This window comes from Tistlia sp., from assembly GCF_040905785.1.
Taxonomy (GTDB): Bacteria; Pseudomonadota; Alphaproteobacteria; order Kiloniellales; family DSM-21159; genus Tistlia.
The window spans coordinates 40,944-95,789 of record NZ_JBBDQW010000016.1 but is presented as its reverse complement, the minus strand read 5'-3'; the positions used below and the strand labels follow the sequence as shown (position 1 = coordinate 95,789).

The 54,846-nt window shown below is 70.6% G+C and carries 53 protein-coding genes and 1 tRNA gene (1 of these 54 cut by a window edge); 33 read left to right on the top strand and 21 right to left on the bottom strand.

Translation table 11 applies throughout. The features are described from left to right. The 4 genes from WD341_RS04590 to WD341_RS04575 all read right to left on the bottom strand — a co-directional run. On the bottom strand, positions 1–753 hold the 5' portion of the coding sequence (locus WD341_RS04590) for a LysR family transcriptional regulator (protein WP_368424248.1). Its footprint begins 150 nt before the window's first position; only the first 753 of its 903 coding nucleotides appear in the window; it begins with the start codon at positions 751–753; the stop codon falls past the left edge of the window. A 165-nt stretch (positions 754–918) separates the two neighbouring features. Continuing rightward, on the bottom strand, positions 919–1,989 hold the full coding sequence (locus tag WD341_RS04585; protein ID WP_368424247.1) for an extracellular solute-binding protein: 1,071 nt from the start codon (positions 1,987–1,989) through the stop codon (positions 919–921). Further along, a complete protein-coding gene (locus WD341_RS04580) occupies positions 1,986–4,736 on the bottom strand; it encodes a hypothetical protein (RefSeq protein WP_368424246.1) in 2,751 nt (916 codons plus the stop codon). The genes WD341_RS04585 and WD341_RS04580 overlap by 4 nt, the downstream gene beginning before the upstream one ends. A 126-nt stretch (positions 4,737–4,862) precedes the next feature. Continuing rightward, positions 4,863–5,177 (bottom strand): hypothetical protein, encoded by a 315-nt coding sequence (locus WD341_RS04575; RefSeq protein ID WP_368424245.1) that lies wholly within the window; start codon positions 5,175–5,177, stop codon positions 4,863–4,865. 256 nt (positions 5,178–5,433) lie between these two features. Between WD341_RS04575 and WD341_RS04570 the strand changes: the two genes are divergently transcribed. The 4 genes from WD341_RS04570 (at position 5,434) to WD341_RS04555 (ending at position 10,392) form a co-directional block, all read left to right on the top strand. Beyond that, positions 5,434–6,438, top strand: a complete 1,005-nt coding sequence (locus WD341_RS04570) for a TRAP transporter substrate-binding protein (RefSeq protein WP_368424244.1) — start codon at positions 5,434–5,436, stop codon at positions 6,436–6,438. 252 nt (positions 6,439–6,690) lie between these two features. Next, on the top strand, positions 6,691–7,209 hold the full coding sequence (locus tag WD341_RS04565; RefSeq protein WP_368424243.1) for a TRAP transporter small permease: 519 nt from the start codon (positions 6,691–6,693) through the stop codon (positions 7,207–7,209). Beyond that, on the top strand, positions 7,206–8,510 hold the full coding sequence (locus WD341_RS04560) for a TRAP transporter large permease (protein WP_368424242.1): 1,305 nt from the start codon (positions 7,206–7,208) through the stop codon (positions 8,508–8,510). Before WD341_RS04565 ends, WD341_RS04560 begins: the two co-directional genes overlap by 4 nt. Positions 8,511–8,661: 151 nt before the next feature. Beyond that, the gene (locus tag WD341_RS04555; RefSeq protein ID WP_368424241.1) at positions 8,662–10,392 is read left to right on the top strand and encodes an ATP-dependent endonuclease; all 1,731 of its coding nucleotides are present in this window, start codon (positions 8,662–8,664) and stop codon (positions 10,390–10,392) included. A gap of 57 nt (positions 10,393–10,449) precedes the next feature. Here WD341_RS04555 and gtdA read toward each other — a convergent pair whose 3' ends face one another. Beyond that, positions 10,450–11,526, bottom strand: a complete 1,077-nt coding sequence (gtdA, locus tag WD341_RS04550; RefSeq protein WP_368424240.1) for a gentisate 1,2-dioxygenase — start codon at positions 11,524–11,526, stop codon at positions 10,450–10,452. A gap of 124 nt (positions 11,527–11,650) precedes the next feature. Between gtdA and WD341_RS04545 the strand changes: the two genes are divergently transcribed. Together WD341_RS04545 and WD341_RS04540 are read left to right on the top strand one after the other, a co-directional pair. Beyond that, positions 11,651–12,121, top strand: coding sequence for a MarR family winged helix-turn-helix transcriptional regulator (locus WD341_RS04545; RefSeq protein WP_368424239.1), 471 nt, complete (start codon positions 11,651–11,653; stop codon positions 12,119–12,121). A gap of 1 nt (position 12,122) precedes the next feature. Further along, entirely contained in the window at positions 12,123–13,325 is a 1,203-nt protein-coding gene (locus tag WD341_RS04540; protein ID WP_368424238.1) for a 3-hydroxybenzoate 6-monooxygenase, read from the top strand. Between the two features lie 266 nt (positions 13,326–13,591). Here WD341_RS04540 and WD341_RS04535 read toward each other — a convergent pair whose 3' ends face one another. Both WD341_RS04535 and egtB read right to left on the bottom strand, forming a co-directional pair. After that, positions 13,592–15,319 (bottom strand): methyltransferase domain-containing protein, encoded by a 1,728-nt coding sequence (locus WD341_RS04535; RefSeq protein WP_368424237.1) that lies wholly within the window; start codon positions 15,317–15,319, stop codon positions 13,592–13,594. Between the two features lie 524 nt (positions 15,320–15,843). After that, the gene (egtB, locus tag WD341_RS04530; RefSeq protein ID WP_368424236.1) at positions 15,844–17,160 is read right to left on the bottom strand and encodes an ergothioneine biosynthesis protein EgtB; all 1,317 of its coding nucleotides are present in this window, start codon (positions 17,158–17,160) and stop codon (positions 15,844–15,846) included. A gap of 287 nt (positions 17,161–17,447) precedes the next feature. Here egtB and WD341_RS04525 point away from each other — a divergent pair, with 287 nt between their 5' ends. Further along, positions 17,448–18,059, top strand: a complete 612-nt coding sequence (locus WD341_RS04525; RefSeq protein ID WP_368424235.1) for a hydrolase — start codon at positions 17,448–17,450, stop codon at positions 18,057–18,059. A gap of 27 nt (positions 18,060–18,086) precedes the next feature. Here WD341_RS04525 and WD341_RS04520 read toward each other — a convergent pair whose 3' ends face one another. The 3 genes from WD341_RS04520 to WD341_RS04510 all read right to left on the bottom strand — a co-directional run bounded on the left by WD341_RS04520 (position 18,087) and on the right by WD341_RS04510 (position 20,386). Then, positions 18,087–18,812: a transglycosylase SLT domain-containing protein gene (locus tag WD341_RS04520; RefSeq protein ID WP_368424234.1), complete on the bottom strand. Its 726-nt coding sequence runs from the start codon at positions 18,810–18,812 to the stop codon at positions 18,087–18,089. A 384-nt stretch (positions 18,813–19,196) separates the two neighbouring features. Beyond that, the gene (locus WD341_RS04515) at positions 19,197–19,808 is read right to left on the bottom strand and encodes a TetR/AcrR family transcriptional regulator (protein WP_368424233.1); all 612 of its coding nucleotides are present in this window, start codon (positions 19,806–19,808) and stop codon (positions 19,197–19,199) included. Positions 19,809–19,906: 98 nt separating this feature from the next. After that, positions 19,907–20,386, bottom strand: a complete 480-nt coding sequence (locus WD341_RS04510; protein WP_368424232.1) for an Lrp/AsnC family transcriptional regulator — start codon at positions 20,384–20,386, stop codon at positions 19,907–19,909. 119 nt (positions 20,387–20,505) lie between these two features. Here WD341_RS04510 and WD341_RS04505 point away from each other — a divergent pair, with 119 nt between their 5' ends. Continuing rightward, positions 20,506–21,603 carry a pyridoxal-phosphate dependent enzyme gene (locus WD341_RS04505; RefSeq protein ID WP_368424231.1) on the top strand — a complete coding sequence of 366 codons (1,098 nt, stop codon included), beginning with the start codon at positions 20,506–20,508 and terminating at the stop codon, positions 21,601–21,603. Then, complete coding sequence (locus WD341_RS04500; RefSeq protein ID WP_368424230.1) at positions 21,600–22,784, top strand: M24 family metallopeptidase; 1,185 nt, start codon at positions 21,600–21,602, stop codon at positions 22,782–22,784. The genes WD341_RS04505 and WD341_RS04500 overlap by 4 nt, the downstream gene beginning before the upstream one ends. A 33-nt stretch (positions 22,785–22,817) precedes the next feature. Here WD341_RS04500 and WD341_RS04495 read toward each other — a convergent pair whose 3' ends face one another. Together WD341_RS04495 and WD341_RS04490 are read right to left on the bottom strand one after the other, a co-directional pair. After that, complete coding sequence (locus WD341_RS04495) at positions 22,818–23,369, bottom strand: N-acetyltransferase family protein (RefSeq protein ID WP_368424229.1); 552 nt, start codon at positions 23,367–23,369, stop codon at positions 22,818–22,820. After that, positions 23,366–24,268 (bottom strand): N-formylglutamate amidohydrolase, encoded by a 903-nt coding sequence (locus WD341_RS04490; RefSeq protein ID WP_368424228.1) that lies wholly within the window; start codon positions 24,266–24,268, stop codon positions 23,366–23,368. Before WD341_RS04490 ends, WD341_RS04495 begins: the two co-directional genes overlap by 4 nt. Positions 24,269–24,520: 252 nt before the next feature. Here WD341_RS04490 and WD341_RS04485 point away from each other — a divergent pair, with 252 nt between their 5' ends. After that, a complete protein-coding gene (locus tag WD341_RS04485) occupies positions 24,521–24,886 on the top strand; it encodes a response regulator transcription factor (protein ID WP_368424227.1) in 366 nt (121 codons plus the stop codon). A 131-nt stretch (positions 24,887–25,017) separates the two neighbouring features. Beyond that, a tRNA-Val gene (locus WD341_RS04480) sits at positions 25,018–25,092 on the top strand. A 53-nt stretch (positions 25,093–25,145) separates the two neighbouring features. On the opposite strand, the gene WD341_RS04475 is transcribed toward WD341_RS04480, so the two are convergent. Both WD341_RS04475 and WD341_RS04470 read right to left on the bottom strand, forming a co-directional pair. Next, entirely contained in the window at positions 25,146–25,625 is a 480-nt protein-coding gene (locus tag WD341_RS04475) for a PAS domain-containing protein (protein ID WP_368424314.1), read from the bottom strand. A 264-nt stretch (positions 25,626–25,889) separates the two neighbouring features. After that, entirely contained in the window at positions 25,890–26,258 is a 369-nt protein-coding gene (locus WD341_RS04470) for a YbaN family protein (protein ID WP_368424226.1), read from the bottom strand. A 257-nt stretch (positions 26,259–26,515) separates the two neighbouring features. Here WD341_RS04470 and WD341_RS04465 point away from each other — a divergent pair, with 257 nt between their 5' ends. From WD341_RS04465 to WD341_RS04440, 6 genes are read left to right on the top strand one after another with little or no spacing between them, the layout of a single operon-like run. Then, complete coding sequence (locus tag WD341_RS04465) at positions 26,516–26,716, top strand: periplasmic nitrate reductase, NapE protein (protein ID WP_368424225.1); 201 nt, start codon at positions 26,516–26,518, stop codon at positions 26,714–26,716. 2 nt (positions 26,717–26,718) lie between these two features. Beyond that, the gene (gene napF / locus WD341_RS04460; RefSeq protein ID WP_368424224.1) at positions 26,719–27,234 is read left to right on the top strand and encodes a ferredoxin-type protein NapF; all 516 of its coding nucleotides are present in this window, start codon (positions 26,719–26,721) and stop codon (positions 27,232–27,234) included. Then, positions 27,227–27,535, top strand: a complete 309-nt coding sequence (locus tag WD341_RS04455; RefSeq protein WP_368424223.1) for a chaperone NapD — start codon at positions 27,227–27,229, stop codon at positions 27,533–27,535. Before napF ends, WD341_RS04455 begins: the two co-directional genes overlap by 8 nt. Then, positions 27,525–30,020 (top strand): periplasmic nitrate reductase subunit alpha, encoded by a 2,496-nt coding sequence (gene napA / locus WD341_RS04450; RefSeq protein ID WP_368424222.1) that lies wholly within the window; start codon positions 27,525–27,527, stop codon positions 30,018–30,020. The genes WD341_RS04455 and napA overlap by 11 nt, the downstream gene beginning before the upstream one ends. A 31-nt stretch (positions 30,021–30,051) precedes the next feature. Beyond that, the gene (locus WD341_RS04445) at positions 30,052–30,507 is read left to right on the top strand and encodes a nitrate reductase cytochrome c-type subunit (protein WP_368424221.1); all 456 of its coding nucleotides are present in this window, start codon (positions 30,052–30,054) and stop codon (positions 30,505–30,507) included. A 3-nt stretch (positions 30,508–30,510) separates the two neighbouring features. Further along, entirely contained in the window at positions 30,511–31,146 is a 636-nt protein-coding gene (locus WD341_RS04440) for a NapC/NirT family cytochrome c (protein ID WP_368424220.1), read from the top strand. 40 nt (positions 31,147–31,186) lie between these two features. Here WD341_RS04440 and WD341_RS04435 read toward each other — a convergent pair whose 3' ends face one another. Both WD341_RS04435 and WD341_RS04430 read right to left on the bottom strand, forming a co-directional pair. Next, entirely contained in the window at positions 31,187–32,392 is a 1,206-nt protein-coding gene (locus WD341_RS04435) for an NnrS family protein (RefSeq protein ID WP_368424219.1), read from the bottom strand. Then, on the bottom strand, positions 32,389–32,637 hold the full coding sequence (locus tag WD341_RS04430; RefSeq protein WP_368424218.1) for a DUF1858 domain-containing protein: 249 nt from the start codon (positions 32,635–32,637) through the stop codon (positions 32,389–32,391). Before WD341_RS04430 ends, WD341_RS04435 begins: the two co-directional genes overlap by 4 nt. 326 nt (positions 32,638–32,963) lie before the next feature. Between WD341_RS04430 and WD341_RS04425 the strand changes: the two genes are divergently transcribed. Further along, complete coding sequence (locus WD341_RS04425) at positions 32,964–33,827, top strand: PEP-CTERM sorting domain-containing protein (protein ID WP_368424217.1); 864 nt, start codon at positions 32,964–32,966, stop codon at positions 33,825–33,827. A gap of 44 nt (positions 33,828–33,871) precedes the next feature. On the opposite strand, the gene WD341_RS04420 is transcribed toward WD341_RS04425, so the two are convergent. Further along, positions 33,872–34,573, bottom strand: a complete 702-nt coding sequence (locus tag WD341_RS04420; RefSeq protein ID WP_368424216.1) for a Crp/Fnr family transcriptional regulator — start codon at positions 34,571–34,573, stop codon at positions 33,872–33,874. A gap of 145 nt (positions 34,574–34,718) precedes the next feature. Between WD341_RS04420 and nirK the strand changes: the two genes are divergently transcribed. Further along, positions 34,719–35,777 carry a copper-containing nitrite reductase gene (nirK, locus tag WD341_RS04415; protein WP_368424215.1) on the top strand — a complete coding sequence of 353 codons (1,059 nt, stop codon included), beginning with the start codon at positions 34,719–34,721 and terminating at the stop codon, positions 35,775–35,777. A 104-nt stretch (positions 35,778–35,881) separates the two neighbouring features. Further along, positions 35,882–36,355 (top strand): pseudoazurin, encoded by a 474-nt coding sequence (locus WD341_RS04410; RefSeq protein ID WP_368424214.1) that lies wholly within the window; start codon positions 35,882–35,884, stop codon positions 36,353–36,355. A gap of 136 nt (positions 36,356–36,491) precedes the next feature. Here WD341_RS04410 and WD341_RS04405 read toward each other — a convergent pair whose 3' ends face one another. Next, positions 36,492–37,412 (bottom strand): LysR family transcriptional regulator, encoded by a 921-nt coding sequence (locus WD341_RS04405; RefSeq protein WP_368424213.1) that lies wholly within the window; start codon positions 37,410–37,412, stop codon positions 36,492–36,494. Positions 37,413–37,519: 107 nt separating this feature from the next. Here WD341_RS04405 and WD341_RS04400 point away from each other — a divergent pair, with 107 nt between their 5' ends. The 10 genes from WD341_RS04400 (at position 37,520) to WD341_RS04355 (ending at position 48,864) form a co-directional block, all read left to right on the top strand. Continuing rightward, positions 37,520–39,883: a molybdopterin-dependent oxidoreductase gene (locus WD341_RS04400; protein WP_368424212.1), complete on the top strand. Its 2,364-nt coding sequence runs from the start codon at positions 37,520–37,522 to the stop codon at positions 39,881–39,883. A gap of 209 nt (positions 39,884–40,092) precedes the next feature. Next, positions 40,093–41,187: a TMAO reductase system periplasmic protein TorT gene (torT, locus tag WD341_RS04395; protein ID WP_368424211.1), complete on the top strand. Its 1,095-nt coding sequence runs from the start codon at positions 40,093–40,095 to the stop codon at positions 41,185–41,187. A gap of 32 nt (positions 41,188–41,219) precedes the next feature. Next, a complete protein-coding gene (locus WD341_RS04390; RefSeq protein WP_368424210.1) occupies positions 41,220–42,791 on the top strand; it encodes a sugar ABC transporter ATP-binding protein in 1,572 nt (523 codons plus the stop codon). Further along, positions 42,791–43,825: an ABC transporter permease gene (locus WD341_RS04385; RefSeq protein ID WP_368424209.1), complete on the top strand. Its 1,035-nt coding sequence runs from the start codon at positions 42,791–42,793 to the stop codon at positions 43,823–43,825. Before WD341_RS04390 ends, WD341_RS04385 begins: the two co-directional genes overlap by 1 nt. A gap of 60 nt (positions 43,826–43,885) precedes the next feature. Further along, positions 43,886–44,617 (top strand): LamB/YcsF family protein, encoded by a 732-nt coding sequence (locus WD341_RS04380; protein ID WP_368424208.1) that lies wholly within the window; start codon positions 43,886–43,888, stop codon positions 44,615–44,617. Between the two features lie 51 nt (positions 44,618–44,668). Beyond that, complete coding sequence (locus tag WD341_RS04375; RefSeq protein WP_368424207.1) at positions 44,669–44,908, top strand: acetyl-CoA carboxylase; 240 nt, start codon at positions 44,669–44,671, stop codon at positions 44,906–44,908. Positions 44,909–44,915: 7 nt separating this feature from the next. Then, a complete protein-coding gene (locus WD341_RS04370) occupies positions 44,916–46,301 on the top strand; it encodes an acetyl-CoA carboxylase biotin carboxylase subunit (RefSeq protein ID WP_368424206.1) in 1,386 nt (461 codons plus the stop codon). Then, positions 46,301–47,179 (top strand): allophanate hydrolase subunit 1, encoded by an 879-nt coding sequence (locus WD341_RS04365; protein WP_368424205.1) that lies wholly within the window; start codon positions 46,301–46,303, stop codon positions 47,177–47,179. The genes WD341_RS04370 and WD341_RS04365 overlap by 1 nt, the downstream gene beginning before the upstream one ends. Continuing rightward, on the top strand, positions 47,169–48,140 hold the full coding sequence (locus WD341_RS04360; RefSeq protein WP_368424204.1) for a biotin-dependent carboxyltransferase family protein: 972 nt from the start codon (positions 47,169–47,171) through the stop codon (positions 48,138–48,140). The genes WD341_RS04365 and WD341_RS04360 overlap by 11 nt, the downstream gene beginning before the upstream one ends. 142 nt (positions 48,141–48,282) lie before the next feature. Next, positions 48,283–48,864, top strand: coding sequence for a biotin transporter BioY (locus tag WD341_RS04355; protein WP_368424203.1), 582 nt, complete (start codon positions 48,283–48,285; stop codon positions 48,862–48,864). A 64-nt stretch (positions 48,865–48,928) separates the two neighbouring features. Here the strand turns inward: WD341_RS04355 and WD341_RS04350 are convergent, their stop codons facing one another. After that, positions 48,929–50,308 carry an aspartate aminotransferase family protein gene (locus tag WD341_RS04350; RefSeq protein WP_368424202.1) on the bottom strand — a complete coding sequence of 460 codons (1,380 nt, stop codon included), beginning with the start codon at positions 50,306–50,308 and terminating at the stop codon, positions 48,929–48,931. 177 nt (positions 50,309–50,485) lie between these two features. Continuing rightward, the gene (locus WD341_RS04345; RefSeq protein WP_368424201.1) at positions 50,486–52,012 is read right to left on the bottom strand and encodes an NAD-dependent succinate-semialdehyde dehydrogenase; all 1,527 of its coding nucleotides are present in this window, start codon (positions 52,010–52,012) and stop codon (positions 50,486–50,488) included. Between the two features lie 299 nt (positions 52,013–52,311). Between WD341_RS04345 and WD341_RS04340 the strand changes: the two genes are divergently transcribed. After that, positions 52,312–52,899: a glutathione S-transferase family protein gene (locus WD341_RS04340; RefSeq protein WP_368424200.1), complete on the top strand. Its 588-nt coding sequence runs from the start codon at positions 52,312–52,314 to the stop codon at positions 52,897–52,899. Between the two features lie 43 nt (positions 52,900–52,942). Then, the gene (locus WD341_RS04335; RefSeq protein WP_368424199.1) at positions 52,943–53,764 is read left to right on the top strand and encodes a 2-keto-4-pentenoate hydratase; all 822 of its coding nucleotides are present in this window, start codon (positions 52,943–52,945) and stop codon (positions 53,762–53,764) included. A gap of 27 nt (positions 53,765–53,791) precedes the next feature. Here the strand turns inward: WD341_RS04335 and WD341_RS04330 are convergent, their stop codons facing one another. Then, complete coding sequence (locus WD341_RS04330; protein WP_368424198.1) at positions 53,792–54,202, bottom strand: VOC family protein; 411 nt, start codon at positions 54,200–54,202, stop codon at positions 53,792–53,794. 352 nt (positions 54,203–54,554) lie between these two features. Here WD341_RS04330 and WD341_RS04325 point away from each other — a divergent pair, with 352 nt between their 5' ends. Continuing rightward, positions 54,555–54,764, top strand: a complete 210-nt coding sequence (locus tag WD341_RS04325; RefSeq protein ID WP_368424197.1) for a cold-shock protein — start codon at positions 54,555–54,557, stop codon at positions 54,762–54,764. Positions 54,765–54,846 lie beyond the last annotated feature (82 nt).

The following is a 54,846-nucleotide window of genomic DNA, read 5'->3' as shown; positions in this document are numbered from 1 at the left end:
GACCGGCGCGCCGCGCACCGGATGGAGGGCGCCCGAGCGGAGCTGCTCGAGGACCATGCGAACCGGCAGGTAGGCGCTGCCGCCGAACTCCAGGATGTAGCGGACCGCAATCGAGCCGAGCCCCGCCGAGAGCGCGTAGGGCAGCTCCGCGAACTGCGCGTCGTGGCCGTGCCTGAAGGCTTCGCCCCAGTCGACCAGCGCGTAGCCCCGGCGCCAGGTCCCCTCGGCCACCTGGCAGTCGCCGTGCGTCGTCAGCAGGACCAGCTCGTCGACCAGGAACTCCTCGATCACCAGTCCCTGCGCCCGCTCGGGCTCGTACATCACGCCGATATCGAGCACGCCGTCGCGCAGATGGCGCATCAGCCCGGGCGAATAGTCTGACTCGACGTGGATGGCGACCGACGGCGCCTCGCGGCGCATCCAGTCGACCCACTGCAGCTCGAGCTGGTCCCAGAGGCTGGGGGCGACGCCGAGGCTGAGCGAGGCCCGGTAGGCCTCCGGCAGGGCGACGTCGGTTTTCGCCCTCTGCCAGAGCCGCCGCATGCTCTCGCCGTGCCGGAGCAGCCGTTCGCCGGCGGCGGTCAGCGCCGCTCCCTTGCGCCCCCTCTCGAAGAGCGGGCGACCCAGCTCGGTCTCCAGGGACTGGATCCGCGCGCTCACCGTCGACTGGGTGACGTTCAGATTCTCGGCCGCCCTGCGAAAGTTTCCCGTCGCGACGACTTCCAGGAAGGTCCGAACCTGATCGATATGCATGTCTCGGGGCCGATGAAGTTCCCGAGGATAATGGACCTTCCGCGGACGGACGCCACCCCCGAGGCGTTCGTCCGCGGCGGGCGCGGGAAGCGGAGCCTTGCCTGCCTGGGCGCGGCCTCCCGCTTCGCGCTTGTCGGAAGGCCGTCGCCCGGCCGGGCCGCTGGGTCAGTTCGACGCCGCCTTGATGCGCTCCAGGGCCTTGCCCTCCAGGTCCTCGATCCCGGCCGGGACGCTCGGCATGAACTTCAGGTTGGCCAGCGCCGCCTCGTCGAAGGCGGCTTCGACCGCGGCCCGCGAATCCGCGGGCATGAGCTCGATCGCGCCCTTCACGGCGCCGATGGCGCCGGAGGAGGCCGACATCATGGTCATGATCTCGGGCTGCATGACGAAGTTGATCCACTTGTAGGCAGCCTCGTCGGCCTCGCCCTTGGCCGGAATCGAGAAGGTGTCGATCCAGGCCAGGGCACCCGTGCGCGTCGGCACGAAGAGGATGTCGGGATTCTGGCCGTAGAGCTTGAAGGCGGTGGAATCCCAGGCGTCCGAGACGACGACCTCGCCGGACAGGATCAGGCGCGCCAGGTCGTCGCCGCCGGTCCAGTAGGTCTTCACGTTGTCCTTGCAGGCGATCAGCCTCTCGGTCAGGACATCGAGGATCTTCTGGTACTCGGCCGGATCGTCGTAGGCCTCGAAGGGATCCATGCCCATGTCGAACGCCATGCCCAGCAGAACGGCCCGCTTGAGGCGCATGGAGACGCGGCCCTTGTACTGCGGGTCGCAGAGGTCGCCCCAGGCCTCGACGTCCGGGGCCTCGGACTTGTCGACGATCAGGCCCTGCGTGCCCCAGAGGTGCGGCACCGAGTAGATCTCGCCGTCGAGCGTCGCGTTGACCTCCATCGCCCGCATCATGTCGGGCTGGAAGACCGTGGTGTCGATCTTGGAAAGGTCGAGCGGCTTGTAGATGCCGTACTCGCTCTGCGCGGCGACGATGCGCGACACGCTCGGCTGTGCCAGGTCGTAGCCGGCCCCGCCGGTCGCGCGCAGCTTGGCGACCATCTCCTCGTTGTTGGAGAAGGTCACCTCGACGTCGATGTCGGGGTACTTCTCCTCGAAGAGGGCGATCACGCCGTCCGGGGCGTATCCGCCCCAGGTCATGAGCCTGAGCGTTTCCGCCTGGCCGGTCGTGGCGGCGCAGAGAACGGCGGCACCGGCAAGCAGTCCCTTGAGCACCCTGTTCATTGTACCTTCTCCTCGTTGTGTGTTGGTTCGCTTTCCACTTTGTTGAAGCAAGTGTCTGCGCCGAACAGAACGAAGTACGGCACGTTGGAGAGGTCGTCTTCTAGCCCTGGACAGAAATTAGAGCAGGTTCCGTCCGCTATCTCGAAGTAGTACTGAAAGGGGAAGGGGGCGCCCGTGTAGCTTCCCGGGATGCCGGCCTCGTAGGCGCCGTTGCTCCAGGTCATCTCCGCGCACTGCCACGGCTCCGACTGGTTGACATGCCGGTAGTGCAGGAAGACGCCGCGGCGGGACGCGCCGACCGGGACGCAGGAGAGCGCCAGATCGCTGCCGTGGTCGAAGCCCGCCGGCGCGACGTGCCGGCAGGACTGGCGCTGGGATCTCGACCAGCGCTCGATCTGCTCGACCTGGGAGCGCCCCAGGGCGGTGTCGCGGGCGCCGCCCGCTCTGGCCTCCTCGACGAGGTCGGCCATGTCCGAGACGTCCCGGTCGATCGCCGGCAGCCGGTCGTCCCAGCGGCCGCGCAGCCAGGAATGCGGCCCGTAGGTGATGTCGGGCAGGTAGAGGTCCCGGCAGGCCTCCGCCGCCACGGCCCAGGCGTCGCGCGCCCGTCGGTAGCGGGCGACGGCCGCCTCCGCCGCCCGGGCCTCGCCGGACAGCAGGTAGAGCTCCCAGAGCACGGCGGCGCGGACCTTTTCGGCGAAGAACCTGCCGATGGCGCCCAGGATCGTGACGTCGACCGACAGCCGGCGGAACGCGCTGTGCGGCTCTTCGATCCGGGAGCCGGCGCGGGCGAGCTCGACGGCCGAGGCTGCTGCGAGCCCGTCCAGCCAGTTGGCCCAGGTCAGCGGCGACAGTCTGCGCACGGCCGCACCCTGGTGGAGGCAGGCCGCGAGCTCGCTCGGCGACAGGAACAGTTGCGGATCGCACGACCCGACCGTCCCGAAGCGGGCCGGCTTGAACAGCTCGTAGCCATAGGGCAGCGGCGGCGCCTCCCGGACGACCGACATGTTCTCGTACATCTCCGGCCAGTAGGAGTTGTTGGAGGCCGTCGGCGTGTGGGCCAGGGTTATCAGCGGCAGGATCCGGCTGGCGCTGGCGAGCGCGCGCCCGCAGTTTGCGCCGGCCTCCCCGAACCGCCTGTCCAGGTAGCGGCGGAAGTCCTGGGGATCCGCCTCGGGGTCGTAGAGCGAGCGCCCCCAGACCCGATAGGTGTAGGCGAACTTCCGCCAGTCGCGGGCGTCGGGCGAGACCTCGCTGCGGTAGCCGGTGCGGTTGCCGCGGATCCCGGTCCCCATCCGCCCCTTGAAGGAGAGCGGTTCGCAGAGCTCGACGCCCTTCGCGCCGCAGAAGGTCGAGTTCCGCCCGTAGCCGCCCGCCAGCGCCGGGTCGCCCCACAGCAGGATGCGGACGGTCCCGGGCCAGATCCGGCAGACGATGTCGTAGGGCCGATCCTCGCGCAGCAGGTCGCCGTAGCTGTAGCGCATGAACTTGCGCGTGCCTTCGCTGAACTGCCACTTGCCCGCGTGCTTGGCGGCGTCGCGGCCGGAGTAGAAGGTCGCCAGGTGATTCTCCGGCAGCTCGAGCGGCCGGATCGACGCCTGGTGATAGGGCAGCCCCATGTGCTCGGAGGTGTACTTCGGGGAGATCGAGACCGGCATGCCGGTGGCCAGGGCGAGGTCGATCAGCTTCTCGTCTATGCCCTTGGCGTGCAGGTCGAGGCGGATCGTGCGGCCGGCTCCCCGGACCGCCTCGAAGTAGGTCTCCCAGAAGGCGTAGTCGCCTTCCGGAATGCCGCACTCGACGTGCACCCGCAGCGTCAGGCCGCTGATCTCCGGCACTTCGGCGAGGATTCTGGCCAGGGCGTCGCGACAGTACCCGGCGATGTTGGCGGGCCCAAGCCCGGAGATCCGATGGTTGGCGTTCGGGCAGTCGTCGAAATCGTAGCTCTGGGTCCAGAGGGCGAGCTGGAACTCGAGGCCGCGGCGCTCGGCCTCCCGCGCGACGAACTTCAGGGTCTCCAGGTTTCGGCGGCGCTCCTCGTCGGAGAGGTTCGAGACCTCGACCTCGTGGCCCGGGACCGAGACCAGGAAGGGGTAGGCGAGATAGAAATAGACATCCGAGATGAAGTCGTTGCCGTAGGGGTAGTTGTATTGCATGCCCAGGGTGAGCGAGATCCGGTTGAAACGGTGCGTCGCCAGGAGCGTCAGGTACTCCTTCCACCCCTCCCGGTCGTGGAACCAGGGAAGGTCCTCGACGTCGCTCTGGAAGCAGCGGGAGATGCTGCGGACCTTCGCCGTCGGCGCCGCCACCAGGGGCGGCGAGAAGTCGAGCACGCTCGGCACGGCGCGCGCGAAGCGCGCGCGGTCCGCCAGCTCCGTCGCCGCATAGATCAGGCCGCGGACGTCGGCGCCGTAGACGTAGAGCTCCGCCGTCCTCCCGGCACCTGGCCCGGGTCCGGCAAAGATCGCGAAGGATTCGGGCGCAGCGGGCAGCTCGACCTCGGCGAGCCGGGCGATCCGCTCGATCTCCCGGCTGCTCCCCAGCGCAAAGGTGACGAGGGTTTCGTCGCCGCCCTCAGAGGGCAGCGCCGCGCAGGGGAGGAGTCCGACGGAGATTTCCCCGAGACGGCTTTCGAGCTCGGCGATGGCCCATTCGACCTGGGGCAGGCCGGGCGCACCGGCCGCTCCGATGACCCTGAAGTAGATCTGCGTGGGGGTCTTCGCCGGGGTGGGGGGCCTGGGTTCCATCCGGGAATGCTAGGTCGCGGCTTTTGAAGGGGTAAGCGAATATTATTCGCCGTTATGATCGTCTTTTCCGATCAAATGCCGTGCCCGGCATCTAGCTGCCAGCCGAGCGAATCGCCGGCCGCCGCGCTACTCGGCCGCCTGCTCCAGGCGGTCGCAGCGCACCCACCACTGCTCGGGCAGGGCGGCGTCGCGCAGCTGCTGCAGCACGCCTTCGCCGGCGCCGGCGAAGTCGATGACGCAGAGCCGGCCGCTGTCGCTGCGCACCTCGGTGACGGTGAGCTCGCGGCAGTCGTCGGGCATCAAGCTGCCGTCGCTGGCCATGACCTGCTCCAGCGCCTGCTGGGTCTGACAGGCGGGGAAGCTCTCCTGCGCGCTTGCGGTGCCGGCGAAGGCGAGCGGCAGCAGGGCGGCGAGGGCGGCGAGGGAAGCGGTGCGTGTCATGGCGGTCGTCCTCCTGGGGTGCGTGCGTCCGCGGCACACCCTGCCGCGGAACGGCGAGGGGCGCCTCCAGGGTCAACCGGGGGAGGCAGCGGGAGTTCCGGGAGCGGCTGCCGGAGAGAAGGGGGGCTTCGGCACCAGCCGCCGGCTACTCACGGGCGAGCCCGCGCGGATTCGTTTGTCACCGTCGCGCGGCCGGCGCTATCCTAGTCATACGACGACCGCCGCAGAGTGGTCGCACAACTGGGAGGAAGATCCGATGCACAGATCAGGTGGGAGTCTTCTGCTCGGCGGCCTTGCGGCCGCGCTCTTCGCGACGGCGGGCCTCGCGGGCCCGGCGGCGGCCGAAATCACCCTCGTCGGCGCCAGCCAGTTCAACGAGGACCACGCCTTCACCAAGACCATGCGCGAGTTCGAGCGGCTCGTCTCCGAGTGCTACACCGAGGAGCCGATCGTCTGGGAGATGCACCTGAACTCCGAGCTCGGCCTGGAGAAGGACTACGTGGCCTTCATGAACCAGGGCCTGTCGGTGGACTACGCGGTCGCCTCGCCGGCGCACATGTCGACCTTCTCCAAGATGGCGCCGCTCATGGACATGCCCTTCCTGTTCCGCGACGAGGAGCACTGGCAGAAGGTGCTGGAGGCCGACGCGCTGAAGCCGGTCGCCGACGACATCCTGGAGCGCGCCGACATCCGCCTGCTCGGCTACGCCGGCGGCGGCACCCGCAACGTCTTCGCGACCGAGCCGGTGACCGACATGGCGGAGTTGAAGGGCCTGCCGATCCGCATGCAGGGCGCGCCGATCTGGTCGCGGGTCTTCGACGCCCTGGGCGCGGCGCCCAGCGTGATCGCCTATGACGAGGTCTACAACGCCATCCAGACCGGCGTCATCAAGGCCGGCGAGAACGAGGCGGCGGGCGTCGAGCAGATGAAGTTCTACGAGGTCGGCCCGCACCTCGCGCTGACCAAGCACGCGATCACCGTGCGGCCGCTGATGTTCTCCAACAAGACCTACCAGCGCCTGCCGGCGGCCCTGCAGACCTGCATCGACGAGGCCGGGCCCAAGGCCGGCAAGCACGGCCGCGACATCGAGAGCGGCGAGGACGCCAAGAAGGTCCAGGCCATGGTCGACAAGGGCTGGATCGAGACCCACGAGTTCACCGAGCGCGACAAGATGCTCGAGGCCGCGACCCCGGTTCTCGAGGCCTATGCCGAGGAGCTCGGCGCCGCCGAGGTCCTGGCGAACATCCAGGCGATCGAGTAGCGGCCGGGCGCACGGTAGCCTGCGGTCGACGATGACCGGACTTGCCATGCCCCTCTCTGCCCCCTCAGGGGGCGGAGAGGGAGGCTCCCTCACTTCCCCTCTCCGCCCCCCCAGGGGGGGGAGAGGTCGGGAGAGGTGGGGGCGTTCCGCCCGCGCCCGCCTTCCATCCCCGGCGCTTTCGTCTCGGCCGGCCCCCACCTCACCCCGGCCCTCTCCCCCCCACGGGGGCAGAGAGGGAGGACCCGCGCGCCCATGAAACGGGTCCTCGACGTCATACACCTTGCGCTCAAGGTCGTGCTCGGCCTGCTCGTCGCCGGGCTGCTCGTGCCGGTCTCGATGCAGGTGCTGTCGCGCTACACCGGGATCATCCCGCGCTATCTCTGGACCGAGGAGATCGCGCGCTTCTGCTTCGTCTGGATGATCATGATCGGCGCCGCCTGCGCGGTGCGCGACGCCTCGCACTTCGACCTCGACCTGCTGCCGCCCAGCGCCAACCCCAAGGTCGAGGCGGGCAAGCGCCTCTTCGTCCACCTGGCGATCGGACTCGTCGCCTTCGCCTTCGCCTGGTACGGCTGGGACCTGGTGCTGTTCGGCTGGAACCAGACCTCCGAGATCGCCGAGCTGCCGATGAACTGGATCTACGGGTCCTGGCCGCTCGCCGGCCTGCTGTTCCTGCTGTTCCTGGCCGAGAAGGTGGTCCGCGAGGTCAGAATCCTGAGCGGGCGCGACCCCGGCCCCGATCCAGCCAGCCTGCGGGGGATGGACGTTTGAGCCCGCTCGACGTCTCGCTGATCCTGTTCGGCACCTTCCTCTTCTTCATCGTGCTGCGGGTGCCGGTCTCCTTCGCGCTGGCGCTCGCCTGCCTGCCGGTCTTCTTTATCGAGCCGCGCATGACGCCGGTCCTGCTGCTCCAGCAGATGTTCAAGTCCTACAACGCCTTCATCCTGCTGGCCGTGCCCTTCTTCCTGCTGGCCGCCAACCTGATGAACGCCGCCGGCATCACCGACCGGCTGATCCGCCTCGCCCGCGCCCTGGTCGGCCACCTGCCGGGCGGCCTCGGCCACGTCAACGTCGTGGTCTCGATGTTCTTCGCCGGCATCTCCGGCTCCTCGACCGCCGACGCCGCCGGCATCGGCTCGCTGCTGATCCCGCAGATGAAGAAGGAGGGCTTCAGCGCCTCCTTCGCGGTCGCGGTCACGGCCTGCTCGGCGGTCATGGGCGTGATCATCCCGCCCTCGATCCTGATGGTCGTCTGGGGCGGCCTGATGTCGGTCTCGATCGGCGGGCTGTTCCTGGCCGGCGTCGTGCCCGGCATCCTGATCGGCCTGGCCCAGATGGCCACGGTCTACTACTACGCCAGGCGCCACGGCATGGGCCTGCACGACCGCGCGACCCTGGTCGAGCTGGCCCGCGCGGTCGCCGGCGCCTTCCTGGCGCTGCTGACCCCGGTCATCATCATCGGCGGCATCGTCGGCGGCCTCTTCACCCCGACCGAGGCCTCGGTCGTGGCCGCCCTCTACGCCCTGGTGCTGGGCGCCTTCGTCTACCGCTCGGTCGGCGCGCGCACCCTGGCGGTCGTGCTCTACGACACCGGCCGCTTCGCCGCCATCTCGCTGTTCTGCATCGGCACGGCCAGCGCCTTCGGCTTCATCCTGGCCTATTTCCGGGTGCCGGCGGCCCTGGTCTCCTACGTCACGGCCATGGAGCTGGGCGTGACCGAGATGGGCGTCGCGGTCGCCGTCTCCTTCCTGCTGATCGGCTGCTTCATCGACGCCATCCCGGCGATCATCATCCTGGGCACGGTGCTGTGGCCGGTGACTCAGGCCGTCGGCATGCACCCGATCCACTTCGCCATCATCGGCGTCATCAGCCTGGCCTTCGGCCTGGTCACGCCGCCCTACGGCCTGTGCCTGCTGATCTCCTGCGCCATCGGCAACATCACCGTCGGCCAGGCGATCAAGCACGTGGCGATGATCCTGGCGCCGATGCTGGCGATCCTGCTGCTGGTCATCGCCTTCCCCTCGCTGGTGCTGTGGCTGCCGCGGCTGCTGATGCCGCAGTTCGCGGGGTAGGGGGCTGACAAGTAAACAAGGCGCGATGGGTCACTCTCATGAGCCCTGAACAGCGTGCGCCGAGGGCACCGCGCATTGCTGATCGCTCTTACTCGCGAGGTGCGAGCAAAGTCGGTAGTTTGGCATACTGGCGCTTTTTGGGGGACGAGTCATGAAGCTTGTTTCATTCTCAGTTGAAAATTATCGCAGTATTACCACAGCAAGAAAGATTCCACTTTCTGATTATTCTTTGTTGATCGGGGCCAACAACGAGGGGAAGTCTAACATACTTCATGCCCTGGCGCTTGGTATGGATGCGCTTATCAGCTGGCACCGCCAGGTTCGTAGAACTGCAGACGGTCGAGTTATGCGGGTACCGTCCACCATTCTTGGGCGGCCTTACTCACATACACAGTATGATTGGAGAGTGGATTTTCCAATAAGTAAGCAACACAAGGCCAACGACCTAAGCAAAACAAACATCACGCTCGAATTTCAACTTAATGAATCAGAGGTGTCTTCGTTCCAAGAAGAGATCAAAAGCAACCTAAACGGAACGCTTCCAATACTTTTTTCATTCGGCCAAAGGGATTTTGATGTTTCTGTCCAGAAGCCAGGAAGAGGATACGCTACACTAAATAAGAAGTCGACGCGCATTGCCGATTTTGTTTCGAGGCGGATCAGGTTCGAGTATATTCCCGCGATCCGTACGGCCGACTCTGCTAATCGTGTAATATCTCAGCTTGTTGAAAGAGAACTGAGATCGCTGGAGGAGAACCCGGAGTATTCTCAGGCGCTCAACAAGATCGACCAACTCCAGAAGCCCCTGTTTGATGAACTGGCAACTACGATCCAGCAGACTGTATCAAATTTCTTGCCCAGCGTGAAAACGGTCCGGCTGGAGGCACGGCGAGAGGCGCGACAGCGGGCGATGCGACGGGAGGTTGAGATCCTGGTGGACGACGGTCAGGAGACGAAGCTCGAAAGAAAGGGAGATGGCGTCCAAAGCTTGGTCGCGTTGGCTCTAATGCGTCACGCCTCTGAGCAATCCTATCTCGGATCCAGTACCGTGGTCGCAATCGAGGAGCCGGAGTCGCATCTGCATCCCAATGCTGTTCATGAGCTCCGCACGGTCATTGAAGACCTCTCAAAGAATAACCAGATCGTTCTCTCGAGTCACTCTCCACTTTTCGTGAACATGAACAATCTTCAGAACACTATCATCGTAAAGGGAAGCAAGGCCAAATGTGCAGATCACGTGTCAGATATCCGCGAAGCGCTCGGGGTTCGCTTTGCCGATAATTTGCATAATGCAAGTGTTGTAATTATCGTTGAGGGCTATGATGACGCACGGGCTTTGAGGGCAATCCTTCCAACGTACAGCGATGCGATAAAGAACGCATTAGACCAGGGCGAAGTTACTATAGATTATCTTGGCGGCGCTAGTGGTTTATCCCATAAGGCATCTTTTTACAAGGCGTCAGCTTGTCAGGTGCAGTGCTTCATCGACAATGACAATGAGGGTAGGTTGGCTGTGGAGAGGGCAATAAGCGCGAGATCACTGAAAGTATCAGAGGTAAATCTATGTGCTGTACCGCACCTAACCGAGAGTGAGCTTGAGGACATCTACAACAAGGATATATACGGGAGTAGTTTTTTGACCGAGTTCGGGGTGGATCCGAAGAGCAGGCCAAAGGGGAGGCCGAAGTTGAAATGGTCGCAAGTGGCAGAGAGACAGTTTCGAGAGGCGGGAAAACCCTGGAATGAGAGCATCAAGTGTCAAGTAAAGAGTTGGTTGTCCGAGTACGCGGCCAACAACCCGAAGACCATTATACGAAAAGAACTCGACGCCCCATTGGTTAATTTTGTCGATTCGCTTGTATCGAAATTTATGGGAAAGTAGTTATTGCGCCTGCGCCTTGCGGTCGCACCTCCAGTAGAGGATTGAGTAGGTCCCCCTTCACCCGTTCCCCCGGTCCTCCCGCCACAGCCCGAGCTTCTCCTGGACCGGCCGGTCGGAGAAGCCGAACAGCACGCTCTCGCCGTCGGGCTCGTGGCTGACCGGCTGCCAGCTCGGGGCGACGAAGACGTCCCGGGGCCCCCAGGCGATGGTCTCCTCGCCGATGCGGCTGCGGCCGCCGCCCTCCAGGCAGACGTAGACGGTGGCGTCGGTCGAGCGGATCCGCTGCGTCTCGAAGCCCTTGGGCAGCATCTGCAGGAAGGTGCCCAGGGTCGGCATGGCGTGGGCGCCGGTCGCCGGGTTGGCGAAGCGCAGCTTGAGGCCGTGGCAGGGGTCCCAGTCCTGGGCGAGCGACAGCTGGTCGAGCGCCTCGCGGCTGCGCGCGTAGGGGTAGTGGAAGATCGGCGAGGTCGGGCGGGCCTCCTCGGGCCGGTAGTCGACCGGCAGCAGGTTGGCGCCGTAGCGGGCCAGGGAATCGCCGGTCGGCCTGGTCACCGGCTGCTCCTCGGCGCCCAGGTGCTCGACGAAGGAGGCGTCGAGGAACTGGACCAGCGGGATGTCCAGGCCGTCGAGCCAGAACACCGGGTCGGCGCTCTCGTTGCCGTGGTCGTGCCAGGCCATCGAGGGCGTGATGATGAAGTCGCCGGGGCTCATCATCACCCGCTCGCCCTCGACCGCCGTGTGCGCGCCCTTGCCCTCGAGCACCAGGCGGAGCGCCGACTGGCTGTGGCGGTGGGCCGGGGCGACCTCGCCGGGCAGCACCAGCTGGACGCCGGCATAGAGCGAGGTCGTGATCTTCGACTGGCCGCGCAGGCCGGGGTTCTCCAGGACCAGCACCCGCCGCTCGGCCTCGCGGGCGGTGATCAGGCCGCCGGCCTCGAGGATGGCCTCGCGGATCGCCTCGAAGCGCCAGCCGAAGGGCCGGCAGGCGCTCTTCGGCTCCTTGGTGACGAGCGCGCCCAAGACCGTCCAGAGGGCGGTCATGTTGGACTTGTCGATCTTCTCGTAGAAGGCCTCGCGCTCGGCCTCGGCGCCGGGCGCCGACGCCTTGCTGGTCTCGCTGTCGGCCGGCCTCATGGCGTCCTCCCTCGCGGCTTCTTGCTCGTCAGTATGGCGACTGACAGTATGCTGTCAAATAAACCCGGGCGCGGTCGGGGAAGGTGCCCGCACCGCCGCGCGCCAAGGGAGAGAGCGAGAGACCATGATCCTGGACGACATCTACGGCAAGCCGGGCCACCTGATCCGCCGCGCCCAGCAGATCGCCGTGGCGATCTTCGTCGAGGAGTGCGGGGCGCTCGACCTGACGCCGGTGCAGTACGCCGCCCTGGTCGCCGCGCGCGACCAGCCGGGCGTCGACGCGACGCGCCTCTCCGCGGTCATCGCCTACGACCGCTCGACCCTGGGCGGCGTGCTCGAGCGGCTGGAGGAGAAGGGCTGGATCGAGCGCTGCCCGGGCGCCGGCGACCGGCGCGTCAAGCAGCTCCACCTGACCGCGGCCGGCGCGGCCCTGCTGCGCGAGGCGGAGCCGCTGGTGCAGCGCGCCCAGGCGCGCATCCTGGCGCCGCTCGCCGAGCCCGAGCGCGCGCAGCTGATGCGGCTGCTCGGGGCCCTGGTCGAGCTCAACAACGAACACTCGCGCGTGCCGCTGAAGCGCGCCGGGCAGGGAGGCTGACATGGCGACGGCGGACCCTATCCTGATCGCCGGCGGCGGCATCGGCGGCCTGGCGACGGCCCTCGGCCTGGCGCAGCAGGGCATCGCCAGCCTGGTGCTGGAGAAGGCGCCGCGGCTCGGCGAGATCGGCGCCGGCATCCAGCTCGGCCCCAACGCCTTCCACGCCTTCGACCACCTGGGCGTCGGCGACGCGGCGCGCGCCATGGCGGTCTACATCGATCGCCTGCAGCTGATGGACGCCATGAGCGGCGAGGAGATCGCGCGGGTGCCGCTCGGCGAGGCCTTCCGCGCGCGCTTCGGCAACCCCTACGCCGTGGTCCACCGCGGCGACCTGCACGGCGTCTTCCTGCGCGCCTGCGAGGAGAGCCCGCTGGTGGCGCTGCGCACCAGCGCGGAGGTCCTCGGCTACGAGCAGGACGGCGGCGGCGTCACCGCCCTATTGGCCGGCGGCGAGCGCGTCGCCGGGCGCGCGCTGGTCGGTGCCGACGGGCTCTGGTCCAAGGTCCGCCAGCAGCTCGTCGGCGACGGCGCGCCGCGCGTCTCGGGCCACACCACCTACCGCTCGGTGATCCCGGTCGAGCGCATGCCCGAGGCGCTGCGCTGGAACGCGGCGGCGCTCTGGGCCGGGCCGAAGTGCCACATCGTCCACTACCCCTTGAGCGGCTGGAAGCTCTTCAACCTGGTCGTCACCTACCACAACGACGCGCCCGAGCCGGTCGCCGGCAAGCCGGTCACGGCCGAGGAGGTGCGCCGCGGCTTCGAGCACATCCACCCCGTGCCGCGCGGCATCCTCGAGCAGGGCAGCGACTGGCGCCTCTGGGTGCTGTGCGACCGCGACCCGGTGCTGGACTGGCAGGACGGCCGCGTCGTCCTGCTCGGCGACGCCGCCCACCCGATGATGCAGTACTTCGCCCAGGGCGCCTGCATGGCCATGGAGGACGCGGTCTGCCTGTCCGGCCTGCTGGCCGCCGACCGGGAGGTCGAGACGGCGCTCGCCGCCTACCGCGACCGCCGGATCGACCGGACCAGCCGCGTGCAGCTGCAGTCGCGCCTGATCGGCGACCACATCTACCACCCGGCCGGCGCCCACGCCCGCCTGCGCAACACCCTGCTCGGCGCCCGCACCGCCGAGGACTGGTACGACAGCCTGCAATGGCTCTACGGCGGCTCCGGCCTGGCCGAGGGCGCCTCGGCGGTGCGGTAGCGGGGCGAGGGGCCACCTTTCCCCCGTCCCCCACATTTCCCCGTCACCCCCGCCTTCCCCCGTCACCCCCGCGAAAGCGGGGAGCCAGAGAAAGGCGACGGCCATGCGGTCCGGCGGTCTTCCGTGCGAGCGGTGCTGTTCTCTGGATCCCCGCTTTCGCGGGGATGACGGGAAACAATGCGAGGACGGTAAGCTGGACAAGAAGACGCCGGGCGCGGTCTCCCGTCCGCGCCCGGCGTGGTCTCCCAGGTGGATGCCGTTGCGGCTCAGCTCTTGAGCGGCTTGCGGAAGTGCAGGATGCCCCAGGCGAGCCAGCCCTCGTCCGCCGCCTTCACCCAGTTGTCCAGGCCGACCAGCATGCGGTCCAGGTACTCGCGGCTGGAGAGGCCGGCCAGCTCGTCGTAGTTGGCCTTCAGCTCCTCGCCGACCCGGGCGTAGTGGGTGCGCAGGTTGTCGGTCAGCGGCTGCAGGGCGACGACCTCGAAGCCCAGCTTCTCGGCGGTCTCCCGGTAGAAGGCGAAGGAGCCCAGGCTCTCCAGGTGGATGCGGTCGTAGACCGGCTGCAGGACGCCCTCGGGGCAGTCGTCGGCCTGCATCGGGTCGGTGAAGATGAAGGAGCCGCCGGGCCTGAGCACCCGGTCGACCTCGCGGAAGACCTGCTCGCGGTCGCCGCTGTGCAGGATCGCGTCCTGCGACCAGACGACGTCGTAGGTGGCGTCGGGCTCTGGGATCTCCTCGAAGGTGCCGTGGACGACCGAGACCAGGTCGTTCAGCTTCTGGCGCCGGTTGAGATAGCGGTTGGTGTCGTTCTGGGTCTCGCTGACGTTGAGGCAGGCGACCTTGCACTCCCGGGTCTTCGCCAGGTAGCGCGCGGCGCCGCCGTAGCCGGCGCCGATGTCCAGGACCTTGCGCTCGCGGTCGAGCGGGGCCACCGTCTCGAGCTGCTCGACCATCGCCTCGACGGTGCGCCGGCTGGCGTCCTTGATGCGGTCGGTCTCTTCGTAGAGGCCGATGTGGATGTCCTCGCCGCCCCAGATGCGGTGGTAGAAGGCGTCGGCGTCGTCGCTGTCGTAGTAGTCCTCGGCGACGGCGCGCACGTCGGCCTGGATTTCCGAGCCGGCGGGGCTGTCGATGGCGCTCTCGGGCCTGCGGACCTGGACTTTGCGCACCACCGTCTTCTCGGCGACGTGGACCAGGAAGTCGGGTTCGTGGTCTTCGAAGTCGGCCTCGAAGTCGCCGAAGGTGTGGACCCGCTCGAAGCCTGCCTCCCGCAGCAGGCGGCGCATGTAGTTCTTGCGCAGGGGGAACATGTTGAGCGTGTAGGACGAGTCATCCGGGAAGGAGTACTTGAAGCGGATCAGCCCGTCGTCGAAGTACTCAGGCTCGGCCGTCACCCGCTTGCCGCAGTAGTAGTACTTGTGCTTGGTCGAGAAGCCGTTGTCGAGGATGGCGTCGTAGTTGCGCTGGTCGATGACCAGGATGCCGTCGTGCTTGAGCGCGGCGTAGAACTCGGCCAGCGCGCGGCGGCGGTCCATCTCGTCGAAGAGGTGGGTGAAGGAGTTGCCCAGGCAGACCACGGCGTCGGCCTTGCCCTGGATGTCCCGGTTCAGCCAGCGCCAGTCGGCCTGGGTCAGCTTCAGGATCAGGCTGCGCTTCTTGGCGTTCTCGAAGGCCTTGGCCAGCATCGCCGCGTTGCCGTCGATCGCGGTCACGTCGAAGCCGGCCTCGGTCAGGCGCACCGAGTGGAAGCCGGTGCCGCAGGCGACATCGAGCACCTTGTGGGTGTCGCGCGAGCGCAGGATGTCGATGAAGAAGTCGCCCTCGCTCTCGGCGCGCGCCTGCCAGTCGATCAGCTCGTCCCACTTCTCGACGAAGCTCTTCACGTACTCCGCCCGGTAGTGCCCGGTCTCGCGCTTGGCCAGCGGATCCTTGCCGTAGTCCTGCTTCTGGGCCGTGAGCTCGGCATTGTCCTGGCGGATGGTGTCGGAGGTCATTCGTCGCAGCTCCTCGTTCTTCGTTGTCGGGCGCGGCCCTGGCAAGGCGCCGCCGGCACGCGGCGACGCCGGCCCACGGGGGCTGCGCTCCTTCGATGAACGGGCCGTGCCGAAGGCCGGCCGGCCCGCGAGACCGGGACCGCGCGCCGCCGGCCGCGCCGCAGCGCAAAATGGGGCCGGATACTCGGGAAAGGCGCGCAAGAGGGGACACCACAGGTCCCGATCGAGGCGAGCGGCGGCCCCGTCCGAAGGTGCCCGACCGCTCGCTTCAGAGGTTATCAGGTCGCCGGGGAATTCTAAGGGTTAAATTAGATTCTTTATGTGGTAGGGTGAGTCTCTTCCGCTCAAATCCGCTGCCCCACGACTGAAGGAACGTTCAGGCGGCGTTCCGCGCATGTTCGCGACGATTGTTCGGGTCTATTGGAATTCTGGCGTTGACCGTCATCCGAACGTGGCGGGACTGAAGTGCGAATTCTGGCGGTACGCGAACATTTATTTTAGCGCGGTCGATTCCATCTTACCGCTCAGGCGTCGCGGGCCAGGCGCAGGCCGGTCATCTGCCAGCGCTGGTGCGGGTAGAAGAAGTTCCGGTAGGTCGGCCGCAGCTGGTCGCGCGGCGTCAGGGCCGAGCCGCCGCGCAGCACGAACTGGTTGACCATGAACTTGCCGTTGTACTCTCCGACCGCGCCCTCGGGGGCCCGGAAGCCGGGGTAGGGCAGGTAGGACGAGCCGGTCCACTCCCAGACGTCGCCCCAGAGCTGCAGCAGGCCGTCGCCGCTCCCGGCGCCGCTGCCGGCAAGCGCCCGGCGCGGACGCAGCGCCCCGCTCTCCAGCGTATTGCCCGGCTGCACCGGCCCCGCCGCCCGCTCCCACTCGAACTCGCTCGGCAGGCGTGCGCCGGCCCAGCGTGCGAAGGCCTCGGCCTCGTAGTAGCTGACGTGGGAGACCGGCGCCTGCGGGTCGACCGGCTGGGGGCCGCGCAGCGAGAAGGTCATCCAGCCCCCGTCTCCGCTGCCGTCGCCGGCCCCGCCGCCCTCGTCCCGCCACCAGTAGCCGGGCGCCTCCCACCCCTCGCGCCGGGCCGTCGCGAAGCCGTCCATCAGCCACAGGCCGGGGGTTTCGTAGCCACCGTCGGCCATGAACTCGAGCCACTCGCCGCAGGTCACGGCCCGCGTCGCCAGCTCGTAGGGCCGCAGCAGCGCCTGGTGGCGCGGGCCTTCGCAGTCGTAGGCGAAGCTGTCGCCGCCGTGGCCGATCTCGACGATGCCGCCCTCGAACCTCTGCCAGCCGGCCGGCGCGGCCTCGACGCTGGCGAGCGGCGTCGGTGCCCGGTAGACGGGCAGCAGGGGATTGTGGCTCAGCACGTGCAGCAGGTCGGTCAGCAGCAGCTCCTGGTGCTGCATCTCGTGGTGGCAGCCGAGCTCGATCAGGTCCGCGGGCGCCTCGCCGGAGTCCAGCAGCCGCGCCATCGCCGCGTCGACGCCGGCGCGGTAGTCGAGGACCTCGGCGACCGTCGGCCGGGTCACCAGGCCGCGCCGGTCGCGGGCGAAGCGCGGGCCGGCGGCGACGTAGTAGGAATTGAACAGGAAGGCGAAGCGCTCGTCGGGCGAGGCGTAGCCCGCCAGGTGCGGGCGCAGCACGAATTCCTCGAAGAACCAGCTGGTGTGCGCCAGGTGCCACTTGGTCGGGCTGGCGTCCTCCATCGACTGCACCGTCATGTCCTCCGGCGCCAGCCCCTCGATCAGCGCCAGGGTGCGCTGCCGGGTCGCGCGGTAGAGCGCGGCGAGCCGGTCGGGCGCCAGGGTCTCGGCGAAGAGCGGTCGGCTGGAGGCGCGGGCCATGGGGGTCTCCTGGTCGTCGGTCCGGCGGGGCAGGCTCGCAAACGCAAGGGCGCGCCGTCCAGGGGTGCTTCCCGAACGGCGCGCACTATGCCGCAAGAACGCCGGGGCGGCGCCGATGTTCCGGCGCCGCCCCGGCCGAAGCGATGTCGCCGTACATCCTCGGCGGTGCCGGCGCGGGGGCGCTTGAGTTCCCCCCCGCCCTGCCTATCCTGCCGTCGGGGCGCCGGGCGCCCCCCGAGACCATCGACCAGAAACCGCATTAACCAGGGACCGACCAGGGGAGCGTCATGGCACAGGCTGCGGAGCGGGCCTGGCAGCGCATGCTGTCGGGGCGGCGTCTCGATCTGCTCGATCCCTCGCCGCTCGACATCGAGATCGAGGACATCGCCCACGGCCTGTCGCGGGTCGCGCGCTGGAACGGCCAGACCGAGGGCGACTGGGCCTACAGCGTCGCCGAGCACTGCCTGCTGGTCGAGCGGCTGGCCGGCCTGGCGCTGCCGGGCTGGCCGGCACGGTGGCGCCTGGCCGCGCTGCTGCACGACGCGCCGGAGTACGTCGTCGGCGACCTGATCTCACCCTTCAAGGCGGCGGTCGGGCTCGACTACAAGGCTTTCGAGCTGCGCCTGCTCGCGGCGATCCACATCCGCTTCGCGCTGCCCGCTGCCCTGCCGGCGGCCGTGGCGGCCGCGATCAAGCGCGCGGACGTCGCCTCGGCCTACCTGGAGGCGACCCGGCTCGCCGGCTTCAGCCCGGCGGAGGCCCGCGCCTGCTTCGGCAAGCCGCGCGGGGCCGCCGCCGCCGCGATGCTGGCGCTGGAGCTGGCGCCGCGCCCGCCGGGCGAAGCCAAGCGCGCCTACCTGGAGCGGTTCCGGGCGTTGGCCGGCGAGGCGGAGGGGTAGGGCAGGCGGCAGCGGCGGCAGCGTCGCTCAGTTCGCGATGCCGCCGATGGCGCCGTTGCGGTTGGCGCGCAGGCCCTCGGCGCCGCCCGCCTGAATGCGGCCGCTGCGGCTGGTCGAAACGGCGCCGCGATTGGCCTGGACGGCGCTGCGGCTGGCCTGCAGCTCGGCGACCTGGTCCTTGTAGGCATCGGTGCGCGCCTGCCGCCAGAGCGCCAGGACCTTGGTACGGTAGCGGTCGGCGTGGACGGGTGTCGCCGAGTGATAGCGGGCGACGGCGCGGATCCAGGAGTTGGTCTTCTGGCGCAGGTCCATCAGGAATTTCGCGGCGTAGGCCACGTTGAACGCCGGGTCGAAGGCCTGCTCGACGTCGTCGAAGGCCTCGCCGTGGTACATCAGGTTGATCTGCATGCAGCCGACGTCGATGTTGCGGACGCCGCGCGCCTTGAGTCCGCGGACCTCGGCGATGGCCGCCTCGCGGCTCGGCAGATATCGCCCGCGCCCCTCGGCCATGACCGTCCAGGGCCAGGCAAGAGTTGCCGAGCGCTCCTTGCTGTAGCGGCCCGACTCGGCCAGGGAGATTGCGACCAGGATCTTCGGCGGCAGGCCGAGGATCGACTCGGCCGCGTCGATGTGGCGGGAGCAGACGTCCCAGTTATCCAGGGCCTGGGGCAGCATCGCCCGGACCGGCTGCGGCGCCAGCAGGGCGAACAGGGCGGCAAGGGCGAGACAGGAGGGGAAAAATGCAGGGGTCACGGGCGGGGGCTCCTTGGCGGTCGTTGCCTCCAGGGGCTGCAAGGCCCGTGCCATGGGTGCCGGGGCCGGCCGGCCGCAGTTCCTCGCGCCTTCCGCCGGCCCTCACGGACTCGGCCCGTCTGTGTTGCGCTGCGGTATCGCCCGCTCGCGGTCCGAAGACAGCACTTCCACGACCGCCCGTAACCATATGGTTCTGCTCGCGATGCATTTTCCCTTTGCCAAACGGCTCGCCCGCGATCATATTTTGCAGTGCGGCATGAATGGTGCTGTCCGCGCCCTTCTGCCGTACGTCTCTAAGGGCGTTTCCTCCCTAAACTTGGGCCGTGCCTCGTGCACGGCCCTTTTTTTCTGCGGAGACGGTTGGCGCCCTGCCGGAAGAGCCGATCAGGCGATGCGGCGGCACAGGGCGGCGTGCTGTGCGCGCAGGCCGGCCTTCAGCTCCTCGAGGGCGCGGCCCTCTTCCCTGACGTAGGCGTGGAACAGCCGGCTGGCGTTGTTGGAGATCAGGGCGCCGAAGGCGATGGTGTCGAGGTCGTCGCGGATCGCGCCCTGCTGCTGCAGCCCGTCGAGCAGGCGCCTAACCTGGTCGGCGAGGCGCGCCTCGAGATCGGCGTAGCGCCGGGCCAGGTCGGTCTCCGGCTGCGCCGTCGCGCTGGCCAGGGCATGGCGCCAGTTGTCCTTGGAGAGATAGCCCAGGGCCCGGTCGAGCCCGACCTCGACCAGGGCGTTGATCGCGGCCTCGGCGGTCGCCGGAGGTTCTGCCACCAGCCTCTCGCCCTCCTCGAGCACTTCCTCGAGCTGCATCGAAACCACGGCGATCAGCAGCTCGCCCTTGTGGCGGTAATAGTTGTAGACCGTGCCGGCCGAGAGCTCGGCCGTGGCGGCGATCTCCTCGATCCGGGTGCCCTCGTAGCCGGACGCGCGGAAATGGGTGGCCGCCGCCAGGAGCAGGCGCTGCCGCCGCTCCACCTTCTGCCTCGCCCTCAGGCCGCTCACCTTCGCTCCCCCTCAAGATTACCGGCCAGCCCAAAAATGAGCCGACTGCATTTTCGGTCGGGGCCGGCCGTCTGTCGAGCGGCTTCGGCGCCGCCCGGTCAGGAGGCGTGGCCGGCGGGGACGGCGGTGCCACGCAGCGGCTTGCCCATGACCACGGAGGTGCGAAAGCGGCGCACGTTGGGGTCGTCGAACAGCAGCCGCCGCGTCAGCGCCTCGAAGTCGTCGAGGTCGCGGGCCAGGGCGACCAGCACGAAGTCGCCCTCGCCGGTGACGTAGTAGCACTGCTGGACCAGCGGCTCGGCGGCCGCCTTGCGGCGGAAGCCGTCGATCTGGTCGGCGCGCTCGCGCTCCAGCTCGACGGTCACGATGAAGGTCATCGGCAGGCCGACGGCGGCCGGCTCGACCAGCGCGACCTGGGCGGTGATGACGCCCGCGGCCCGCAGCCGCCGGATCCGCCGCTGCACCGCCGGCGCCGAGAGCGCGACCTCGCCGGCCAGGCTCTCCAGGGAGCGGCCGGCGTCCTGCTGAAGCAGGTCGAGCAGCTGGCGGTCGATCGGATCGAGGGGCAGGGACGTCATGATTCCGCCGTTGTGTGGCTGTCGAACGCAAGAACCTTAGGTGCATGGCCGCCCCCGCGCAAAACCGCCTCGCGGCCGCCTGCTAGGCTGCCCGCTAGATATCCTGCCGGAGGTCCTCGATGGAGCTGCTTCACAATCCCTGGCGCAGCCGCGGGCTGCCGGAAGGCGCCGCCCTCGCCGCGGGCGCGGTCGCGACCGACCCGGCAGAGCCGCTGGCCCTGCTGGCGCGCTGCCCGGCCGCCGCGCCGACCCCGCTGCGCGCGCTGCCCGCCCTGGCGCGGACGCTCGAGGTCGCCTCGCTGCACGTCAAGGACGAGAGCGGGCGCATGGGGCTGGGCAGCTTCAAGGCCCTCGGCGCCACCTACGTCCTGGCCCGCGAGGCGGCGCGGCGACTCGATCGGCCGGGCCGGCCGGCGGAGGCGGCGGCGATGGCCGTCGCCCTCGAGGGATGCGTCTACTGCTGCGCCAGCGCCGGCAACCACGGCCTGTCGGTAGCGACAGGCGCACGCCTGTTCGGCGCCGGCGCCGTGATCTTCCTGGCCGAGGCGGTGCCGGAGGCCTTCGCCCGGCGGCTGCGCGCCGCCGGCGCCGAGGTCCGGCGCGCCGGCGCCGACTACGAGGCGGCCATGGCCGAGGCCTCGGCGGAGGCGGAGCGTCGGGGCTGGACGCTGCTGCCGGATTCCTCCTGGCCGGGGCAGGTCGCGCTGCCGGCACGGGTCATGGAGGGCTACCTGGTCGCCGCCGCCGAGGTCGTCGAAGCGCTCGCCGAGCCGCCGAGCCACGTCTTCCTGCAGGCCGGCGTCGGCGGTTTCGCCGCCGCAATGGCAGCGCTGTTCCGGGCGCGCTGGGGCGAGGCGCCGCGCCTGCTCGTGGTCGAGCCCGCGAGCGCGCGCTGCCTGATGGAGAGCCTGCGCGCCGGCCGTCCGGTTCGGGCGCCGGGGCCGGTCTCGACCATGGGCCGGCTCGACTGCAAGGAGCCCTCGCACCTGGCGCTCGGCGCGCTGGCGCTGGCGGCCGACGACGTCCTCGCCCTCGACGACGAAGCCTGCGCCGAGACGGTCGCCCTGCTGGCCCGCCACGGCCTGCGCACGACGCCCTCGGGTGCCGCCGGCCTCGCCGCCCTGCAGCACGCCGGTCCCCTGAGGGGCGCGCTCGCACTGGACGGCGGCAGCCGGGTCCTGGCCTTCGTCACCGAGGGCGTGGAGGAGGGGGCATGAGCGGCGAGGAAGAAATGAACGGGCCGCCGCCGCGCGGCTTTCCGACCGCGGAGTTCGAGGCGCGGCTGGAGCGGGCGCAGCGCCTGATGGCGCAGGCGGACTGGGACGCCCTGCTGCTGACCACCGAGCCCGAGGTACGCTGGTTCAGCGGCTTTCACACCCTGTTCTGGCTGAGCCCGACGCGGCCGTGGTTCCTGGTCGTGCCGCGGGCCGGCAAGCCGGTCGCCGTGGTGCCGGAGATCGGCGCCCCGGTCATGGCCCGGACCTGGATCGAGGACATCCGCAGCTGGCCGGCGCCGCGGCCCGCGGACGACGGCCTCGGCCTGCTCGACCAGGCGCTGCGCGAGCTGGCGGGACCGCGCGGGCGGATCGGGCTGCCGATGGGCCACGAGTCGACGCTGCGCATGCCGCTGGCCGACTACGGGCGGCTGAAGGCCGGCCTACCCGAGGCCCGCTTCGGCGACGCGACGCCGCTGGTGCGGGCCCTGCGCCGGGTCAAGTCGGAGCGCGAGATCGCCAAGGTCGCCTGGGCCTGCCGGATCGCCTCCGGCGCCTTCGGAGCCCTGCCGGCGTGGCTTGCGGAAGGCCTGTCGCTCGCCGAGGTGTTCCGAGGGTTCCGCCGGGACCTGCTCGCCCGCGGCGCCGACGACGTGCCCTACCTGGTCGGGGCCGCCGGGGCGGAGGGCTACGAGGACGTCATCTCGCCGCCGGGCGAGGAGCCGCTTCGGCGAGGCGACGTCGTGATGATGGACACCGGCGCGACCTTCGACGGCTATTACTGCGACTTCGACCGCAACCTCGCCCTCGGCACCGCCGGCGACCGGGCCCGCCGCGCCTACGAGACCCTGTGGCGCGCGACCGAGGCGGGTCTTGCGGCCGTGCGGCCCGGCGAGACCTGCGCCGGCCTGTTCCGCGTCATGGCGAGCGTCATCGAGGCGGAAGGCTACCGGGCCGGCAACGTCGGCCGCTTCGGCCACGGCCTCGGCATGCAGCTGACCGAGCCGCCCTCCAACGCCGCCTGGGACGACACGGTCCTGGAGCCGGGCATGGTGCTGACCCTGGAGCCGGGGCTGAGCTTCGCCCCGGGGCTGGGCCAGGTCCACGAGGAGAACCTGGTGGTCCGCGCCGAGGGCGCCGAGCTGCTCAGCCGCCGTGCCCCGCCGGAGCTTCCGGTGATCTGAGCCCGAGGCTCCGCGGCGCGATCTCCCAGCCCGCTAGGCGGCGTCGGGCGGCGTGGCGTCGCCCGGCCCGAGGCTGCGCTGCAGGAACACCGAGTCGAGCCAGCGGCCATGCTTCCAGCCGACGCTCTGAAGGGTGCCGGCAAGGCGGAAGCCGAGCGCCTGGTGCAGGCCGATCGAGGCGGCGTTGGCGCTGTCGCCGACCACGGCCACCAGCTGGCGGAAGCCGAGCGCCTCGCTGCGCTCGATCAGGCCGGCGAGCAGCAGCCGGCCGAGGCCGAGACGGTGGCTGTCGGGGGCGACGTAGACCGAGACCTCAAGGGCGAAGCGGTAGGCCGGCCGCGGCCGGTAGGGGCCGGCGTAGGCGTAGCCGCCGACCGCGCCCTGCCGCTCGGCGACCAGGTAGGGCAGGCCGCGCTCGACCAGCGCCCGGCGCCGTGCCGTCATCTCGGCGAGGTCCGGCGGCTCGAGCTCGAAGGAGGCGCTGCCGTGGCGGACGTGGTGGGCGTAGATCGCCTGGATCGCCGGCAGGTCGGCGTCCAGGGAGTCGCGCAGGCGTGCGGTCGGCGCGCCGGAGGGGCCGCTCAAGTCCCGCCGCGCGCCTCGGCCGCGACCTCGCCGAGCGCCTCCAGCAGGGCCGCCATGTCGGCGGTAAGACTGGCGAGGCCGGGGCCGCGGGCGATCCGCTCCTCGTCCATGTAGAGCGCACGGTTGATCTCGATCTGCAGGGCGTGCAGGCCTTCCTCGGGGCGGCCGTAGTGGCGCGTCACGAAGCCGCCGGAATAGGGCTTGTTGCGGGATACGCGATAGCCGTGGCGGCTGAGGAAGCCCGCGGCCGCTTCGCTGATCGCGGTGCTGCAGGTCGTGCCGTGGCAGTCGCCGAGCACGATGTCGAAGCGCAGGCCGCCGGCGTCGCGCTCCAGCGGCCCGCCGCTCGAGGGCATGGAATGGCAGTCGAGCAGCAGGCATCGACCGAAGCGGCTGCGGGTCTGCTCGACCAGCTCGCGCAGGCTGGCGTGGTAGGGCCAGTAGCAGTCCTGTATGCGCTTCAGCGCCTGGGAGAATTCGAGCTTGTCGCGATAGATGTCGGCGCCGTTGGCCACGACCCGCGCGATCGTGCCGAGCCCGGCGGCAACCCGCGGCGAGCGGGTGTTGGCGTAGTCCGGCAGGCGGTCGGCGAACATCGCCGGATCGAGCTCGAAAGGCTCCCTGTTGGGATCGACGAAGGCGCGCGGGAAGAGCGCGCGCAGCAGCGGTACGCCCAGATCCGGGGCGGCGCCGAAGATCTCGTCGACGAAGCAGTCCTCGCTGCGCCTCAGCGCCAGGGGGTCCAGCCGCGAGGCCGAGACGAACTCGGCCGGGTAGTTGTTGCCGCTGTGCGGGCTCGCCACGACCAGCGCCAGCCGCTGCTCGGCGGGCCGGCGCACTTCGTGGGAGCCTCCCTCGAGCAGGTCGCGGCAGCTGGCCGTCAGGGCTAAGGCGTCCATCGATTCCGAAAATTCGCTTTGTTCGCGGCTTGTTTACGCATTCCGGCACAGGCTGTCACCGTACAAGCATGCCGCGTCGCGAACCGTCTGAGAAGCGCTTCGCGAGCGGCCGGTCGCCATGCCATGGTTCCGCCCTGCCCCGCAGCGAGCGAAGGTGGCGCGAGGGATGGCATGCTCGGCCGATCGCGGTCCGCCCGACCCCGCGGGGGCTCCGGACCATCCTGTTGAAACTGGACGAGGTTTCCCGCCGCGATGGCCCGCATTCTTCTGGCGGAGGACGATGAGGGCCTCCGCACCTTCCTGGCCGCCTCGCTGCGCCACGCCGGACACGAGGTGTCCGACGTCGGCGACGGCCAGGTCGCCGAGCATCTGCTCGACCTGGGCCCCTACGACCTGCTGCTCGCCGACGTGGTGATGCCGGGGCTCGACGGTGTCGAGCTCGCGCGCCGCGCCGCCGAGCGCCAGCCGGGCCTGCGCATCGTCTTCATCACCGGCTTCGCCGCGGTCGCCCTGCAGGGCCGCGACCGGCACCGCCTGGGTGCCCGCGTGCTGTCCAAGCCCTTCCATCTGCGCGAGCTGGTCCAGGAGGTCGAGGCCGTGCTGGCCGAAGCCTCCTGAGGCGCCGCGGGCGGGGCGGCGAGAAAGCGCGGAGCGACCGCGCCGGGCGCTTGCAATGGCCCGCGGCCGATGCTAGATGCCTGCCTCCCGCTGGCGGAACGGGTGCTCGCACCTCCGCCGGAACCCCATGGGGGCGCGTAGCTCAGCGGGAGAGCACCTCGTTGACATCGAGGGGGTCGCAAGTTCAATCCTTGCCGCGCCCACCATCCTCCGCGCTTCCGCCCCCGATACCTGCCTTCTCGCCTCGGCGACGGACCGCCTAGGGCTCCTCGTGCCTGCGGCGGATCGTCATGCGCTCGTCGTAGCTGAGCGACTTCGGCGCGACCGGGATGTTGCCGACCAGGAAATGCAGGCAGCGGCCGTCCGCCCCGCAGAGCGGCAGGATCAGGCGCTTCCAGGCCTTGGGCGGCAGCCAGGGCGGCGACTTGCTGAAGGTGTAGAGCGGCTCCCGTGTCTCGTAGACGGCGCGGTAGCCGGCCCGGTAGAGCAGGGCGAGCGGGGTCTTGGCCTGACGGTTCATCTCGGAAACGCGCCAGCCGGTCCAGTCGCGCCCGGCCTGCTCGGCGACGCCGGTGCCGTAGACGCGGTAGATGCCGTCCAGCCCCTCGCGCTCGACCTCGATCAGCATCAGGTTGCCCAGGACGGCCTTGATCTCGACGACGTCGATGTCGCTCCTCGCGACCCTTCCGTCCGGCTTCGCCGCGCTCAGGTTCCGCCAGTAGCGGAAGAGGAAGCGCAGCTTGGGCTCGTCGAGCTGGGCTTCCGATTCGACGAAGTGCAGCGCCTCGACGTAGGCGCAGAGGGACGGCAGCCCTTCGCCCCGCAGAATCCCGGCGCAGGCTGCGAGTATCTGGTCGTCCGACGGATCGGTGACGGGCGGGTTCGGATCGGGGGCGGACAGCGACGGTCTCCATCGAGCGAACGGCTCTGGCGTGCCGGCGCAGCCTTCGCAGCGGCCCCTTCTATGTAGCGCGGCCCCTGCGGGACCGGTAGTGGCTCCGCCTCACTCCCGCCGGCTGCTCGGGCGGCTCAGCACGAAGAGGGCGGCGCCGCCCAGGGCCACCGCCTGGACCGCCAGCACCCAGGGCACGACGCCGGCGATCCAGCTGCCGGCGAAGGTCGCGGCCATGACCGCTGCGGCCAGGACCTTGGCGCGCGGCGCGATGGCGCCGTCCCGACGCCAGTCCTCGATCAAGGGGCCGAACTGGCGGTGGCCGGTCAGCCAGGCGTGCAGGCGCGGCGAGGAGCGGGCGAAGGCGAAGGCGGCGAGCAGCACGAAGGGCGTCGTCGGCAGCAGCGGAAGGACCACGCCGGCCAGGCCGAAGCCCAGGGCGGCGAGCCCGAGGAGCAGCCAGAGCGAGCGCCGGGTCATGGGCAGGCCGCCGGTGCCGCGCGACCCCACGGCAGGCGGCGCGGGGCCGGATCGGGTGAGGCCGAATCGACTGGGACCGGGCGGAAGCGTTTCATTCTGGCCGTCTTGCCGCGACACCCTCTTCTATCCGAGGCGCCGGCGAGGCGCCAACGGCGCGATCCGCCGCGGCCGCGCCGCCGGCTTCTTGGCCGATTCCCGCCCAGGGCGGTTCTCAGAGGGCTTCCTTCTCTGCTAGCCTCCCGTCAGGAGGGTTCAGGATGACCCGCAACGAGAGTGCTTCCGAAGCGACCCAGGGGCCGCCGCGGATGCTGGCCGGGCGACGGGGCGAATGGACGGTCTTCGCCTTCCTCGCGGTCTTCATCTGGCCGTTCATCGCCGTTGCCGTCGTCGGCGGCTACGGCTTCGCCGTCTGGATGGTGCAGCTGATCGTCGGCCCGCCCGGTCCCCCGGGCGGTTGAGCATGACCGACTGCCCCGTCGCGCCCGATCGAAGCAGGCGCGCCTTCCTGCAGGGGCGGCGCAGCACCCGGCCGGCGCCGCTGCGGCCGCCCTGGGCCGCGGCCGGTTTCGCCGCCGCCTGCAGCGCCTGCGGCGACTGCCTGCCGGCCTGCCCGGAGGCAATCCTGGTGCGGGGCGAAGGCGGCCTGCCCGAGGTCGACTTCCGGCGCGGCGAGTGCAGCTTCTGCGGCGCCTGCGCCGCGGCTTGTCCCGAGCCGGCCTTCGAGGCGGCGCGCGCGGCGCCCTGGCGGCTCGAGGTGCGCGTCTCCCAGGCCTGCCTCGCCGAGCGCGACGTCGTCTGCCGGTCCTGCGGCGACGCCTGCCCGGAGGCGGCGATCGCCTTTCCGCTCAGCCTCGGGGGGACGCCCCGTCCGATCGTCGAGGCCGCGGCCTGCAGCGGCTGCGGCGCCTGCGTGTCGGCCTGTCCGACCGAGGCCGTGACCCTGGTCGTGCCGGATCCGGTGGCCGGCCATGGCTGAGCCTTCCCAGGGCCGCGCGGGGGCGGCGGTGCACATCTCCAGCCTGATCGTCTACCTGCGGCCCGAGGCGGCCGAGCGCGTCGTCGCTGCGATCCTGGCGCTGGGTGGGGCGGAGATCGCCGCGCGGGAGGCCGGCAAGCTGGTCGTCGTGCTCGAGGCCGAGCACGAGGGCGTGCTGGCCGACCACCTGACCAAGATAAACCTGATGCCCGACGTCTATGTCGCCGCCCTGGTCTACCACCAGGTCGAGGAGGCCGTGGCGGAAGCGGGCAATGAATGCGAGGAACGCCATGAAGCTTAGCCGTCGTGACGTCATGAAGGCCCAGGCGGCGAGCGTCGCCGCGACGGCCGCCGGGATCGCGCTGCCGGCGGGTGCCCAGCCGCTCAGCGGCGGCAAGGAGGCGGTCGGCATCCAGTGGTCGAAGGCGGCCTGCCGGTTCTGCGGCACCGGCTGCTCGGTCATGGTCGGGGTTCAGCAGGACCGCGTCGTGGCGACCCACGGCGACACCCAGTCCGAGGTCAACCGCGGCCTCAACTGCGTCAAGGGCTACTTTCTGTCGAAGATCATGTACGGCGCCGACCGCCTGACCCGGCCGCTGCTGCGCATGCGCGACGGCGAGTACGCCAAGGACGGCGACTTCGAGGAGGTCTCCTGGGAGCGCGCCTTCGACGAGATGGAGCGGCAGTGGAAGCGCGTGCTGCGCGAAAAGGGCCCGACCGCCGTCGGCATGTTCGGCTCCGGCCAGTGGACGGTCTGGGAGGGCTACGCCGCCGCCAAGCTGATGAAGGCGGGCCTGCGCTCGAACAACCTCGACCCCAACGCGCGCCACTGCATGGCCTCGGCCGTCGCCGCCTTCATGCGGACCTTCGGCATCGACGAGCCGATGGGCTGCTACGACGACTTCGAGGCCGCCGACGCCTTCGTGCTCTGGGGCTCGAACATGGCCGAGATGCACCCGATCCTCTGGACGCGCCTGACCGACCGGCGGCTCAGCCATCCCCATGTCCGGGTCGCGGTGCTTTCGACCTTCACCCACCGCAGCTCGGACCTGGCCGACATCCCGATCATCTTCACTCCGGGCACCGACCTCGCGATCGCCAACTACATCGCCAACTACCTGATCCAGAACGACGCCGTCGATCACGCCTTCGTCGAGCGCCACACCGGCTTCTGGCTCGGCAATACCGACATCGGCTACGGCCTGCGGCCCGAGCACGAGCTCGAGCAGAGGGCGGCGAACGCCGGCGACCCGGGCGGCATGCAGCAGACCGACTTCGAGACCTACAAGGCCTTCGTCGCCGACTACACGCGCGACAAGGTCGAGGCGCTGACGGGAGTCTCCGGCGACCGCCTGGACCAGCTGGCCGAGCTCTACGCCGACCCCGACCGCAAGGTCATGAGCCTCTGGACCATGGGCTTCAACCAGCACACCCGCGGCGTCTGGGCCAACCAGCTCGTCTACAACCTGCACCTGCTGACCGGGAAGATTTCCGAGCCGGGCAACAGCCCCTTCTCCCTGACCGGGCAGCCCTCGGCCTGCGGCACCGCGCGCGAGGTCGGCACCTTCTCCCACCGCCTGCCGGCCGACATGGTGGTGGCGAACCCGGAGCACCGCGCCCTCGCCGAGAAGCTCTGGAAGCTGCCGCCCGGCACCATTCCCGAGACGCCGGGCTATCACGCCGTGCTGCAGGACCGGAAGCTCAAGGACGGCGAGCTCAACGCCTACTGGGTCCAGGTCAACAACAACATGCAGGCGGCGCCGAACATCCTCAACGAGACCTATCCGGGCTACCGCAATCCGGAGAACTTCATCGTCGTCTCGGACGCCTATCCCACGGTCACGACCTCGGCCGCCGACCTGATCCTGCCGACCGCCATGTGGGTCGAGAAGGAGGGCGCCTACGGCAATGCCGAGCGCCGCACCCAGTTCTGGCACCAGCTGGTCTCGGCACCCGGGGAGTCGCGCTCCGACCTCTGGCAGCTGATGGAGTTCTCCAAGCGCTTCACGACCGACGAGGTCTGGCCCGCGGAGCTGCTCGACGCCAACCCCGAGTACAAGGGCCGCACGCTCTTCGAGGTCCTCTTCGCCAACGGCCAGGTCGACGCCTACGGCCTCGAGGAGCTCGATCCGAAGCACCCGAACGACGAGTCCCACGCCTTCGGCTTCTACGTCCAGAAGGGCCTGTTCGAGGAGTACGCCTCCTTCGGCCGCGGCAAGGCCCACGACCTGGCCTCCTTCGAGACCTACCACGAGGAGCGCGGGCTGCGCTGGCCGGTCGTCGACGGCAAGGAGACCAAGTGGCGCTTCCGGGCCGGCTACGACCCCTACGTCAAGGCCGAGGAGGGCGTCGAGTTCTACGGCCATGCCGACGGCCGGGCCCGGATCATGGCGCTGCCCTACGAGCCGCCGGCCGAGAGTCCAGACGAGGAGTACGACCTCTGGCTGGTCACCGGCCGGGTCCTCGAGCACTGGCATTCCGGCTCGATGACCCTGCGGGTGCCCGAACTCTACAAGGCCTTCCCCGGCGCGCGCTGCTTCATGCATCCGCTCGACGCCCAGGAGCGCGGCCTGAGACGGGGCTCGGAGATCCGCATCGCCTCGCGGCGCGGCGAGATGGTCAGCCGGGTCGAGACGCGCGGCCGCAACCGGCCGCCGCGCGGCGTCGTCTTCGTGCCCTGGTTCGACGCCAGCCAGCTGATCAACAAGTGCACCCTGGACGCGACCGATCCGATCTCAAAGCAGACCGACTTCAAGAAGTGCGCCGTCAAGGTGCTCGGGGTCTAGCCAGGTTAGGCAACGGCCGAGGAGAAGAAGCATGCGAGCATTGCTCACCGCCGCCACCCTGGTGGCCTTCGTCGCCGTCGCCCTGCCGGCGGCCCTGGCCCAGCGCGACGCGCCGCGGCTGACCGGAAACGACCCCTTGCCCTCGTCGGCCTCGGTGCCCTCGCTCGCCGAGCCGGTGACCGACAGGGGCCGCCAGATGCGCAACTACCCGGAGCAGCCGCCGGTCATTCCGCACGACATCGAGGGCTACCAGCTGAGCCTGCAGACCAACACCTGCCTGACCTGCCATCGGCGCCAGTACGTCGAGGCCTCGGGGGCGCCGATGGTCTCGGTGACGCACTACCAGGACCGTGACGGGCAGATGCTCGCCGAGGTCTCCGGGCGCCGCTACTTCTGCACCCAGTGCCACGTCACGCAGAGCGGCGCCCAGCCGCTCGTCGAGAACCTCTTCATCGACATGCTCGAGTTCTCGGCGGGCCGGAAGTAGGCGATGCGCACGCTCAAGCGATACCTGTCCGCCTTCTGGCGCATCGCCTCGCGGCCCAGCGCCTACCTGCCCCTCGGGGTGCTGACGCTCGGCGGCTTCGTCTTCGGCGTGGTCTTCTGGGGCGGCTTCAACACCGTGCTCGAGGCGACCAACACCGAGGCCTTCTGCGTCACCTGCCACGAGATGTACGAGAACCCCTACCAGGAGCTGCAGCAGACGGTTCATTTCACGAACCGGACCGGCGTGCGCGCGACCTGCCCGGACTGCCACGTGCCGCACGAGTGGACGGACAAGATCGCCCGCAAGATGCAGGCCTCGAAGGAGGTCTGGGGACACATCTTCGGGACCATCTCGACCCAGGCGAAGTACCAGGATCACCGGCTGGTCATGGCCAAGCGGGAATGGAACCGGCTGAAGGCGAACGACAGCCACGAGTGCCGCAACTGCCACCGCGCCGAGGCCATGGACCTGGTCAAGCAGAACAGCCGCGCGGAGCGCATCCACCAGCAGTTCCTCTTCACCGGCGAGCGGACCTGCATCGACTGCCACAAGGGCATCGCCCACCGGCTGCCGGACATGAGCGACGTCGAGCCGGGCTGGACCGTCGAGCCCGGCCTGCAGGGCGACTCCTCGCTGTAGCCGGCCGGCGCCCGGGCCAGGCGAGCGCTCAGGCGACCGCTCAGGCGCCGACCCGCGGCGTCAGCAGCGCCCTTCCGTAGAGCAGGGCGAAGCCGCCGAAGGCGGCGATCCAGGCGGCGCCGGACAGGGCGAGCAGCGGCATCATGAGGTCGGGCAGCAGGGCCGCCGCCAGCCGCGTCGCCGCCGCCAGGGTGACGGCCAGGTAGAGCGCCGTCGTGCCGGCGCCGGCGGTCAGCGGCCGGCCGGTGTGGCCGAGGGTGGCGCGGGTCATGACCGCCAGCGTGATGCTGCCGATGGCGCCGGCGGTCAGGGCGTGGATCGCCATGCTCACGGGCACCAGCGCCGACCAGCGCGAGGCCGCCAGCAGCGCGAAGCCGACCGGCAGCCAGGCGTAGGCCAGGTGCAGGCTCCAGACCAGCGGCTCGGACAGGGTCGCCAGGCCGCGCCAGCGCGCCAGGCGCAGGGCCTGCAGCACCGCCGCGGCGAGGGCGGCCAGCGCCATGGCGTTGCTCTCGGGGAACAGCGTCCAGAAGAGGCCGGCCAGGCCCGTGGCGATCAGCGCCAGCTTGTCGAGCGGGCCGAAGGCGGCGGGCAGGGCGCTCGCGCCGCGCTTGGACAGCCAGTTGCGCGTGAAGCTGGGAATGATGCGGCCGCCGATCAGGCTGATCAGCAGCAGGATGACGGCGATGGCCAGGCGCCAGCCGAGCCCGGCGGGAAGCCCCTCCAGCAGGCCGGCCGCCTCGGCGTGCATCAGGCCGTTGGCCGCCAGCACCAGCGCCAGGGCGCCCGCCATCGGCAGGTTGCGCCAGTTGCTTCCGGCGACGATCTCGCGCAGCACGACAGCCAGCATCACGCCCAGGAAGGAGAGGTCGACCGCCGCCGCCGTCCCGACGCCGATCCAGCCCGAGGTCAGGCCGGCCAGGCGGCCGGCCAGCCAGAGCAGCGCCAGCCCGACCAGCGGCCAGCCCTGCAGCGGCATGCGGCCGGTCCAGTTCGGGATCGCGGTCAGCAGGAAGCCGGCCAGCGTCGCCGCGACGTAGCCGAACAGCATCTCGTGGACGTGCCAGGTCATGGGGTCGAGGGCGCTCGGCAGCACCAGGCTGCCCTGCAGCGCCAGCAGCCAGAGCAGCAGCGCCGCCGCCGCCCAGAGCGCGCTGCCCAGGAACAGGGGCCGGAAGCCCTCCTTGAACAGGGCCGGGCCGGCCCAGGGACGGTAGCGCGGCACGGCCTGGCGAATCGCGCTCATGCCGAAACCCCCTGCTCGGCGACTCGCTGCTCGGCGGGCTCGATGGCCGCCGCGAGGTCGCGGATCAGCACCTCGGGCTCGACGCCGTGCTCCTCCGCCGCCTCCGCGACGGTCATGAAGGGCGCCATCAGGCAGCCGGGGCAGGACATGCGGTGCCGGAGCAGGACCGGCACCGTCTGCGGCCAGCGGCGCATCATGTCGCCGACCACCATGTCGGGGAGCGCTTGGGGAAGGCCGTGGGGCATGGGGCGTGAATCCTTGGTCGAGGTTGTATCCGACAAGGTAGGGGCGCTGCGGGTGGCGCCTTTTGCTCTGGCGCAAATCCCGCAAGGTCCGGCTGCGCCCGCTCACGCTGCGCCGGCCGTCAAGGGCGGTCCAGCCGCTTTACAGTGCGGGGCACGGTTTCGAGGTCTCTCCCGCGTCGGCAGTGAGGAGTCTCGCCATCGGCGCGTTTCTTGCATGCTCTTTCTTGCCAGCGTCGCCCATGGCCCGTCCGGGGCCGCCGCCTGGCCGCCGGCTCGACCTCGCCGACGCGCGGACGGTTCGGACGGGCGAGCAGGGAGACGAGGCGATGAAGCGGGTCATCCGGCTGACGGCGGCCTTGGCCGTCCTGCTCCCCTTCGGCGGCGAGGCCGAGGCGGCCTACTGGAACCTCTTCAACTTCGAGGAGGAGACGGCCCAGCCGGCGGTCTACGCCACCTATGCGACGCTCCCGGACATGCTGACCGACAGCAACCGGACCGGCACCTTCGTTCCCGCCGGCGGCGCCGCGGCCGAGAACCTGGTCGGCAGCGGCTCGGACGGGACGAGCTACTGGAGCCTCTTCAACTTCGAGGGGGAGGCGGCCCAGCCGGCGGTCTACGTCACCTACACCGCGTTGACCGACATGCTGGGCGACAGCAACCGGGCCGGCGCTTTCGCTCCTGCCGGTGGCGCCGCGGCCGAGAACCTGGTCGGCAGCGGTTCGGACGGAACGACCTACTGGAGCCTCTTTAATTTCGAGGAAGAGGCAGCCCAGCCCGCGGTCTACGTCACCTACGCGACGCTCCTCGACATGCTGACCGACGATAACCGGACCGGCACCTTCGCTCCCGCCGGCGGCGCCGCGGCCGAGAACCTGGTCGGCAGCGGCTCGGACGGGACGAGCTACTGGAGCCTCTTCAACTTCGAGGGGGAAACGCTTCAGCCGGCGGTCTACGTCACCTACGCGACGCTGTCCGACATGCTGGGCGACAGCAACCGGACCGGCAGCTTTGTCCCGAGCGTGACCGGCGCCTCGGCCGCGAACGTGGTCGGCAGCGGCGCCTCGATCCTGCCGCCCGCCACGCCGGTCGCCGAGCCGGCGACCCTGGCCATGCTCGGCGCCGGTCTTGGAGGCTTGGCGCTCGGGCTGCGCCGGCGGCGCGCCGGTGGCGCCGCTGCCGTCACCCGCTAGCTCGCTGGGAAAGCCGGTTTAGGTAAGACGGCCCTCGCCGACCTTCACGCCTGCTCCGCGATCTCCACCAGCTTGTGCGGCTTGCGGATCACCAGGTGGCTGCTCCGCCGCGATTCCACGATGCCCTGCTGGTCCCAGGCGGAGAGCGTGCGGCTGACCGTGTGGAGGGTCGTCGCGGTCATCTCGGCCAGGTCCTGGCGGGAGACGGGGAAGGGGATCTCGACGCCGCCGCCCTCGCTGCGCCGGCCCGACTGGTGGGCGATGCGCATCAGGGTCGAGGCGATGCGCCGCTCGACCCGCTGGGTCGCGACCTCCTGGAGGCGTGCCTGCAGCTCCTCCAGGCGGCCGCCGATGACCCCGATGGCGTTGAGCGCGATCTTCGGGAAGCGCTCCATCAGGTCGGCCAGGCGCGGCGCGCTCCAGGACAGCACCAGGCAGTCCTCCAGCGCCACCGGCGTCGCCGGGAAGGGCACGCGCCGCAGCACCGCGACGGTGCCGATCAGGTCGCCCGGGCCCATGTAGCGCAGCACGACGTTCTGGCCGTCGGGCGTGGTCTGGTCGAGGCGGATCCGGCCCCAGCCGAGCACGTAGCCGTGAATCGCCTCCTCGCCCTGCTGGAACAGGGTCTCCTCCTTCTTGAGCGGCACCTCGTGCGCCTCGCGCGCCACGGTCCCGAGCTGCTCGTCGTCCAGGCCCGCGAAGAAGGGCACGCGCTGCAGCACGCTGATGCGGGCGGGAGTTTCCATGCTTATTCAACAGCCTCCGTCGTGTCTCGCCCCGGCGTCGGGCTCAATCGCGCCGCAATTGCTGCAGCGCAAATAGAACCCGGCCGAAGCCACTAGATATCTCCTTGTCGAATACGGACGACCCCCCGCGTCAAGGAGAAGCGAGATGACCAATCTCAAGCACACCCTGGTCGGTACGGTCAGCGCCCTGGCGCTGGTCGCCGGCCTGGGCCTTGGCGCCGACGCCACGAAAGCCGAACAGGCCCAGGACGCCGACGCCGGAGCCACCCTCGCCAACATCGTGCGCAACCCCGCCGACCTGCCCGGCCCGATCGCCCGCAGCGAGCCCGCCGTCGTCAAGGTCGCGCTCGAGACGGTCGAGCTGGAAGGCGCCCTGGCCGACGGCACCAGCTTCCGCTACTGGACCTTCAACCGCAAGGTGCCCGGGCCCTTCGTCCGGGTGCGGGTCGGCGACACCATCGAGGTCACGCTGACCAACGCCGAGGACAGCATGATGCTGCACTCGGTCGACTTCCACGCCGTGACCGGCCCGGGCGGCGGCGCCGTGGCGACCCAGACCATGCCGGGCGAGACCACCGCCTTCACCTTCAAGGCGCTCAACCCCGGCATCTACGTCTACCACTGCGCCACGCCGATGGTCGCCGACCACATCCAGGCCGGCATGTACGGCCTGATCCTGGTCGAGCCCGAGGAGGGGCTGCCGGCGGTCGACCGCGAGCTCTACGTCATGCAGGGCGAGATCTATACCGAGCAGCCCTTCGGCCAGCGCGGCGAGGCGGTGACGGACTACGAGAAGCTGCTCGACGAGAAGCCCGAGTACTACGTCTTCAACGGCGCCGCGGGCGGCCTGACCGGGCTCGACGCGATGCAGGCCAACGTCGGCGAGACCGTGCGCATCTACTTCGGCGTCGGCGGCCCGAACAAGACCTCGAGCTTCCACGTCATCGGCGAGGTCCTCGACAAGGTCTACGACTACGGCTCCCTGACCACCGCGGCGACGACCGACGTGCAGACCGTCAGCGTCGCCCCCGGCGGCGCCACGGTCGCCGAGCTGACCTTCGAGGTGCCGGGCCGCTACCTGCTCGTCGACCATGCGCTGTCCCGCCTCGAGCGCGGCCTGGTCGCCCAGATCGCGGTCGAGGGTCCCGACAACCCGGCGGTCTTCGACACCCTCGGTGCCGAGCTGGACCTGGCCGGCCACTGACCCCGCAAGCCGGCGGCCCCCGCGGCCGCCCCCTTCCAACCATCCCCTTCCGGTCGCACCCTCGGGCGCGGCCGGGTCCCACCCGAAAAGCTGGAGTACCCGAGATGTTTGCAAAGTTTGCCCCCGCCGTCGCCGCGACCGCCCTCCTGCTCGGCCTGACCGCCGGCACGGGCGCCGCCTTCGCAGCCGACCACGAAGTCCAGATGCTGAACCGCGGCGAGGCCGGGATGATGGTCTTCGAGCCGGCCTACCTCGAGGTTGCCCCCGGCGACACCGTGACCTTCGTGCCGACCGACGCCAGCCACAACGCCGAGACCATCGACGGCATGTTGCCCGCGGGCGCCGAGGCCTTCGTCGGCAAGATGAACAAGGCGGTCACTGTCACCTTCGAGACCGAGGGCGTCTACGGCTACAAGTGCAAGCCGCACCTGCCGATGGGCATGGTCGGCGTGGTCGTGGTCGGCGATCCCGCCGCCAACCTGGCCGAGGCCGGCGAGGCCAAGCTGCCGGGCAAGGCCAAGAAGGTCATGGCCGCGCTGCTCGGCGAGGCCGAGCAGCGGGTCGCCCAGGCCCAGTAGGCCCGGCTGCCCTTCCAAGCGACGTTCCGCAGCGGGCGTCCGGCGATCGTGATCGCCGGGCGCCCTGGGACGTTCCGCAACGGGCGTCCGGCGATCGTGATCGCCGGGCGCCCGTCCTGCGTTCGGCGCCCTCCGGTCAGTCGCCGAAGCGCGAGCCGGCGCCGTTGAAGGTCCGGCTCATGTAGTCCAGGAAGGCACGGGCCGGCGGCGCCAGGCGCGCGTCGCGGCGCCAGGCGACGCCGGCGTCCATCGAGGGCACGCGGTCCTCGAGGCTGCGCGTCTCGATGCGCTGGCCCTCCAGGGACCAGGGGCGGTAGACCATGTCCGAGAGGATGGTCACGCCCATGCCGGCGGCGACCATGGAGCGCACGGCCTCGACCGAGGAGGTGCGGAACACCTCCCTCGGCCGGTGCCGGGTCTGGTCCCAGTAGCGCTCCGCGGTGGTGGCCGCCTCGTCGACGGTCAGCATGATGTAGGGCTCGCGCGCGACCTGCTCGAGCGTGATGTGCTCGGCGCGCAGCAGCGGGTGCTCGAGCGACAGCCAGAGGTGGCGGCGCGAGCGGATCAGCGTCTCCGAGACCAGCGCCTCCAGGTTCTCCAGGTTCGAGGTCAGCAGCACCGCGAGGTCGAGCTCGCCGGCGATCAGCGCCCGCTCGATCTCGGCGCGCGGCGCCTCGCTCAGCACCAGCTCGACCTCGGGGAAGCTGCGCTGGAAGCGGTTCAGGTGGGAGGGCAGGAAATAGCCGGCCACGGTGTAGGTGACGCCGAGCTTGAGGCTGCCGGCGACGTCGCTGCGCGCGTCCTGGGAGGCGCGCGCCGCCTCGTCGACCGCGGTCAGGATGTTGCGCGCGTGCTGCAGGAAGCGGTGGCCCTGGTGGCTCAGCGAGACGCCGTTGGAGTGCCGCTCGAAGAGGCGCGCCTGCAGCCCGGCCTCGAGCTGCTTGATCGCCGCGGTCACCGCCGACTGCGAGACGTTGAGCTCGACCGCGGCCTGGGACACCTGCCCGGTGTCGGCGGCGGCGACGAAGTAGCGGATCTGCTTCAGCGAGAAGGCCATGGCGTCCGTTCCCGTCCGGTGACGTCTGGTTCGAGGGGGCGCGCATCCCTAGACTGCGGGCTTGTCGGTCGCGGCTGCCGGCGCCGACCGTCCGGAAGGGAGCCATCGTGGAGAGTGGGACCGAGGCAGCGGGGCAGGAGCGGCATCACGGCTTCTGCGCGCTCTGCCGTTCGCGCTGCGGCTGCATCAACGTCGTCGAGGACGGCCGGCTGGTCGCCGTCGAGCCCGACCCCGGCCACCCGACGGGCGAGCACCTCTGCGCCAAGGGCCGGGCGGCGCCGGAGCTGGTGCACCATCCCGACCGCCTGACCCGGCCGCTGCGCCGGACCAATCCCAAGGGCGCGGCCGACCCCGGCTGGCAGGAGATCGGCTGGGACGAGGCGCTCGGGGAGGTCGCGCGGCGCATGACCGCAATCGCCGCCGAGTCCGGCCCGGAGGCGGTGGCCTTCGCGATCACCACGCCGAGCGGCACCGCCATGTCGGACCACATCGACTGGGTCGAGCGGCTGGTCCGCGCCTTCGGCGCCAGCAACACGATCTACGCCACCGAGCTCTGCAACTGGCACAAGGACCATGCCCCGGTCTTCACCTTCGGCGAGGGCATCGGCGTGCCGGACTTCGAGCAGGCCGGCTGCCTGCTGATGTGGGGCCACAATCCGAGCACCGCCTGGCTGACCCATGCCCAGCGCCTGAACGCGGCGCGGGCGCGCGGGGCCAAGGTGATCGTCGTCGATCCGCGGCGCGCCGGCCCGGCGGTCAAGGCCGACCTCTGGCTGGCGCCCCATCCGGGCACCGACGGGGCGCTCGCCCTCGGCCTCGCCAACCGGCTGCTCGAGAGCGGGTGCTTCGACCGCGGCTTCCTCGAGGACTGGAGCAACGGCCCCTTCCTGGTGCGCGAGGACGACGGCCGCTTCCTGCGCCGCGGCGACAGCTATCTCTGCTGGGACGCGGAGCGGGGCCAGGCGGTCGCTCTGGAGGGGCGGCTGCCCTCGGCGCTCGGCGTGACGCCGGCCCTGGAGGGGCCGGTGACGGTCGAGGGCGTCGCCTGCCGGCCCGCCTTCGAGCATTACCGGCGGCTCTGCGCCGACTGGACGCCGGCCCGCACCGAGGCGGTCACCGGCGTGCCGGCCGCCCAGGTCGAGGCCGCGGCCGACCTGCTCTGGGAGGCGCGGCCGGCCGGCTACTACGCCTGGACCGGCGTCGGACAGCACGACAACGCGACCCAGACGGCGCGCGCCATGACGCTGCTCTACGCCCTGCTCGGCAGCTACGACGCGCCGGGCGGCAACCTGCAGCTGCCGGCGGTGCCGGCACCCGCGGTCGCCGGCAAGGACCTGGTCACGGAGCGCCAGCGGGCGCGGACGCTGGGTCTCGCCGAACGGCCGCTGGGGCCGGCGGCCGACGGCTGGGTCACGGCCGCCGACTTCTGCCGGGCGGTCGAGACCGGCGCGCCCTACCGGCCGCGCGCGCTCGTCGCCTTCGGCTCCAACCTGATGATCTCGCAGCCCGACCCGGTGCGCCTGCGCGCGGCCCTGCTGGCCCTCGAGTTCCACGTCCACACCGAGCTGTTCATGACGCCGACGGCGGAGCTCGCCGACCTCGTGCTGCCGGTCACCTCGGCCTGGGAGCACGAGGGGCTGCGGCTCGGCTTCGGGCGGCTGGTCGAGGGCGCCGAGCGGGTGCAGCTGCGCCGGCCGGTCGTAGCGCCGCCGGGTGAGGCGCGTTCCGATAGCGCGATCGCCTTCGAGCTGGCGGCGCGGCTCGGCCTCGAGAACCGCTTCTTCGGCGGCGATCCGGAGGCCGGCCTGCGCCACCGCCTCTCGGCCCTGGGCCTGACGCCCGAGGCCCTGCGCGCCCGGCCCGAGGGCATCGAGGTGGCACTCGACCAGCGCTACCGCAAGTACGCCGAGCCGCTCGGCGAGCGCCCGCGCGGCTTCGCCACCGAGACCGGCCGGGTCGAGATCTACTCCGAGTTGCTGCGGCGCCACGGCTACGACGCCGTCCCGGCCTTCGTCGCCTCGCGCGCCGCGCCGCGGACGGCCGAGGGCGAGGGCGCGGAGGAGGCCGACGCCTGGCCGCTGCTGCTGTCCTGCGCGAAGCTGCCGCAGTACTGCCACAGCCAGCACCGCAACCTGCCGAGCCTGCGCCGCGTCGCACCGGTGCCGCGCGCGGAGCTCAATCCGCAGACAGCGGCGGCCCACGGCATCGCCAAGGACGCCTGGCTGTGGATCGAGACCCCGGCGGCGCGCATCCGCCTGCGCGCCAGCTTCAACCCGCAGCTCCGGCCCGGCCTGGTCGTTGCGCAGTACGGCTGGTGGCTCAGCCAGGAGGGCGCGGAGGTGACCCGCCATCCGGCCTTCGGCGCCGGCAGCGTCAACTACAACGCGCTGCTCGCCGATCCGCCCTGCGACCCGATCTCCGGTGCGCCCAACCTGCGCAGCCAGGCCTGCCGCATCGCGCCCGCCGCCTGACTCAGGCGGACGCGGCGGCGAGGCAGCGGGCGAGCTCATGGGCAAGCGATATCAGTTTTCCTAATATCAGTCTCCATCATTTCCTATTTCACAATACCCCTCGCAACCGCAACGATAAGCCTCGGCAGCGAAGCAACAAGAACGACGCTGCGGGGGCTTTTCACGGGACGGCCGGCGCCGATGCCGGCCGGTGAACAGGGAGATGCGAGATGACAGCTTTCGCGATGACGAGAGGGCGCGGCCTTGCGCTCGTGACCACGCTGGCGGCCGGGGCCGGCTTCGCCGGCGGCGCGCTCGCCGAGGACTGGTACCCCTATTCGGTCGAGGTCTGGGACCCGCCCTTCGACATGGCGAGCCCGCGCACGACGGTCGACTACGAGCCGCTCGACAAGGCCTCCAAGGCCTGGGAGATCTGCGTCTCCTTCCCGCACATGAAGGACGCCTACTGGCTGGCCGTCGACTACGGCGTCGCCGAGGAGGCCAAGCGTCTGGGCGTCGGCATGACGCTCGCCGACGCCGGCGGCTACACCGAGCTCAACACCCAGATCTCGCAGATCGAGGACTGCGTCGAGGCCGGCGCCGACGCCGTGATCATCGGTGCGATCTCCTACGACGGCCTCAACAACCTGGTCTCGCAAGTGCGCGGCAAGGGCATCCCCGTGATCGACGTGATCAACGGAATCTCCTCGCCGGAGCTCTCGGCCAAGTCGCTGGTCTCCTTCGGCGAGATGGGCGCCAAGGCGGGCGAGTACGTCGCCGGCCTGCATCCGGCCGGCAGCGACCCGGTGAAGGTCGCCTGGTTCCCGGGCCCGGCCGGCGCCGGCTGGGTCGAGGCCGGCAACACCGGCTTCCTGGGCGCCATCGAGGGCAGCGCCGTCGAGGTCGTCGACACCAAATACGGCGACACCGGCAAGGAGGTGCAATCGAAGCTGGTCGAGGACACCCTGGAGGCCTATCCGGACCTCGACTACATCGTCGGCACGGCGGTGACCGCCGAGGCGGCGGTGCCGGTGCTGCGCTCGCGCGGCCTGTCCGACCAGATCAAGGTCGTCTCCTATTACTTCACGCCGGGCGTCTTCCAGGGCATCAAGCGCGGCCAGATCCTGGCGGCCCCGACCGACTCGACGGTGATTCAGGGCCGCATCGCCGTCGACCAGGCGGTGCGCATCCTCGAGGGCAAGGACTACGTCAAGCACGCGGGTCCCGCGCTCTACGTGATCACCGAGGAGAACATCGACTCCTTCGACCAGGCCGCGGCCCTGGCGCCGGACGGCTTCAGGCCGGTGTTCCGGGTCGGCGAGTAGTCGCTCTAGAACCGGCGGACTCTCGCTCGACCATGAGCCTGCAGACCGACCAGGAGGGCGGCCCGGGCGACCGGGCCGCCCGCCCGCCGGAGCCGGCGCCCGGCGAGCCGCTCCTGCTCGAGGTGAGGGGCGTCAGCCGGCGCTTTCCCGGCGTGCTGGCGCTCGACCGCGTCGACTTTGCGCTGCGGGCCGGCGAGGTCCACGTGCTGTTCGGCGAGAACGGCGCCGGCAAGTCGACCCTGATCTCGCTGCTCGCCGGCGCGCTCAAGCCGAGCGACGGCGAGATCCGCTTCCGCGGCGAGCCGGTCGAGCTCGGCTCGGTCCATCACGCCCGCGGCCTCGGCATCTCGGCGGTCTTCCAGGAGTTCTCCCTGGTGCCGCAGATGACCGTCGAGGAGAACCTCTTCCTCGGTGCCGAGAACACCCGCTTCGGGCTGCTCGACCGCGCCGCCCTGCATGCGCGCGCCGAGGAGATCCTGAAGCGGCTCGGCTTTCCGCTGCGTCCGCGCGACCGGGTCCTGCACCTGACCCGCGCCGAGCAGCAGATGGTCGAGATCGCCAAGGCCTTCCGCTCCGAGCTTTCGGTGCTGATCCTCGACGAGCCGACGGCCTCCTTGACCGAGCGCGAGACGGCGCAGCTGTTCGAGCTGATCGCGCAGATCAAGGCCGAGGGCGTCGGCGTCATCTACATCACGCACCGGCTCAGCGAGATCCGCCGCATCGGCGACCGCATCACCGTGCTGCGCGACGGTCGCTACGTCGACACGGTCGACGCCCAGACGACCTCGGAAGAGGACCTGGTCCGCCTGATGACCGGGCGCGTCTTCGAGGAGCTCTTCCCGAAGGTCGCCTTCCGCCCCGGCGTCGAGCTACTCTCGGTCGAGGGGCTGACGACGGCGAGCGGCAGCCTGCGCGACGCCTCCCTGTCGGTGCGCGCCGGCGAGATCGTCGGCCTTGCCGGCCTGGTCGGCTCCGGCAAGTCCGAGATCGCCCGCGCCTGCTTCGGCCTGGAGAAGATCGTCGGCGGCACGGTCCGCCTGAAGGGCGAGACGGTGACCGGCCTCGGCCCCCGCCAGATGCTCAGGCGCGGCTTCTTCTACGTGCCGCCGGACCGGCGCGAGGAGGGCCTGGTGATGATGCGCTCGGTGCGCGAGAACGTCGGGCTGGCGTCGCTCGGCCTGGCGCCCTTCAGCCGCGGCCCGCTGCTCGACCGCACCGGCGAGCGCGACCGGGTGCGCGAGCTCGCCGAGCAGCTCAACCTGCAGCCGCCGCACATCGAGCGCGTCGCCGGCGCCTTCTCGGGCGGCAACCAGCAGAAGGTCATGCTGGCCAAGTGCCTGACCCGCCCGGCCCAGGTCTTCGCCTTCGACGAGCCCACGGTCGGCGTCGACGTCGGCACGCGCGTCGCGATTTACGAGTTCATCCGCGACCTCTGCGAGGCCGGTGCCGGGATCCTGCTGATCTCCTCGGACCTGCCGGAGGTGCTGCACCTCAGCCACCGCGCCTACGTCTTCTACCGCGGCCGGGTGCAGGCCGAGCTGGCCGGCGAGGAGATCACCGAGGAGGCCGTGCTCGGCCACTTCTTCGAAAGGGACGCCGCCTGATGGCAGGAGGGGATTCGACGGAAAGGGAGGAGGCGCCGCGCCGCGACCCGATGCTGTGGCTGAAGCGGCTGTTCGTGCGCCTCGGCGTGCTGCCCTTCCTGCTGATCGTCGCGGTCGTCGTCTTCACGCTGATGTCGGACAACTTCCTGACCGGCCGCAACCTGATGAACGTGGTGCGGCAGTCGGTCTATCTCACCATCGTCTCGCTGGGCCAGATGTTCGCGCTGCTGACCGGCGGCTTCGACCTGTCGGTCGGCACGGTGCTGGCGCTCTCCTCCGTGGTCGGCGCCATGACCATGGCGACGGTCTACGGGGCGATGCCCGAGGCGCCGGCGCTGGCGATCGCGGCCGGGGTCCTGGCCGGCGTCCTGGCCGGCACGGCGATCGGCGTCGCCAACGGCATCGGCGTCGCGCTGTTCAACGTCTCGCCCTTCATCATGACCCTGGGCATGGCCTCGGTCGGCTTCGGCATCGCCCTGTTCCTGACCGGCGGCGTGCCGGTCTACGGCATGCCGGTGGCCTTCGGCGACGTCTTCGGCTTCGGCACCTGGTTCGGCATCGCGGTGCCGATCTACGTGACCGCGGCGCTGATCCTGCTGGTCTACCTGCTGGTCGCCTGGACGCCCTTCGGCCGCTGGCTCTACGCCGTCGGCGGAAACATCAAGGCTGCGCGCCTCTCCGGCATCGGCACCCGCACGGTGCTGTTCCTGACCTACGTCGTCGCCGCCCTGCTGGCGGCCGTCGGCGGCATGCTGCTGACCGCGCGCCTGGACACCGGGGAGGCCAACATCGGCGCTTCCATGCCCCTGGAATCGATCGCCGCCTGCGTCATCGCCGGCGTCTCGCTGCGCGGCGGCGTCGGCCGGGTCGAGAACGTCGTGCTCGGCGCGCTGTTCATCGGACTGGTGCAGAACGGCATGAACCTGGCGCGCATCGAATCCTATCTGCAGACCGTGGTGCTGGGCGCGCTGCTGATTCTGGCTGTGGTCGCCGACCAGATCCGGCTGCGCTACATCGCCGACCTGAAAGACTGACGGCAAACAAGGGCCGCCGTCGCCTGGCGGCAGAGCGGCCCCGCCAAAGGAGGAAACGAGATGCCGACGATGATCAACTGCGACATGGGCGAGAGCTTCGGGCTCTACCGCATGGGCGACGACGAGGGGATGATGCCGCTGATCACGGCCGCCAACGTCGCCTGCGGCTTCCACGCCTCCGACTTCAACCACATGCGCAAGACCGTGCGCCTGGCCAGGCAGCACGGCGTCAGGGTCGGCGCCCACCCCTCGCTGCCCGACCTGCAGGGCTTCGGCCGGCGCGAGATGAAGATCGAGCGCGAGGAGCTGGCGAACTGCCTGATCTACCAGGTCGGCGCGCTCAAGGGCTTCCTCGAGGCCGAGGGCATGACGCTGAACCACATCAAGCCGCACGGCGCGCTCTACGGCATGGCGGCGCGTCTGGAGCCGATCGCCCAGGCGGTCGCCGACGTCGCCGACATCTTCCGCGTGCCGCTCTACGGTATGGTCAATTGCCTGCACGAGGAGGTCTACAAGGCGCGCGGCCACCAGTTCGTCGGCGAGTACTACGCCGACCTGGAGTACGCCGACGACGGCGGCCTGCTGATCACCCGCGAGCACGAGGCGGTCGATCCCGAGCGCGCCGCCCAGCGCAGCTTGACCGCGATCAAGGAGGGCACCACGACCTCGGTCGGCGGCAAGACCGTGCGGGTCGGCAGCGACACCATCTGCGTGCACTCCGACACACCCAACGCCGTCGCCGTCGCGGCGCGAGTCCGCGAGACCGTGAAGCCCTACCTCGCCGCCGCCTGAGCGCCCGCGACCGCCGCACGCCCGCAAGACAGAACCAGCAGGAGGCAGACCATGGCCGACCAGATCATCTCGCCGCTCCCCGGCACTTTCTACCGGCGCCCGGCGCCCGACCAGCCGCCCTACAAGGAGGTCGGGGACAGCGTCGCCAAGGGCGACGTGGTCGGCCTGGTCGAGGTCATGAAGTCGTTCCACGAGGTCAAGTCGACGGTCGAGGGGCGGATCGCCGAGTTCCTCGTCGAGAACGAGGGGCCGGTCCAGGCCGGCCAGCGGCTCGCCACGCTCGAGGGCTGAGCCGCCGATGGCCATCGCCACCCTGCTGATCGCCAACCGCGGCGAGATCGCCGTCCGGATCGTGCGGGCGGCGCGCGAGCTGGGCATCCGCACGGTGCAGGCGCACAGCGCCGCCGACGCCGACTCGCTGGCGGTGCAGCTGGCCGACGCCGCCATCGAGATCGGGCCGGCGCCGGCCTCCAAGTCCTATCTCGACATCGGCGCGATCCTGGCGGCCGCGCGCGAGGCCGGCGCCGACGCGATCCACCCGGGCTACGGCTTCCTGGCCGAGAACGCCGCCTTCGCCGCGGCGGTCGAGGAGGCCGGCATCGTCTTCGTCGGGCCGAGCGCGGCGACGATCCGCCGGATGGGCGACAAGGTCGCGGCCCGCGAGGCGGCGATGGAGGCCGGGGTGCCGGTGGTGCCGGGCAGCCGCGGCCGGCTGGAGAGCGTCGAGGCGGCGCGCGGGATCCTGGCGGAAACCGGCTACCCGGTGCTGATCAAGGCCGCCGCCGGCGGCGGCGGCCGCGGCATCCGCATCGCCCACGACGAGCACGAGTTCGACAGGCTGTTCCACCAGGCCGGCGCCGAGGCCAAGGCCGCCTTCGGCGACGGCGGGCTCTACGTCGAGAAGGCGATTCCCCGGGCGCGCCACGTCGAGGTCCAGCTGCTCGGCGACGGCGAGCGGGTCGTGCACTGCTTCGAGCGCGAGTGCTCGCTGCAGCGCCGGCGCCAGAAGGTCTGGGAGGAGGCGCCGGCGATCGGCCTCGATCCGGCGGTCCGCGAACAGCTCTGCGCCGCCGCCGTGCGCCTGGCCGAGGCGGTCCGCTACCGCGGCGCCGGCACCGTCGAGTTCCTCTACGACGAGGACGGCGGGGACTTCTTCTTCATCGAGATGAACACGCGCATCCAGGTCGAGCATCCCGTGACCGAGTGCGTCACCGGCATCGACCTGATCGCCGAAATGCTGGCCATCGCCGGAGGCGCGCCGCTGTCGCTGCGCCAGGAGCAGATCGCGCTGTCGGGCCACGCCATCGAGGTGCGTATCAACGCCGAGGACCCGGCCAACGGCTTCATGCCCTTCCCCGGCCTCGTCTCGGACCTGCGCGTGCCCGGCGGGCCGGGCGTGCGCTTCGACAGCCTGCTCTACCCGGGCTACGCGATCCCGCCCTTCTACGACTCGCTGCTCGGCAAGCTGATCGTCTGGGCAGAGGACCGGCCGCGCGCGCTGGCCCGGCTCAGCCGGGCGCTCGGCGAGCTGCGGATCGAGGGCGTCAAGACCACGGCGCCGCTGCACCTGGCGCTCGCCGCCGACCCCGAGGTGCGGGCGGCGCGCTACCATACGCGCTGGCTCGAGGGCTGGCTGGAGACGAACGCGACCAAGTTGGGATCAGAAGAGGAGGGCGCCGGCTGATGAGAGAAGCACGCTACACCTTCGGCGGCGACGAGCACGTCTTCGTCGAGGTCGACGAGGAGATGTCGCTGGAGGCCTTCTTCAAGAGCCTCGCCATTACCGACGCGGTGCGCGAGTCGGGCATCAAGGGCGTCACCGAGATCTGTCCGGCGAACGCCTCCTTCCAGATCAAGTTCGACCCGGACGTGATCCGGCCAGACGACATGGTCGCCGAGCTGAAGAAGCTGGAGGCCGAGGCGGCGCGGCACGAGCCGAGCCTGGAGACCCGGGTCATCGAGGTGCCGGTCTTCTACCAGGACCCCTGGACCCACGAGACCCTGATGCGCTTCCGCGAGCGCCACCAGGACCCGAGCGGCACCGACCTGGACTACGCCGCCCGGATCAACGGCTTCGAATCGGTCGAGGCCTTCATCGCCGCGCATTCCGGCTCGCCCTGGTTCGTCTCCATGGTCGGCTTCGTCTCGGGGCTGCCGTTCCTCTACCAGACGGTCGAGCGCAAGCGGCAGATCCAGGTGCCGAAGTACCTCAGGCCGCGCACCGACACGCCGAAGCTGACGGTCGGCTACGGCGGCTGCTTCTCCTGCATCTACTCGGTGCGCGGCGCCGGCGGCTACCAGATGTTCGGGATCACGCCGATGCCGATCTTCGACCCGCAGCAGAAGCTCAACTACCTGCGCGACTTCATGGTCTTCTTCCGGCCCGGCGACCTGGTCAAGTTCCAGCCGATCGACAGGGACGGCTACGATGCCGCCCTCGAGGAGGTCGCCGCCGACCGCTTCGTGCCCAAGATCCGCAAGATCACCTTCGCGCTCGACGCCTTCAACCGCGACATCGAGGGCTACAACCGCAAGATCGAGGAGGTCCTCCATGCCAACTAAGGTCATCGCCGGCGGCCTCGCCACGACGATCCAGGACCTCGGCCGGCCGGGCTACTACCACCTCGGCATCCCGATCTCCGGCGCGATGGACCGCTACGCCCTGCGCGCCGCCAACCGGCTGGTCGGCAACGACGAGGGCGCGGCCGCCCTGGAGGCCGTCTTCATCGGCCCGGAGCTGGAGTTCACCGAGGACGCGCTGGTCGCCGTCACGGGGGCGGAGATGACGCCCCGGGTCGACGGCGAGGAGCAGGCGCCCTGGACCGCCTTCCCGGTCGCGGCCGGGCAGGTCCTCAGCTTCGACTTCCTGAAGAGCGGCGCGCGCGCCTATATCGCGATCTCGGGCGGCATCGACGTGCCGCTGGCGCTCGGCAGCCGCTCGACCTACGCGATCGGCGCGCTCGGCGGCTACGAGGGTCGCGCGATCCAGGCCGGCGACCTGCTGCCGCTCGGCGCGGCGGCCGGCGCCAAGGCCGGGCGCGCGCTGCCCGAGGCGCTGCGGCGCAAGCTTGGCGCCCCGGTCGAGCTGCGCGTGCTGCCGGGGCTCTACTGGCATCGCCTGGTCGAGGCCTCGCAGAAGAGCTTCTTCGACGACACCTGGAAGGTGGCGCCGGAGTGCGACCGCATGGGCTACCGCTTCCGCGACGGCCAGTCGCTGGACTTCGTCGAGCGCGAGCCGCCCTTCGGCGCCGGCTCCGACCCCTCCAACATCACCGACGCCTGCTACCCCTACGGCTCGGTGCAGGTACCGGGCGGCACCGAGCCGATCGTGCTGCACCGCGACGCGGTCTCGGGCGGCGGATACTTCATGCTCGGCACGGTGATCTCGGCCGACATGGACCTGATCGGCCAGATGCAGCCGCACACCCCGACGCGCTTCGTGAAGGTCGACATGGACCAGGCCCTGGCGGCCCGCCACGAGCGCCAGGCGCTGGTCGAGAAGATGCGCGCGGCCCTGGGCTAGGGCCACGCCGGATCGCGCTTCCCTCATGCCGTCATCCCCGCGAAGGCGGGGATCCATTGGGAAAGGCGGCATGTGCGGACGCTTCCTATGGATCCCCGCCTTCGCGGGGATGACGATGAGAGAACAGTCAAGGAGGCTCCTCGTGAGCGACAACACCACTACTCCCACCACCCTCGCCGGGGCCCTGTGGCCGGCGCGTGCCGACAACCGCCTGCTGCGCGGCCTGCTGCTGGCCGTTCTCGGCAGCGCCCTGCTGACGATCTCGGCCAAGATCCAGGTGCCCTTCTGGCCGGTGCCCATGACCCTGCAGACCGGCGTCGTGCTGCTGCTCGGCGCCGCTCTCGGCTGGCGCCTGGCCGCGGCCACCGTGCTGCTCTACCTCGCCCAGGGCGCCCTCGGCCTGCCGGTCTTCGCCGCCGGCGGGGGTGCCGCCTACCTGCTGGGACCGACCGGCGGCTACCTCGCCGGCTTCCTGGTCGCGGCCGTCGCGGTCGGCTGGCTGGTCGAGCGCGGCTGGAGCCGCAGCCTGGCGAGCAGCGCCCTGGCGATGCTGCTCGGCGACCTCCTGATCTTCGCCTGCGGCCTCGCCTGGCTGTCCGCCCTGGTCGGCTTCGAGGCGGCCGTCGCGGCCGGCCTGCTGCCCTTCCTCGCCGGCGAGGCGGTCAAGGTCGCGCTCGCCGCGGCCCTGCTGCCGGCCGCCTGGAAGCTGCTGAAGCGGCGCTGACGAGAAAAGGCCGGGCGCGGCGAGAACGCCGGCCCGGCCAGGGGGAGGGAGCCCGGGAGAACTCCTACAGCGTCCGGGCGACCGCCTCGACGGCGCCCTTGGCCGCCTCGACCACGGTGTCGGCCTCTTCGCGGGTCAGGCAGAGCGGCGGCGCGAAGCCCAGGATGTCGCCGTGCGGCATGGCGCGGGCGATGACGCCGCGCTCCAGGGTCGCCGCGGCGACCTTCGGGCCGACCTTGAGCGCCGGGTCGAAGAGCGTGCGGCTGTCCTTGTCGCGGGCGAACTCGACCGCCGCCAGCAGGCCGTCGCCACGGACCTCGCCGACGATCGGGTGGCTGGACAAGGCCTCCGAAAGCGACTTGCGGAAATAGGCGCCGACGCTGCCGGCGTTGTCGACCAGCCCCAGCTTGTCGATCAGCTGCAGGTTGGCGACGCCGGCGGCGGCGCACAGCGGGTGGGCCGAGTAGGTCCAGCCGTGGCCGATCGGGCCCAGCTGGTCGGAGCCCTGCTCCAGCACCTTCCACAGCTTCTCGCTGACGATCACCCCGGACAGCGGCGCGTAGGCGCTGGTCAGGCCCTTGGCGATGGTGATCAGGTCCGGCTCCATGCCGTAGTGGAGGCTGCCGAACATCGTGCCCAGGCGGCCGAAGCCGGTGACCACCTCGTCGGCGATCAGCAGGATGTCGTGCTTCCTCAGCACCGCCTGGATCTTCTGCCAGTAGGTCCGCGGCGGCGGCACGATGCCGCCGGTGCCGAGGATCGGCTCGCCGATGAAGGCGGCGATGGTGTCGGCGCCCTCTGCCTCGATCAGCGCCTCCAGGCGCTCGGCGCAGCGGGTCGCGAAGGCCTCCTCGTCGAGGCTGGGGTCGTCGCAGCGGAAGTGGTAGGGCGCCTCGGTGTGCAGGATCGGCGCGCGCGGCAGGTCGAAGGCATTATGGAACAGCTCGAGGCCGGTGAGGCTGCCGGTCATGATCCCGGAGCCGTGGTAGCCGCGCCAGCGCGAGATGATCTTCTTCTTCTCGGGCCGGCCGAGGATGTTGTTGATGTACCAGACCAGCTTGATCTGGGTCTCGTTGGCGTCGGAACCGGACAGGCCGAAGTAGACGTGGCTCATGTTCTCGGGCGCGCGCTCGATGATCATGCGCGCCAACGCGATCGAGGCCTCCGTCCCGTGGCCGGCGTAGGAGTGGTAGTAGGCCAGCTCCCGGGCCTGCTCGGCGATCGCCTCGGCGATCTCCTGGCGCCCGTAGCCGACGTTGACGCAGTAGAGCCCGGCGAAGGCGTCGAGGCTGCGCTTGCCGTCGCGGTCGACGATGTAGACGCCTTCGCCGCCGGTGACGATCCGGTTCGGCGACTCGCCGCGGGCATGGGCGCCCATCGCGGTCGAGGGATGGAAGAAGTGGTCGCGGTCCCAGGCGTCGAGGGTATCGCGGTTCTGCAGCATGACTTGGCTCCCGTTGGTGGTTTCGCCCTCACTCTCCCACGCTTCGCGTGGGCCCCTCCCTTTCCCCCGAGGGGCGAGGGAGGACCGGTGCCCGATGAAAGCCCTCGCCCCTCGGGGGAGAGGGCGCCGAGCGCGAGCGAGGCGGGTGAGGGGCGGATTTTCGCGGACGCGTCGGTGCTAGCCGACCTCCTCGCAGACGTACTTCAGCTCGGTGAAGGCCTCGATGCCGGCGCGGCCGCCCTCGCGGGCCAGGCCCGACTGCTTGACGCCGCCGAAGGGCACCGGCGCGCCGGTGACCTTGGTGCGGTTGACCGCGACCATGCCGTACTCCAGCTCCGGGACGAGGCGGGCGATCCGCGCCCGGTCGCCGCTGTGCAGGTAGGCGATCAGGCCATACTCCGTGGCGTTGGCCTTGGCGATCGCCTCGGCCTCGCTGTCGAAAGGCGCCAAGGCCGCGATCGGCCCGAAGGTCTCCTCGTTGAAGACCAGCGCCTCGTCGGGCACGTCGGCCAGCACCGTCGGCTCGAAGAAGCAGCCGCCCAGGTCGTGGCGCTTGCCGCCGGCCAGCAGCCGGGCGCCGCGGCCGACCGCGTCTTCGACCTGCTCGGCCATCTTGGCGACGGCGCGCTCGTGGATCAGCGGGCCGATCTCGACGCCCGGCTCCAGGCCGGCCCCGACCTTCAGGGTGCGGACCTGGTCGAGGAAGCGCGCGACGAAGGCCTGGTAGACCGGGCGCTCGACATAGATCCGGTTGGCCGCCAGGCAGTCCTGGCCGCTGGTCGCGAACTTGGCCGACAGGCAGCTCTCGACGGCGCGGTCGAGGTCGGCGTCGGCGAAGACCAGGAAGGGTGCGTGGCCGCCGAGCTCCAGGATCAGCTGCTTGACCGTCGGCGCGCACTGCCCGGCGAGCAGGCGGCCGATCTCGGTCGAGCCGGTGAAGGAGAGCGCGCGGACCCGGGTGTCGGCGCACCAGGCCGGGACGATCTCCGAGGCCGTGCCGGTGACGACGTTGAAGACGCCGGCCGGGAGCCCGGCGCGCTCGGCGAGCTCGGCCAGGGCGAGCGCCGAGAAGGGCGTCTCGGAGGAGGGGTGGACGACGACCGTGCAGCCGGCCGCCAGGGCCGCCGCGGCCTTGCGGGTGATCATGGCGGTCGGGAAGTTCCAGGGCGTCACCAGGGCCGCCACGCCGATCGCCTCGCGGCGCACCGAGGTCTCGGCGTTCGGCAGGTGGCTCGGCGCGGCCTCGGCGGAGAGGCGCGTCGCCTCCTCGGCGTACCAGGCGACGAAGGAGGCGGCGTAGTCGATCTCGCCCTCGGCCTCGGCGAGCGGCTTGCCCTGCTCGGCGACCATCAGCAGCGCGAGGTCGCGCCGGGCAGCCACGATCAGGTCGTACCAGGCGCGCAGATGCGCCGCCCGCTCCTTGGCGAGCGCCCGCCGCCAGGCCGGAAAGGCGTCCTGGGCCGCCGCGACGGCGGCCGTCGCGGCCGCCGCGCCGAGCAGCGGCACGCGGCCGACGAGGCTGCCGTCGGCCGGATTGCGGACGTCGAGGGCCCGGGCGTCCTCGGCCGCCGTCCAGCGCCCGCCGACGTAGGACAGCTCGCGGAACAGTCGGCGGTCGACGAGCTCCGGCAGCCCGGCGCCCTGCGCTGGATTGCTCGCCTGAGTGCCGACGGTGCGGAGGGTCGCGGTCGCGCTCTGGGCCATGGTCGTACCTCGGGTTCAGGGGAGTTTCGGGCGGGGGCGTTCAGTGTGGAGCCGGTCCCCAGGCTAGGGCAAAGGCCGCCGAAAGTGCCGCTGAACTGGCCGGCCGGCGCCGAAGGAACGGCTGGCGAAGCGCCGCCCGGCAGCGGGATCTTCTGTCTCGAGCGGCTGCGCCGTCCGGTGCTCGCCGTCGGGAGGGGTGACCGCCGCCCCGGGATCGGTGAAGATCGCCGAGCGCCGGGTCCCGGTACGGGCGCCTCGGGGCGGCGGCGGCAGGATCGGCAGCCCGATCGGAAGCCCTGATGAAGCTCTTCTACTCGCGGAATTCGCCCTACGCGCGGATCGCCCGGATCGCGGCGCTGGAAAGCGGCCGAACCGACATAGAGATGGTCCGCGTCCAGAACCGTGCGCCGGACAGCCCGCTGCTGGCCTACAGCCCGGTCTGCCGCGTGCCGACCCTCGTGGACGGGGAGCTGGTGCTCGGCGAGGCCGCCAACGTCTGGCGCTATCTCCGAAGCCTGTCGGACTCCGGGCGCCCGGAGCGCCGCGGCTGGCCCGAGGTCGCCTTCGAGTCCATGGCGCTGGGCTTTCTCGAGGGCATCGCCGCCTGGGTCCGGGAGCACCGCCGCGAGCCGGCCGAGCGCTCGGCCTTCCTGATCGAGATCGAGCGCCGCCGCGCCGGCCGCTGCCTCGCCTATTTCGACCAGCGGGTCGAGGCCGGCGCAGCTGCGCCATGGGATCTGGCGCAGGTGGCCCTTGTCTGCGGCCTCGATCTCATGGACCACTACCGGCTTGTCGAGGAGTGGGAGGTCGACCACCATCGCCTCTTCGCTTGGCTGGACGAGCAGCGGAGACGGCCGGCCGCAAAGGCCACGCGGCCCGCCGACTGAGCGCGGCCGCGATGGCGGGGACGAGGGAGGCGGGATGACGGAGATGGGAAGAAGCGCCGCGCTGGACGGCATCGCCGGAGAGCTAGTCGGCCTGCTCGGCAGCGGCCGGCAGATCCGGCCCTTCAGCCAGCGCGAAGGCGGGCTGGGACTCGCTGACGCCTACCGCGTGACGGACCGGGTCCGGCGGCTGCGAATGGCGCGCGGCGAGACCCCCGTCGGCCGCAAGATCGGCTTCACCAACCGCACGATCTGGGATGAGTACGGCGTCCACGCACCGATCTGGGGACCGGTCTACGACAGCACGGTCCGGGATCTCGCGGCGGTCGCGGGGGGCTTCGCCCTGGCCGGCCTGGCGGAGCCGCGCCTGGAGCCGGAGATCGTGCTGGGACTCGCGAGAGCGCCCGAGCCGGGCATGGACGAGGCGGCGCTTCTCGGCTGCCTCGAATGGGTCGCCCACGGCTTCGAGATCGTGCAGTCGGTCTTTCCCGGCTGGGTTTTCGCGCCCGCCGACACGGTTGCCGCCTTCGGCCTGCACGGCGCGCTGCTGGTCGGTCCGCGCCGCCCGGTGCCGGCGGCCGGGCAGGGCGCGTGGCTGGCCAGCCTTGCGGGCTTCGAGATCGAGCTCTGGCGCGACGGGGCGCTGATGGATCGCGGCCGTGCCGCCAACGTCCTCGACGGCCCGCTGTCGGCCCTGCGTCACCTGGTCGGATTGCTCGCCGAGGATCCGGTGAACCCGCCGCTCGCCGCCGGCGAGCTGGTCACCACCGGCACCCTGACCCGCGCCCTGCCGATCGCCCCCGGCGAGCGCTGGCAGACCCGGCTGAGCGGCATCGCGCTGGAGGCCATCGAGGTCCGCTTCGCGTGACTGGCGTGATAGGGCAGGGGGCCTCGGTCAGGCCGCCGGCGGGCCCTTGAGCTCGATGCTGTTGCCCTCCGGGTCCTCCAGGTAGAGCGACGGGCCCTCGCCCTCGGCTCCGTAGCGGCTGACGACCTCCCCGGGCTCGAGGCCGTGCGCGCGCAGATGCGCCGTCAGGGCGGCGGCGTCGAAAGGCTCGATGCGCAGGCAGAAATGGTCGAGGTTGCGGGCCTCGGCGCCGGGCGCCGCGCCGCCGGCCCGTCCGAGCGGGCCGGCGACGTCGACCAGGTCGATGAGCGCGCGCCCGGCGCGCAGTTGGGTCAGGCCGATGGCTTCCTGGACCTTCTCGAGGCTGCAGCCCAGGACCTCGCAATAGAAGCGCTTCAGGCGCTCGGGCTCGCGCGCCCGCAGCACGATGTGGTCGAGCCCCAGGATCCTCCCCGGCATCCCCGTCCCTAACATCCCCGTCCCTGGCATCCCCGTCCCTGGCATCCCCGTCATGTCCGTCTCCTTATCGCCGCCAGCCGCCATCCGCGCCGGCGCCCATTCTCCAGGGATCGGCCGGCGGGGCAAGGTCGCGCGGGCGGGGCGGGCCGGCCGGCGGGCTCGGCCGACTCGAGGCCTACGCGATTTCGCTTGCAACCAGGGGCGCGATGCCCTTTACTCTTTTTTGAGATTCGGCCGAACGACTTGGCCTCGCCGCGACAAGCGCGCCAGACTGACGACCTTCCGAACAATCTCGATCGTATGGGCTGCGAATGGCGCGGCTTGACTACACTCGTATCTAAAGGAATCTCCCATGAGCACGGGAACTGTGAAGTGGTTCAATAGCCAGAAGGGCTTCGGTTTCATCCAGCCCGACGACGGCTCCAAGGACGTCTTCGTTCACATCAGCGCCGTCGAGCGCGCTGGCATGAGCGGCCTCAACGAGGGCCAGAAGATCTCCTACGACATCGTCGCGGACAGCCGTAGCGGCAAGTCCTCGGCCGAGAACCTGCGCTCCGCCTAAGCGGCTGCGCAGAAAGCCCTGCCGCTCCGACCGGGTCCGCCCGGACGAGCGAAGGTCTGAAGAGCCCCGCGACCGGTCCTCC

Excerpts from the sequence above, each read along its gene's own strand:
- WD341_RS04335 (WP_368424199.1), top strand. The coding sequence starts at position 52,943 with ATGGGAAGAAGCGCCGCGCTGGACGGCATCGCCGGAGAGCTAGTCGGC.
- gtdA (WP_368424240.1), bottom strand. The coding sequence starts at position 11,526 with ATGAGGCCGGCCGACAGCGAGACCAGCAAGGCGTCGGCGCCCGGCGCC.
- WD341_RS04440 (WP_368424220.1), top strand. The coding sequence starts at position 30,511 with ATGCGCACGCTCAAGCGATACCTGTCCGCCTTCTGGCGCATCGCCTCG.
- WD341_RS04365 (WP_368424205.1), top strand. The coding sequence starts at position 46,301 with ATGAGAGAAGCACGCTACACCTTCGGCGGCGACGAGCACGTCTTCGTC.
- WD341_RS04575 (WP_368424245.1), bottom strand. The coding sequence starts at position 5,177 with ATGACACGCACCGCTTCCCTCGCCGCCCTCGCCGCCCTGCTGCCGCTC.
- WD341_RS04340 (WP_368424200.1), top strand. The coding sequence starts at position 52,312 with ATGAAGCTCTTCTACTCGCGGAATTCGCCCTACGCGCGGATCGCCCGG.
- WD341_RS04500 (WP_368424230.1), top strand. The coding sequence starts at position 21,600 with ATGAGCGGCGAGGAAGAAATGAACGGGCCGCCGCCGCGCGGCTTTCCG.
- WD341_RS04370 (WP_368424206.1), top strand. The coding sequence starts at position 44,916 with ATGGCCATCGCCACCCTGCTGATCGCCAACCGCGGCGAGATCGCCGTC.
- WD341_RS04380 (WP_368424208.1), top strand. The coding sequence starts at position 43,886 with ATGCCGACGATGATCAACTGCGACATGGGCGAGAGCTTCGGGCTCTAC.
- WD341_RS04410 (WP_368424214.1), top strand. The coding sequence starts at position 35,882 with ATGTTTGCAAAGTTTGCCCCCGCCGTCGCCGCGACCGCCCTCCTGCTC.
- WD341_RS04405 (WP_368424213.1), bottom strand. The coding sequence starts at position 37,412 with ATGGCCTTCTCGCTGAAGCAGATCCGCTACTTCGTCGCCGCCGCCGAC.
- WD341_RS04375 (WP_368424207.1), top strand. The coding sequence starts at position 44,669 with ATGGCCGACCAGATCATCTCGCCGCTCCCCGGCACTTTCTACCGGCGC.
- WD341_RS04545 (WP_368424239.1), top strand. The coding sequence starts at position 11,651 with ATGATCCTGGACGACATCTACGGCAAGCCGGGCCACCTGATCCGCCGC.
- WD341_RS04490 (WP_368424228.1), bottom strand. The coding sequence starts at position 24,268 with ATGGACGCCTTAGCCCTGACGGCCAGCTGCCGCGACCTGCTCGAGGGA.
- WD341_RS04425 (WP_368424217.1), top strand. The coding sequence starts at position 32,964 with ATGAAGCGGGTCATCCGGCTGACGGCGGCCTTGGCCGTCCTGCTCCCC.
- WD341_RS04465 (WP_368424225.1), top strand. The coding sequence starts at position 26,516 with ATGACCCGCAACGAGAGTGCTTCCGAAGCGACCCAGGGGCCGCCGCGG.
- WD341_RS04330 (WP_368424198.1), bottom strand. The coding sequence starts at position 54,202 with ATGCCGGGGAGGATCCTGGGGCTCGACCACATCGTGCTGCGGGCGCGC.
- WD341_RS04345 (WP_368424201.1), bottom strand. The coding sequence starts at position 52,012 with ATGGCCCAGAGCGCGACCGCGACCCTCCGCACCGTCGGCACTCAGGCG.
- WD341_RS04385 (WP_368424209.1), top strand. The coding sequence starts at position 42,791 with ATGGCAGGAGGGGATTCGACGGAAAGGGAGGAGGCGCCGCGCCGCGAC.
- WD341_RS04585 (WP_368424247.1), bottom strand. The coding sequence starts at position 1,989 with ATGAACAGGGTGCTCAAGGGACTGCTTGCCGGTGCCGCCGTTCTCTGC.
- nirK (WP_368424215.1), top strand. The coding sequence starts at position 34,719 with ATGACCAATCTCAAGCACACCCTGGTCGGTACGGTCAGCGCCCTGGCG.
- napF (WP_368424224.1), top strand. The coding sequence starts at position 26,719 with ATGACCGACTGCCCCGTCGCGCCCGATCGAAGCAGGCGCGCCTTCCTG.
- napA (WP_368424222.1), top strand. The coding sequence starts at position 27,525 with ATGAAGCTTAGCCGTCGTGACGTCATGAAGGCCCAGGCGGCGAGCGTC.
- torT (WP_368424211.1), top strand. The coding sequence starts at position 40,093 with ATGACAGCTTTCGCGATGACGAGAGGGCGCGGCCTTGCGCTCGTGACC.
- WD341_RS04445 (WP_368424221.1), top strand. The coding sequence starts at position 30,052 with ATGCGAGCATTGCTCACCGCCGCCACCCTGGTGGCCTTCGTCGCCGTC.
- WD341_RS04570 (WP_368424244.1), top strand. The coding sequence starts at position 5,434 with ATGCACAGATCAGGTGGGAGTCTTCTGCTCGGCGGCCTTGCGGCCGCG.
- WD341_RS04470 (WP_368424226.1), bottom strand. The coding sequence starts at position 26,258 with ATGACCCGGCGCTCGCTCTGGCTGCTCCTCGGGCTCGCCGCCCTGGGC.
- WD341_RS04360 (WP_368424204.1), top strand. The coding sequence starts at position 47,169 with ATGCCAACTAAGGTCATCGCCGGCGGCCTCGCCACGACGATCCAGGAC.
- WD341_RS04325 (WP_368424197.1), top strand. The coding sequence starts at position 54,555 with ATGAGCACGGGAACTGTGAAGTGGTTCAATAGCCAGAAGGGCTTCGGT.
- WD341_RS04505 (WP_368424231.1), top strand. The coding sequence starts at position 20,506 with ATGGAGCTGCTTCACAATCCCTGGCGCAGCCGCGGGCTGCCGGAAGGC.
- egtB (WP_368424236.1), bottom strand. The coding sequence starts at position 17,160 with ATGGCCCGCGCCTCCAGCCGACCGCTCTTCGCCGAGACCCTGGCGCCC.
- WD341_RS04510 (WP_368424232.1), bottom strand. The coding sequence starts at position 20,386 with ATGACGTCCCTGCCCCTCGATCCGATCGACCGCCAGCTGCTCGACCTG.
- WD341_RS04525 (WP_368424235.1), top strand. The coding sequence starts at position 17,448 with ATGGCACAGGCTGCGGAGCGGGCCTGGCAGCGCATGCTGTCGGGGCGG.
- WD341_RS04485 (WP_368424227.1), top strand. The coding sequence starts at position 24,521 with ATGGCCCGCATTCTTCTGGCGGAGGACGATGAGGGCCTCCGCACCTTC.
- WD341_RS04455 (WP_368424223.1), top strand. The coding sequence starts at position 27,227 with ATGGCTGAGCCTTCCCAGGGCCGCGCGGGGGCGGCGGTGCACATCTCC.
- WD341_RS04420 (WP_368424216.1), bottom strand. The coding sequence starts at position 34,573 with ATGGAAACTCCCGCCCGCATCAGCGTGCTGCAGCGCGTGCCCTTCTTC.
- WD341_RS04350 (WP_368424202.1), bottom strand. The coding sequence starts at position 50,308 with ATGCTGCAGAACCGCGATACCCTCGACGCCTGGGACCGCGACCACTTC.
- WD341_RS04540 (WP_368424238.1), top strand. The coding sequence starts at position 12,123 with ATGGCGACGGCGGACCCTATCCTGATCGCCGGCGGCGGCATCGGCGGC.
- WD341_RS04390 (WP_368424210.1), top strand. The coding sequence starts at position 41,220 with ATGAGCCTGCAGACCGACCAGGAGGGCGGCCCGGGCGACCGGGCCGCC.
- WD341_RS04555 (WP_368424241.1), top strand. The coding sequence starts at position 8,662 with ATGAAGCTTGTTTCATTCTCAGTTGAAAATTATCGCAGTATTACCACA.
- WD341_RS04535 (WP_368424237.1), bottom strand. The coding sequence starts at position 15,319 with ATGACCTCCGACACCATCCGCCAGGACAATGCCGAGCTCACGGCCCAG.
- WD341_RS04435 (WP_368424219.1), bottom strand. The coding sequence starts at position 32,392 with ATGAGCGCGATTCGCCAGGCCGTGCCGCGCTACCGTCCCTGGGCCGGC.
- WD341_RS04430 (WP_368424218.1), bottom strand. The coding sequence starts at position 32,637 with ATGCCCCACGGCCTTCCCCAAGCGCTCCCCGACATGGTGGTCGGCGAC.
- WD341_RS04580 (WP_368424246.1), bottom strand. The coding sequence starts at position 4,736 with ATGGAACCCAGGCCCCCCACCCCGGCGAAGACCCCCACGCAGATCTAC.
- WD341_RS04565 (WP_368424243.1), top strand. The coding sequence starts at position 6,691 with ATGAAACGGGTCCTCGACGTCATACACCTTGCGCTCAAGGTCGTGCTC.